Origin of the sequence: Hydrogenophaga sp. (assembly GCF_026125785.1) — a bacterium.
Taxonomy (GTDB): Bacteria; Pseudomonadota; Gammaproteobacteria; order Burkholderiales; family Burkholderiaceae_C; genus Hydrogenophaga.
Genome location: NZ_JAHCKL010000007.1, coordinates 1 through 56,308 on the forward strand (window position 1 = coordinate 1; position 56,308 = coordinate 56,308).

At 67.5% G+C, this 56,308-nt stretch carries 52 protein-coding genes (1 of these 52 cut by a window edge); 26 read left to right on the forward strand and 26 right to left on the reverse strand.

Annotated elements, in window-relative coordinates; translation table 11 throughout:
• Positions 1-4 precede the first annotated feature (4 nt).
• Entirely contained in the window at positions 5-1,426 is a 1,422-nt protein-coding gene (locus KIT53_RS08895) for a right-handed parallel beta-helix repeat-containing protein (RefSeq protein ID WP_297750805.1), read from the reverse strand.
• Between the two features lie 358 nt (positions 1,427-1,784).
• Between KIT53_RS08895 and rocF the strand changes: the two genes are divergently transcribed.
• Positions 1,785-2,702, forward strand: a complete 918-nt coding sequence (rocF, locus tag KIT53_RS08900; protein WP_297750809.1) for an arginase — start codon at positions 1,785-1,787, stop codon at positions 2,700-2,702.
• On the opposite strand, the gene KIT53_RS08905 is transcribed toward rocF, so the two are convergent.
• Positions 2,686-2,988, reverse strand: coding sequence for an antibiotic biosynthesis monooxygenase (locus KIT53_RS08905; RefSeq protein WP_297750812.1), 303 nt, complete (start codon positions 2,986-2,988; stop codon positions 2,686-2,688). The two genes, rocF and KIT53_RS08905, sit on opposite strands and share 17 nt — an antisense overlap.
• 47 nt (positions 2,989-3,035) lie before the next feature.
• A complete protein-coding gene (locus tag KIT53_RS08910) occupies positions 3,036-4,730 on the reverse strand; it encodes a choline dehydrogenase (protein ID WP_297750815.1) in 1,695 nt (564 codons plus the stop codon).
• A 187-nt stretch (positions 4,731-4,917) separates the two neighbouring features.
• On the opposite strand from KIT53_RS08910, the gene KIT53_RS08915 reads away from it, so the two are divergent.
• Together KIT53_RS08915 and gorA are read left to right on the forward strand one after the other, a co-directional pair.
• A complete protein-coding gene (locus KIT53_RS08915; protein WP_297750818.1) occupies positions 4,918-5,769 on the forward strand; it encodes a 3-hydroxybutyryl-CoA dehydrogenase in 852 nt (283 codons plus the stop codon).
• Between the two features lie 272 nt (positions 5,770-6,041).
• A complete protein-coding gene (gene gorA / locus KIT53_RS08920) occupies positions 6,042-7,451 on the forward strand; it encodes a glutathione-disulfide reductase (protein WP_297750821.1) in 1,410 nt (469 codons plus the stop codon).
• Here the strand turns inward: gorA and KIT53_RS08925 are convergent.
• Positions 7,441-8,724 (reverse strand): DUF4010 domain-containing protein, encoded by a 1,284-nt coding sequence (locus KIT53_RS08925; RefSeq protein WP_297750824.1) that lies wholly within the window; start codon positions 8,722-8,724, stop codon positions 7,441-7,443. The two genes, gorA and KIT53_RS08925, sit on opposite strands and share 11 nt — an antisense overlap.
• A 53-nt stretch (positions 8,725-8,777) precedes the next feature.
• Between KIT53_RS08925 and KIT53_RS08930 the strand changes: the two genes are divergently transcribed.
• Positions 8,778-10,283 carry an AMP nucleosidase gene (locus tag KIT53_RS08930; protein ID WP_297750828.1) on the forward strand — a complete coding sequence of 502 codons (1,506 nt, stop codon included), beginning with the start codon at positions 8,778-8,780 and terminating at the stop codon, positions 10,281-10,283.
• A gap of 12 nt (positions 10,284-10,295) precedes the next feature.
• On the opposite strand, the gene KIT53_RS08935 is transcribed toward KIT53_RS08930, so the two are convergent.
• The 5 genes from KIT53_RS08935 to asd all read right to left on the reverse strand — a co-directional run bounded on the left by KIT53_RS08935 (position 10,296) and on the right by asd (position 14,578).
• The gene (locus KIT53_RS08935; protein WP_297750831.1) at positions 10,296-11,018 is read right to left on the reverse strand and encodes an anti-sigma factor; all 723 of its coding nucleotides are present in this window, start codon (positions 11,016-11,018) and stop codon (positions 10,296-10,298) included.
• Complete coding sequence (locus KIT53_RS08940; protein ID WP_297751342.1) at positions 11,015-11,587, reverse strand: sigma-70 family RNA polymerase sigma factor; 573 nt, start codon at positions 11,585-11,587, stop codon at positions 11,015-11,017. Before KIT53_RS08940 ends, KIT53_RS08935 begins: the two co-directional genes overlap by 4 nt.
• A gap of 121 nt (positions 11,588-11,708) precedes the next feature.
• Positions 11,709-12,260 (reverse strand): DUF3455 domain-containing protein, encoded by a 552-nt coding sequence (locus KIT53_RS08945; protein ID WP_297750834.1) that lies wholly within the window; start codon positions 12,258-12,260, stop codon positions 11,709-11,711.
• Positions 12,261-12,463: 203 nt separating this feature from the next.
• A complete protein-coding gene (gene purT, locus KIT53_RS08950) occupies positions 12,464-13,666 on the reverse strand; it encodes a formate-dependent phosphoribosylglycinamide formyltransferase (RefSeq protein ID WP_297750837.1) in 1,203 nt (400 codons plus the stop codon).
• 54 nt (positions 13,667-13,720) lie between these two features.
• On the reverse strand, positions 13,721-14,578 hold the full coding sequence (asd, locus tag KIT53_RS08955) for an archaetidylserine decarboxylase (RefSeq protein WP_297750840.1): 858 nt from the start codon (positions 14,576-14,578) through the stop codon (positions 13,721-13,723).
• Between the two features lie 102 nt (positions 14,579-14,680).
• On the opposite strand from asd, the gene KIT53_RS08960 reads away from it, so the two are divergent.
• Positions 14,681-15,616, forward strand: a complete 936-nt coding sequence (locus KIT53_RS08960; RefSeq protein WP_297750843.1) for an ATP-binding cassette domain-containing protein — start codon at positions 14,681-14,683, stop codon at positions 15,614-15,616.
• A 158-nt stretch (positions 15,617-15,774) separates the two neighbouring features.
• Entirely contained in the window at positions 15,775-16,548 is a 774-nt protein-coding gene (locus tag KIT53_RS08965) for an ABC transporter permease (RefSeq protein ID WP_297751345.1), read from the forward strand.
• Positions 16,549-16,578: 30 nt separating this feature from the next.
• Here the strand turns inward: KIT53_RS08965 and KIT53_RS08970 are convergent, their stop codons facing one another.
• From KIT53_RS08970 to KIT53_RS08985, 4 genes are all read right to left on the reverse strand, one after another.
• Positions 16,579-16,836, reverse strand: coding sequence for a hypothetical protein (locus KIT53_RS08970; RefSeq protein ID WP_297750846.1), 258 nt, complete (start codon positions 16,834-16,836; stop codon positions 16,579-16,581).
• Positions 16,837-17,000: 164 nt separating this feature from the next.
• Positions 17,001-18,125, reverse strand: coding sequence for a YbdK family carboxylate-amine ligase (locus KIT53_RS08975; RefSeq protein ID WP_297750849.1), 1,125 nt, complete (start codon positions 18,123-18,125; stop codon positions 17,001-17,003).
• Positions 18,126-18,131: 6 nt separating this feature from the next.
• On the reverse strand, positions 18,132-19,319 hold the full coding sequence (locus KIT53_RS08980; RefSeq protein WP_297750852.1) for a cation:proton antiporter: 1,188 nt from the start codon (positions 19,317-19,319) through the stop codon (positions 18,132-18,134).
• A gap of 144 nt (positions 19,320-19,463) precedes the next feature.
• Complete coding sequence (locus KIT53_RS08985; protein WP_297750855.1) at positions 19,464-20,345, reverse strand: SAM-dependent methyltransferase; 882 nt, start codon at positions 20,343-20,345, stop codon at positions 19,464-19,466.
• Between the two features lie 33 nt (positions 20,346-20,378).
• Here KIT53_RS08985 and KIT53_RS08990 point away from each other — a divergent pair, with 33 nt between their 5' ends.
• Positions 20,379-21,422, forward strand: coding sequence for a serine/threonine protein kinase (locus KIT53_RS08990; RefSeq protein ID WP_297750858.1), 1,044 nt, complete (start codon positions 20,379-20,381; stop codon positions 21,420-21,422).
• Positions 21,423-21,431: 9 nt separating this feature from the next.
• Here KIT53_RS08990 and KIT53_RS08995 read toward each other — a convergent pair whose 3' ends face one another.
• The 3 genes from KIT53_RS08995 to KIT53_RS09005 form a co-directional block, all read right to left on the reverse strand.
• Positions 21,432-22,340, reverse strand: coding sequence for a LysR family transcriptional regulator (locus KIT53_RS08995; protein ID WP_297750862.1), 909 nt, complete (start codon positions 22,338-22,340; stop codon positions 21,432-21,434).
• A gap of 35 nt (positions 22,341-22,375) precedes the next feature.
• Positions 22,376-22,939 (reverse strand): DUF924 family protein, encoded by a 564-nt coding sequence (locus KIT53_RS09000; RefSeq protein ID WP_297750864.1) that lies wholly within the window; start codon positions 22,937-22,939, stop codon positions 22,376-22,378.
• 72 nt (positions 22,940-23,011) lie between these two features.
• Positions 23,012-23,785, reverse strand: coding sequence for an SDR family oxidoreductase (locus KIT53_RS09005; RefSeq protein WP_297750867.1), 774 nt, complete (start codon positions 23,783-23,785; stop codon positions 23,012-23,014).
• A gap of 240 nt (positions 23,786-24,025) precedes the next feature.
• Between KIT53_RS09005 and KIT53_RS09010 the strand changes: the two genes are divergently transcribed.
• From KIT53_RS09010 to KIT53_RS09020, 3 genes are all read left to right on the forward strand, one after another.
• Positions 24,026-24,478 carry a MarR family transcriptional regulator gene (locus tag KIT53_RS09010; protein WP_297750871.1) on the forward strand — a complete coding sequence of 151 codons (453 nt, stop codon included), beginning with the start codon at positions 24,026-24,028 and terminating at the stop codon, positions 24,476-24,478.
• Between the two features lie 58 nt (positions 24,479-24,536).
• A complete protein-coding gene (locus KIT53_RS09015) occupies positions 24,537-24,965 on the forward strand; it encodes an organic hydroperoxide resistance protein (RefSeq protein ID WP_297750874.1) in 429 nt (142 codons plus the stop codon).
• A 264-nt stretch (positions 24,966-25,229) separates the two neighbouring features.
• Positions 25,230-26,777, forward strand: a complete 1,548-nt coding sequence (locus KIT53_RS09020) for a ShlB/FhaC/HecB family hemolysin secretion/activation protein (RefSeq protein WP_297750877.1) — start codon at positions 25,230-25,232, stop codon at positions 26,775-26,777.
• A gap of 63 nt (positions 26,778-26,840) precedes the next feature.
• Here KIT53_RS09020 and KIT53_RS09025 read toward each other — a convergent pair whose 3' ends face one another.
• The 8 genes from KIT53_RS09025 to KIT53_RS09060 form a co-directional block, all read right to left on the reverse strand.
• Positions 26,841-27,242, reverse strand: a complete 402-nt coding sequence (locus tag KIT53_RS09025; protein ID WP_366521907.1) for a hypothetical protein — start codon at positions 27,240-27,242, stop codon at positions 26,841-26,843.
• Positions 27,243-27,352: 110 nt separating this feature from the next.
• A complete protein-coding gene (locus KIT53_RS09030) occupies positions 27,353-28,357 on the reverse strand; it encodes a response regulator (RefSeq protein ID WP_297750880.1) in 1,005 nt (334 codons plus the stop codon).
• Positions 28,354-29,505 (reverse strand): hybrid sensor histidine kinase/response regulator, encoded by a 1,152-nt coding sequence (locus KIT53_RS09035; protein ID WP_297750883.1) that lies wholly within the window; start codon positions 29,503-29,505, stop codon positions 28,354-28,356. Before KIT53_RS09035 ends, KIT53_RS09030 begins: the two co-directional genes overlap by 4 nt.
• Positions 29,506-29,558: 53 nt before the next feature.
• A complete protein-coding gene (locus tag KIT53_RS09040; RefSeq protein WP_297750886.1) occupies positions 29,559-30,902 on the reverse strand; it encodes an ATP-binding protein in 1,344 nt (447 codons plus the stop codon).
• Positions 30,903-30,909: 7 nt separating this feature from the next.
• On the reverse strand, positions 30,910-32,313 hold the full coding sequence (locus KIT53_RS09045) for a class I SAM-dependent methyltransferase (protein ID WP_297750889.1): 1,404 nt from the start codon (positions 32,311-32,313) through the stop codon (positions 30,910-30,912).
• A 105-nt stretch (positions 32,314-32,418) separates the two neighbouring features.
• Complete coding sequence (htpG, locus tag KIT53_RS09050) at positions 32,419-34,281, reverse strand: molecular chaperone HtpG (protein WP_297750892.1); 1,863 nt, start codon at positions 34,279-34,281, stop codon at positions 32,419-32,421.
• Between the two features lie 140 nt (positions 34,282-34,421).
• Entirely contained in the window at positions 34,422-35,225 is an 804-nt protein-coding gene (locus KIT53_RS09055) for a pseudouridine synthase (RefSeq protein WP_297750895.1), read from the reverse strand.
• A gap of 268 nt (positions 35,226-35,493) precedes the next feature.
• Positions 35,494-36,228, reverse strand: a complete 735-nt coding sequence (locus KIT53_RS09060; protein WP_297750898.1) for a Crp/Fnr family transcriptional regulator — start codon at positions 36,226-36,228, stop codon at positions 35,494-35,496.
• A gap of 137 nt (positions 36,229-36,365) precedes the next feature.
• Here KIT53_RS09060 and KIT53_RS09065 point away from each other — a divergent pair, with 137 nt between their 5' ends.
• From KIT53_RS09065 to KIT53_RS09105, 9 genes are all read left to right on the forward strand, one after another.
• Positions 36,366-38,312, forward strand: a complete 1,947-nt coding sequence (locus KIT53_RS09065) for an AMP-binding protein (protein WP_297750901.1) — start codon at positions 36,366-36,368, stop codon at positions 38,310-38,312.
• On the forward strand, positions 38,309-39,106 hold the full coding sequence (locus tag KIT53_RS09070; RefSeq protein ID WP_297750904.1) for an ABC transporter ATP-binding protein: 798 nt from the start codon (positions 38,309-38,311) through the stop codon (positions 39,104-39,106). Before KIT53_RS09065 ends, KIT53_RS09070 begins: the two co-directional genes overlap by 4 nt.
• A gap of 133 nt (positions 39,107-39,239) precedes the next feature.
• The gene (locus KIT53_RS09075) at positions 39,240-40,169 is read left to right on the forward strand and encodes a branched-chain amino acid ABC transporter permease (RefSeq protein WP_297750907.1); all 930 of its coding nucleotides are present in this window, start codon (positions 39,240-39,242) and stop codon (positions 40,167-40,169) included.
• A gap of 51 nt (positions 40,170-40,220) precedes the next feature.
• Complete coding sequence (locus KIT53_RS09080; protein ID WP_297750910.1) at positions 40,221-41,297, forward strand: branched-chain amino acid ABC transporter permease; 1,077 nt, start codon at positions 40,221-40,223, stop codon at positions 41,295-41,297.
• 84 nt (positions 41,298-41,381) lie between these two features.
• Complete coding sequence (locus tag KIT53_RS09085) at positions 41,382-42,719, forward strand: ABC transporter substrate-binding protein (RefSeq protein ID WP_297750913.1); 1,338 nt, start codon at positions 41,382-41,384, stop codon at positions 42,717-42,719.
• A 178-nt stretch (positions 42,720-42,897) separates the two neighbouring features.
• Complete coding sequence (locus KIT53_RS09090) at positions 42,898-43,707, forward strand: ABC transporter ATP-binding protein (RefSeq protein WP_297750916.1); 810 nt, start codon at positions 42,898-42,900, stop codon at positions 43,705-43,707.
• A gap of 61 nt (positions 43,708-43,768) precedes the next feature.
• The gene (locus tag KIT53_RS09095; protein WP_297750919.1) at positions 43,769-45,022 is read left to right on the forward strand and encodes an AMP-binding protein; all 1,254 of its coding nucleotides are present in this window, start codon (positions 43,769-43,771) and stop codon (positions 45,020-45,022) included.
• Between the two features lie 129 nt (positions 45,023-45,151).
• Entirely contained in the window at positions 45,152-46,135 is a 984-nt protein-coding gene (locus tag KIT53_RS09100) for a tripartite tricarboxylate transporter substrate-binding protein (protein ID WP_297750922.1), read from the forward strand.
• A 132-nt stretch (positions 46,136-46,267) separates the two neighbouring features.
• Complete coding sequence (locus KIT53_RS09105) at positions 46,268-47,257, forward strand: tripartite tricarboxylate transporter substrate binding protein (RefSeq protein ID WP_297750925.1); 990 nt, start codon at positions 46,268-46,270, stop codon at positions 47,255-47,257.
• A gap of 715 nt (positions 47,258-47,972) precedes the next feature.
• Here the strand turns inward: KIT53_RS09105 and KIT53_RS09110 are convergent.
• Entirely contained in the window at positions 47,973-48,299 is a 327-nt protein-coding gene (locus KIT53_RS09110; protein ID WP_297750927.1) for a DUF1840 domain-containing protein, read from the reverse strand.
• A 143-nt stretch (positions 48,300-48,442) separates the two neighbouring features.
• Here KIT53_RS09110 and KIT53_RS09115 point away from each other — a divergent pair, with 143 nt between their 5' ends.
• The 6 genes from KIT53_RS09115 to KIT53_RS09140 are packed head-to-tail and all read left to right on the forward strand — an operon-like array spanning position 48,443 to position 55,466.
• Positions 48,443-50,839, forward strand: coding sequence for a bifunctional salicylyl-CoA 5-hydroxylase/oxidoreductase (locus KIT53_RS09115; protein ID WP_297750930.1), 2,397 nt, complete (start codon positions 48,443-48,445; stop codon positions 50,837-50,839).
• Between the two features lie 8 nt (positions 50,840-50,847).
• A complete protein-coding gene (locus KIT53_RS09120) occupies positions 50,848-51,336 on the forward strand; it encodes a MarR family transcriptional regulator (RefSeq protein WP_297750933.1) in 489 nt (162 codons plus the stop codon).
• Between the two features lie 4 nt (positions 51,337-51,340).
• Positions 51,341-52,195, forward strand: a complete 855-nt coding sequence (locus KIT53_RS09125; RefSeq protein WP_297750936.1) for an enoyl-CoA hydratase family protein — start codon at positions 51,341-51,343, stop codon at positions 52,193-52,195.
• Positions 52,196-52,199: 4 nt separating this feature from the next.
• On the forward strand, positions 52,200-53,396 hold the full coding sequence (locus tag KIT53_RS09130) for an acyl-CoA dehydrogenase (RefSeq protein ID WP_297750939.1): 1,197 nt from the start codon (positions 52,200-52,202) through the stop codon (positions 53,394-53,396).
• Positions 53,397-53,406: 10 nt separating this feature from the next.
• Entirely contained in the window at positions 53,407-55,074 is a 1,668-nt protein-coding gene (locus tag KIT53_RS09135) for an AMP-binding protein (protein ID WP_297750942.1), read from the forward strand.
• Entirely contained in the window at positions 55,071-55,466 is a 396-nt protein-coding gene (locus KIT53_RS09140; RefSeq protein ID WP_297750945.1) for a RidA family protein, read from the forward strand. Before KIT53_RS09135 ends, KIT53_RS09140 begins: the two co-directional genes overlap by 4 nt.
• A gap of 12 nt (positions 55,467-55,478) precedes the next feature.
• Here KIT53_RS09140 and KIT53_RS09145 read toward each other — a convergent pair whose 3' ends face one another.
• Positions 55,479-55,703: a hypothetical protein gene (locus tag KIT53_RS09145; RefSeq protein ID WP_297750948.1), complete on the reverse strand. Its 225-nt coding sequence runs from the start codon at positions 55,701-55,703 to the stop codon at positions 55,479-55,481.
• Between the two features lie 133 nt (positions 55,704-55,836).
• On the opposite strand from KIT53_RS09145, the gene KIT53_RS09150 reads away from it, so the two are divergent.
• On the forward strand, positions 55,837-56,308 hold the 5' portion of the coding sequence (locus tag KIT53_RS09150; protein ID WP_297750951.1) for a hypothetical protein. It continues 152 nt past the right edge of the window; the window shows 472 of its 624 coding nt (coding positions 1-472); its start codon is at positions 55,837-55,839; the stop codon falls past the right edge of the window.

The window sequence follows — 56,308 nt, forward strand, 5'->3', positions numbered from 1 at the left end:
GGCGTCAGGGCGCGGCCTGCAGGGCACCCACGCGGCGAGCACCGCCCGAGATCGCGCGAAGCGTGTAAGGCGTGGGCGCATCGTTCGCGTAGGCACTGTCGAGCACGCTGCCCAGCGTGGTCGATGCCTGCAGCGTGCTGTTGGGCCAGAAGTTGGGGCTGGCGATATTGGACGCCCCCGGGATGTTGGTGGCCACCGAAGTCACGTTGCCCGACTGGATGGCGTTGCCGCTGGCGTAGGTGCCACCGAACAACGAGACGCTGCCGGTGCCAGCAAACAGGTTGGCCGTGAGACGCAGCGTCTGCGTGCCGCTGTAGGCGGCGATGAAGTAGCCGCCGGAGCGGGTGCTCACCACCGTGTTGTGGAACATCTCGAACGTATTGGTCGAGTTCTCGATGCCTTCGGCGCCATAGGAGATCGCGGTTGGGTTGTCCGCGTTCGGCCCCTTGTGGAACATGTTGCCGCGCAGCACCACGCGTCCGCCGTTGGGGAAATCCGCCAGGTAGCTGGAAGTCCCCGTCGGGCCGTCCATGAAGTAGCTGTTCTCGATGATGGTTTCCTGGGCGCGGCTCTTGAGGTTGTGGCCGATCTTCGCTTCGTGGAAATAGCTCGCCGACACCGTCAACCGGGTGATCAGGTTGACGTAGATGTTGTGCGAGTAGCCATCGCCGTAACCGTTGCGCGCGAACTCCGAGCGCTCGATGCTGATGGTGGACGACCCGGCATTGGCAAGGATGCCGTTCTCGTTGTCGTAGAAGCCGCTGTTGATGATGCGCAGGGCGCCGGTGTGCTCGGCCCGGATGCCCGCGCCGTTCTGGTCGGGAACCTTGGTGTCGCGGAATTCGATGCTGTCGATGGTGATGTTCGACCCCGAGATCACCCACAAGCCCTTGCCCCGGGCGTTGTTGCCGTTCGCAAACAGGCGAGCGCGGCCACCGTCGCCGCAGATGGTCAGGTTGCTGACCGTCCACTGCACAACGTCGCCGCGGTAATCGCCTGCGGCGATCTTGATCACGTCGCCAGAACGGGCGGCCGCGGCCGCCGCGCTGGGAACGGCATAGGTGCGCCCCGGACCGACCAGCAGCACGCGGCCGGTGGCGGTATCGCAAGCCGTGGTGCCCACCGGAACGGGAGCCGGAGCAGGCGCTGGAGAGGGTGCTGGCGCAGGTGAAGGTGCCGGAGAGGGCGCAGGCGCAGGGGAAGGCGCCGGCGAGGGCGCAGGGGAAGGCGCAGGCGCAGGCGCAGGTGCGGGAGAGGGAGAAGGCGCGGGTGTTCCCGCCGGGGTGTCGACCGCGACGGTGTCGGAACCGCCGCCGCCACAGGCACCCAGCGTGGCGGCGAACAGCAGCGCCAGCGAGACACTGGTGGCACGGGACAGCGAAGGCACCGCGGTGCCCGGTGCGGGGGTGGGATGGATGGCGTTCAAGGCGAGGTATCGGGTAAGACCACTGCCGCCGGCAGGCGCCGGGCGCAGGCTGCGCGGCAAGCGATCGATTGGCGGAACCGGACTGTCACCCTCAGTGTCGGGGTGCCGTTGACAGACACCTGCATCGCGACGATGAGCGGAAAATCCGGACGTTCGAGCGGAGTGGAGTGTCGCCAAGCCCTGACGCGGCCCCACGACAGAAGGTTCATGGAAGTAACCAAATCCTCGCGGTACGCCGCTCCGCCCGGGGGCCACGAACACCCGGGGTGCTGGTAGGGGTAGGAACACGGATCGCGCCATTGGACACACTCCATACAGATTGACACAGTTCGCCGGACACATCCACCACAATGCGGCCATGCAGCGAGACATCAGCCTGATCGGCGTTCCCACGGACATCGGCGCCGGCACGCGCGGTGCGTCCATGGGGCCGGAAGCCCTGCGGGTGGCTGGCCTGGAAGCTGTCCTGCGGCACCAGGGCTTGCGCGTGCGGGACCGCGGGAACCTCGCCGGCCCGCCCAACCCCTGGCAAGCACCGGTGGACGGGTACCGGCATCTGGACGAGGTGACCCACTGGAGCGGGATCGTGCACGAGGCAGTGCACGCCGAGCTCGCGCTCGGTTATCTGCCCATCGTGCTGGGTGGGGACCACAGCCTCGCCCTGGGTTCGATCAGCGCGGTGGCGCGCCACTGCCGCGCCACCGGCAAGGCGCTCAGGGTGCTCTGGCTCGACGCCCACGCCGACTTCAACACCGCCGCCCTGACCCCCAGCGGCAACATCCACGGCATGCCGGTGGCCCTGCTTTGCGGTCTCGGACCCGCGCCACTCACTGGCGTGGGTGGCCACACGCCGGCCATCGAACCCGGCACCGTGCGGCAGATCGGCATCCGCAGCGTGGACCCGGGCGAGAAGCGGCTGGTGCACGACATGGGTCTGGAGGTGTTCGACATGCGCTACATCGACGAGATGGGCATGCGGCACACCATGACACAGGCCCTGCAGGGGGTGGACGGCAACACCCACCTGCATGTGAGCTTTGACGTCGATTTCCTCGACCCCGAGATCGCACCGGGCGTGGGCACCACAGTGCCCGGCGGCCCCACCTACCGGGAGGCCCAGTTGTGCATGGAGATGATCGCCGATACCGGCCAGTTGGGTTCGCTGGACGTGATGGAACTCAATCCTGCGCTGGACGTGCGCAACCGGACGGCGGTGCTGGCGGTGGACCTGATCGAGAGCCTGTTCGGCAAATCGACCCTCATGCGGTCGGGCTGATGAGCTCCAGGTGCTCGACCACGGGCGGCTGCACGAAGTACGGCCCCACGATGGCGCGCCATTGCGCGAAGCGGTCCGACGCCCGGAAACCGACCATGTGGTCCTCCACCGTGGCCCAGCGGATGGTCAGTATGTAGCGGCCCGGACTTTCGATGCTGCGACGCACCTTGTAGCCCAGGAAGCCTTTCGAGGGGGCAATGACGGTGGTGACGCCGCGCAGGATGGCCTCTTCGAAAGCGTCGCGTTTCTGGGGATCGATGCGGATGTCGGCGTGTTCGAGGATCATCGTAGGAAGTCTCCGCGGTGCAAAAGATGGGAACAGAAGGCCGCAGGTTAACCGGGAATCGCCTGCGGTAGATCCAGCGGGTCCTGGGTCCCTTGATCCGTGTGGTTCGCGGGTGCGAAGGCGCGCCTGTCCTCGCGCAGCATGTCCACCGCCTTCTCCGCCATCATGATCACGGGCGCGTTGGTGTTGCCCCCGACCACACTCGGCATGACCGAGGCATCGACCACCCGCAAACCCTGGACACCATGCACGCGCAGGCGCGCATCCACCACGTCCAGAGGCCCCGGGCCCATGCGGCAGGTGCCAACGGGGTGGTAGATCGTGTCTGCGTGGTTGCGGATGAACTGCTCGATCTGCGCGTCGCTGCGGGCGTGCACGGAAGCCGACGCCTCGAATCCCCCATGGCGCGCCAGCGCGGGTTGCTCCAGCAGACGGCGCATGAGCTTGAAGCCACGCAGCAAGCGCGCCATGTCGTCCGGGTCCTGAAGAAACGCCGGATCGATCAGCGGTGCGGCCTGCGGGTCCGCACTGGCCAGGCGCAGGGTGCCGCGGCTGCGCGGACGCAACAGGCAGACGTGGCAGGAATAACCGTGGCCCAGCACGGTCTTGCGACCGTGGTCGACCAGCTTGCCAACCACGAAGTGCAACTGCAGATCGGGCACGGCCTCTTCGGGGGTGCTGCGGATGAAGCCGCCGGCCTCGGCAAAGTTGGTGGTCAGAAGACCGCTGCGCTGGCGGCGCCATTCAAAGATGCCGCGCAGCACGCGCGCCACGCCAGTGGGCGATACACCCAGCAGATCCTTGACGCGGGGCGCATTGACCACCAGCACCACATCCACGTGGTCGTGCAGGTTCTCACCCACACCGGGCAGATCGCGCACCACGGGGATGCCGTGCGCCTTCAGGTGGTCCGCAGGCCCGACGCCCGAGAGCATCAGCAACTGCGGCGAACCGAACGCGCCCGCACTGAGCACCACCTCGCCGCCGCTGCGCAGGCGCAGCGTCTGCAACGGCCCCCGTCCGTCCTGCCCCCGGTAAGCGACGCCCACCGCGCGGGGCGAACCCGTGTCCGACACCTCGGTGAGCACCTGGGTCACCAGGGCATGCGTGATGACCTGCAGGTTGGACCGCCCCAGGTGCGGCGTGAGGTATGCCTTGGCGGCGCTGAATCGCTCACCATCGCGGTGCGTGACCTGGTAGGCCCCCACACCCTCCTGCTCCGGCCCATTGAAGTCGGGGTTGTGCCGGTAGCCGGCCTGCTGTCCGGCTTCGATGAAGGCAGGCAGGAACGGATTGGGGCTGCGCAGGTCCATCACGTTGAGCGGCCCGCCTTGCCCGTGCAAGTCGTCGGCGCCGCGCTCGTTGTGTTCGGCGCGCTTGAAGTACGGCAGCACGTCGGCAAAAGACCATCCTGGATTGCCCTGCGCGGCCCAATCGTCGTAGTCGCGCGCATGGCCACGCGCGTAGATCATGGCGTTCACGGAACTCGATCCACCCAGCACCTTGCCCCGGGGCTGGTAACCGCGCCGGCCATTCAGGCCTGGCTGGGGCACCGTCTGCAGGCACCAGTTGGCCTGGCCGTTCTTGGCCAGCACCGCCAGGCCGGCCGGGCAATGGATCAGCACGCTGTGGTCGGGCGGGCCGGCCTCCAGCAAGGCCACGCGGATCTCCGGGTTTTCGCTCAAGCGGGCCGCGAGCACGCAGCCCGCAGAGCCGCCACCGACGATGATGTAGTCGAACATGGGGTCTGTCTCCTGGGACGCCGGGCACGTCTTGCGGTGCGCGACAATCGCCTGGGCAAGGTAGCACAGGCCCGCCGCCGCCTTTAGGCAGCGCGGCCTAGGAAAGACACCCCGGTGACGCCCTGCGCGCGCCGCAGCACTCCACAGGTTTTCTTCTTCATCCGCATCAGACAGGAGCATCGCACCCATGAACACGATCCAGACCGTCGGCATCATTGGCTCAGGCACCATGGGCAATGGCATCGCGCAGGCCTGCGCCACGAACGGCATCCGCGTGGTGATGGTGGACATCTCGCAGGCCGCGGTAGACAAGGGTCTGGCCACCGTCGCCGGCAGCCTGGACCGCCTGATCAAGAAAGACAAGATCGGCGTCGCCGACAAGGACAAGGCCCTTGCCCTGATCCACGGCTCAACGAGCTACGACGACCTCAAGAGCGCGCAGTTGGTGATCGAGGCCGCCACCGAGAACGAAGGCCTGAAGATCAAGATCCTGCAGCAGCTCGACGGTCTGCTGGCGCCCGAGGTCATCGTGGCCACCAACACCAGCTCGATCAGCATCACCAAGCTGGCCGCGTCCACCCAGCGGGCAGACCGCTTCATCGGCATGCACTTCTTCAACCCGGTCCCCATGATGGCGCTGGTGGAGATCATCCGCGGCCTGCAGACCAGCGACGCCACGCACGACACGGTCAAGGCGCTGGCCGAAGCCCTGGGCAAGACACCGATCACCGTGAAGAACGCCCCCGGCTTCGTGGTCAACCGCATCCTCGTACCCATGATCAACGAGGCCTTCTTCGTGCTCGCCGAAGGCATCGCCAGCCCCGAAGACATCGACGCCGGCATGAAGCTGGGCACGAACCAGCCCATCGGCCCGCTCGCGCTGGCCGACATGATCGGCCTGGACGTGTGCCTGGCCGTGATGAACGTCTACATGGCCGAGTTCAACGACAGCAAGTACCGCCCGGCCCCGCTGCTCAAGGAAATGGTCGCGGCCGGCTGGCTGGGGCGCAAGAGCGGCCGGGGGGTGTATAGGTACTGAGGACACCCCCCTGCGCCGCTGCGCGGCTTCCCCCCTCTCTGGCGCGCCTTCGGCGCTGGGAGGGGGGACGATGCCTTGGGCCGGCGGAGCCGGACCCTCGGCATCTCTGGGCTTACACGCCTCGCTTCGCTCGCTGGGTGGCTTGGGCTGGCGGAGGTGGGCCTTTGGCATCTCTGGGTGGGGGCGCCTCGCTTCGTTCGCTCTATTCGCCCTGATCGGCACTGGCTTTCGTGCGGCCGTAACATGCGTCTCTGCTTCGAGGACCCATTCGCATGAGCGCTTCATCTTTCGACTTCGATCTTTTCGTCATCGGTGGCGGCAGTGGTGGCGTGCGTGCCGCGCGCATGGCGGCGCAGCGCGGTGCGCGTGTCGGCCTGGCGGAGACGCTGGGGGCCGACGGGTTGGGGGGTACCTGCGTCAACGTTGGGTGTATTCCCAAGAAGCTCTACAGCTACGCGGCGCACTACCACGAGGCGTTCGAGGAGTCGCGTGGCTTTGGCTGGGAAGGCGAAGCGCCCACGCTCAACTGGGCAACGCTCAAGGCGAACCGAGCGCGTGAAATCGGGCGTCTCAACGGTGTCTATGGCAACCTGCTGCGCGGTTCCGGGGTCACGGTGTTCGAGGCGTTCGCGCGCATCACCGGCGCGCACGGTATCTCGCTGGCCACGCTGAATGCGGACGGCTCGGCCGGGCACCAGTCTTTCACGGCGAAACACATCCTGATCGCCACCGGCGGCACGCCGCATGTACCGCATTTCGTGGGCCGCGAGCACGTCATCACGTCCAACGACATCTTCGACCTGGAACCGTTTCCGCAGCGCCTGGTGGTGGTCGGAGGCGGCTACATCGCGTGCGAGTTCGCGTCCATCTTCAACGGGCTCGGTGCCCAGGTGACGCAGCTCTACCGGGGCGAACAGGTGCTGCGGGGCTTTGACGACGAGATCCGCCATTTCGTCGCGGCCGAGATGGTCAAGGCGGGCGTGGACCTGCACCTGGACGCCGGAGTGGTCGATGTGCGCAAGACGGACGAGGGCCTGCGCGTCACCTGTGAAGGGGGCGCGGTGCTGACAGCCGATGCCGTGCTCTATGCCACCGGCCGGGTGCCCAACACCCAGGGCCTGGGCCTGGAGGCGGTGGGTGTGGCCCAGGGCGCCAAAGGCGAGGTGATCGTCAACGGGCACTACCAGACCAACGTGCCGTCGATCTTCGCCGTGGGCGACGTGACCAGCCGCGTGCAACTCACGCCGGTGGCACTGGGAGAGGCCATGGTGGTGGTCGACCAGCTCTTCGGTCCGGCCTCGGGCAAGGCCGCGCGCACCATGGGGTACGACTTCATCCCCACCGCCGTGTTCACGCACCCCAGCATCGGCACCGTGGGCTACAGCGAGGCTCAGGCGCGCGAGAAGTTTGGCGAGGTGACCATCTTCCGCAGCGAATTCAAGGCGCTGAAGCACACGCTGTCGGGCCGCACCGAGCGCACACTGATGAAGCTGGTGGTGGAGACCAAGACCGACCGCGTGGTGGGCCTGCACATGGTGGGCGCCGACGCAGGCGAGATCGTTCAGGGTTTCGCCGTGGCCATGAAGGCCGGTGCGACCAAGGCCATCTTCGACAGCACCATCGGCATCCACCCCACCGCGGCGGAAGAGTTCGTGACCATGCGCGAGGCCGTCAGGAACTGAGGAACCAGAGCAGGGCCGCGCCCAGCAGGGTATGTGCCCACAGGCCCGGCGCGAGCCAGGCGACATACCGCCCGCCACCCGTCAGCGCGGCCGTGATGCTCTTGCTCAGGGCATGCACCGCCAGCGCCAACACCACCGCCAGCCCGGCCGGGCCAGCCGGCGGCCTGGTGGCGAACACCGCGGCCAGCGCCGAGTGCAGATCGGCCAGGGCGCCCAGCAGCGTGCCCACATAGAGACCTGCCTGCCCCAGCCAGAGCGTCAGCGCATGCACCAGCACCTGGATGGCGGTCAGCAACGCGGCCACGGCGGCAGCGCCCCGCAGACTGAACATGCGCTCCGAGCCGGCCGTGGGCAAGCCTTCTACCCGCGGCGTGGACATTGCGCCCAGCTCCGTCTCCGCCGGCGCACCCCGCACCAGCCACACACCCCAGAGCGCCGCCAGGGCCGCGGCCGCCAGCGCGGGAATCCACAGCGTGGCGAGCCAGGCCGGTTGCACGGCGGCGGCCACCAGCAGCAGTTGCAGTTGCGTGGATACGCAGGACAGCAATCCGCCGCCGGCCATGAGCCGCGCACCCGAACGCCCCTCGCGCACCGCCAGCCCCAAGGTGGCGATGGTGGCCGTGCTGGAGACGAAACCGGATGCCAGCGAAGACAGTGCCACCGCATGCCGGGCCTGCAGCAGGCGGCGCCCCAGGTGCGCGAGCGATTGCACGGCCAGCAGCAACGCCAGCAGTTGCACCATCAGGTGCGGGTTGAGCACAGGTCCCCAGAATGGGCGGTCGGGCATCAGCGGAAGGGCCACGAGCACGAGTGCGGCCAGCACGATGCCATCGCGCACCTCGGCCGGCCGCAGCCAGTGGCGCGCAAACCGGTGCATGCGTTCGCGCCCTTCGAGCACCGCGGTAAGCCCCACGGCCAGGGCGGCGGCCAGTGGCAGGCTCCAGACACACAACACGCCGATGAGGTAGGTCAGCAGCAGCGCCACCTCGGTGGTCACGCCCGGGTCGTCGGAACGGTCGCGCCAGTAAGCCACCACCCCCAGCGCCGCCACGAAGGCCGCACCGGCCACCACCAGCCCGCTGACCTGGGTGAGCGCGGTGGTCGCGCCCATCACGCACACCAGGGCAAAGGTGCGCAGCCCTGCCATGGCGCGGCCCGGCCCTGAGCCCTTGCGGCGCTCGCGCTCGATGCCGACCAGCAACCCGCACCCCAGGGCGACCGCCAGCGTGGTGGCGGCCGAAGCGAAGAAGGACGGTGCGGCGTTTTCTGGCATGCGGGTACAGGAATGGATGCACGACCGCCACACCGCAAGGTGACAATAGCGCCATGCACAAGACGCCCGACTTTACCGCCCCTCTGGTTTTCAACGACCCGGCCCTGGCCCTGGCCCAAGTGCGCAAGATCTACCAGGACAACGTGGACTTCTTGCGCCAGGCCATGCGCGACTATGTGGCCGGCGGCCATTTCTCCGACGTGCACGTGCGGGCCTGCTACCCCTACGTGCGCTTGCACTCCCACAGCGTGTCACGGCAAGGCGAGCCCAACAGCCCGCCCTACAAGAAGCTGAGCTACGGTTTCGTCGCGGGCCCAGGCCGTTTCGAGACCACGCTCACGCGGCCAGACCTGTATGGCGACTACTACCTTGAACAGTTCAGCCTGCTGCTGGCCAACCATGGCGGCGAGCTGGAGGTCGGCACCAGCACGCAGCCCATCCCCATCCACTTCTCCTTCGCCGAGAACGACCATGTGGAAGGCAGCCTGGACGCGGCGCGCCGCGCGCTGATGCGCGACGTGTTCGACCTGCCCGACCTCACGGCCATGGACGATGGCATCGCCAACGGCACCCACGAGCCCGGCCCCGGTGAAGCACACCCGCTCTCGCTCTTCACCGCGCCGCGCGTGGACTACTCGCTGCAACGCCTGCGCCACTACACCGGCACCGCGCCCGACTGGTTCCAGAACTTCGTGCTGTTCACCAACTACCAGTTCTACATCGACGAGTTCATCAAGCTCGGCCACGCCGAGATGGCGCGGCCCGACAGCGAGTACGTCGCCTTCATCGAGCCGGGCAACGTGGTGATGCGCCGCACCGGCCTGGCGGCGCAACCGGAGGACGCCCTGGGCCATGCCCCGCCGCGCCTGCCGCAGATGCCGGCCTACCACCTGATCCGCGCCGACCGCAGCGGCATCACCATGGTCAACATCGGCGTCGGCCCGGCCAATGCCAAGACCATCACCGACCACATCGCGGTGCTGCGGCCGCATGCCTGGCTGATGCTGGGCCACTGCGCCGGCCTGCGCACCAGCCAGCAACTGGGCGACTACGTGCTCGCGCACGCCTATGTGCGAGAGGACCACGTGCTCGACGAGGAACTGCCGCTGTGGGTGCCCATTCCGGCGCTGGCCGAGATCCAGTTGGCGCTGGAGGGCGCGGTGGCCGACGTCACAGGTGTGCCGCCGCATGAGCTCAAGCGCATCATGCGCACCGGCACCGTGGCAAGCACCGACAACCGCAACTGGGAACTGCTCCCCGACAACATGCCGCAGCGGCGCTTCTCGCAGTCGCGCGCCGTGGCACTGGACATGGAAAGCGCCACCATCGCGGCCAACGGTTTTCGCTTCCGCGTACCTTACGGCACCCTGCTGTGCGTGAGCGACAAACCCCTGCACGGCGAGATCAAACTGCCTGGCATGGCCAACCACTTCTACCGCGAACGCGTGGACCAGCACCTGCGCATTGGCATCCGCGCCATCGACATCCTGCGCGAAGGCGGCTCGGACCAGTTGCACAGCCGCAAGCTGCGCAGCTTCGCCGAAGTGGCGTTCCAGTGAACGCCAGCGGCTTCAGGTATTGAGCTGCACCGAACGCCCGATGTAGAGAATCGGCCCGGTCGGGCGACCAGTGGGCGAGCCGTTGTAAGGCTCCAGCGTGATCTCGAACAGCTGGTTGGGCACCAGCGGCGGCAGCTTGTCGAGCTTGACCTCCAGCGGCTGCCCAGGCTGCACCAGCCCCAGTGAGACCGGTGCGTTCCAGTCGTCGGCCTTGGTCCAGAACTGCAGCGAGCGTTGCTCCGGCAACGCGGTGGTGGTGCCCAGGGGCACCAGCCGCAGCGTGTCGCGACCCTGGGTCTGCACCATCCAGCCTGGCGCGTTGCCGTTGGGTGGCACCAGCACCACCATGTACTGCGGCGCGGCCGGCGCGAACAGGCCCGTGGCGGGCCACAGCGCGGCCACCGATGCGGCGACGAAACCCGTGGCCGCCACGGCGCGCCAGAAGTGGACACTGCGCCACCAGCGTTGCCAGGCACTCACGGTGTCCGGCCTCTGCGGTGCGCGGGCCGGGGCCAGGCCGTTTTCGATGCGCGACCACAGCGCCGGCGAAGGCTCCACCGGATCGGCCAGGCGGGTGAGCGGCAGCAAGCGCGCCTCCCAGCCATCCACCGCGGCCCGCAGCCGCGCATCGCGCGGCAGGCGCTCCTGCACCTCGCGCCGCCGCGCGGCGGACAGCGTGCCCACCACGTAGGCCGAGGCCAGCGCGTCGAGGTCGTCGTGCTCCGTCGTGCTCACGCGAGACACTCCCTGAGCGAAGCCAGACCCCGACGGATCCACGCCTTCACCGACCCCAGCGGCGCGCCCAGCCGCTGGGCGATCTCCGGGTGGGTGCAACCATCCAGGTAGGCGTAGAGCACGCAATTGCGCTTGGCCACGTCCAGCCTGGCCAGGCAGTCGTCCAGCCGGCCCAGATCGGCGCGCAGCGCGAAGGCATCCACCATGTCCGGTGCTGAGGGCGGATCCTCGGCCTGCAAGGCATCCAGGTCCTGTTCGTCGGCCGACTCGGTGCGCGCGCCGGCACGCAGGGCGTCCAGGGCCCGGTGGCGCACGATGCTGTAGATCCAGCCGCGCCCGGTGCCGCGCCCGGCATCGAAAGAAGCGGCGCGGGTCCAGATGCTCATGAAGGCGTCGTGCAGCACATCCTCGGCGGTGGCGCGGTCGCGCACGATGCGCAGCGCCACGCCCAACAGGTAGCGCCCCTCGTGCTCGTACAGCCGGCGCAGCGCCGAACGGTCGCCTCGCGCGCAAGCGGCCAGGGCGTCGTCGTGGTCGAAAGATTCGGGCGCGGAGGCTGGCAAGGGCAGTTCAGCGGGATGGAAGGGGAAGCCGCGCCGCAGCGCATGGGCACCGCAGCGTGACGATGCGAGCCATCCTACCCGATGGATCGGCCGGCGGCGCATGGAGTCCCTCGCCGGCCGCTGGTCATCAAGACGCTTTCCAGAGGATGTAGTCGGCCTGGTACTGCACGATCTGCCGTGCACCGGCGTTGCCCGCGCCACAGGCGGCGGCCGGAGCGACCCCGCCCTTGGTGGCCACGCGCTGGGTGTAGGTCACACCGTTCATGGCACCGCTGCCCATCGCGGGGTTGGCCTTCACCAGTTGCAGCGGGATGTTGCCATCGCCACCGGGCGCGACAGCCACCTGCGTGGCGGTGAACTTCGACCCGTCGTTGGCTTCCCAGGTCGCGGGCGGTCCGTAGTACTTGCCGACCTGTTTGCCCGAACGGTCCAGGAGCTTGGCGTCCGGCCCGACGAAGACCCACTCGAACTGGCCAGGCATGTTGGCCTTGGCACGGCATTCGTAGGTGATCTGGCCCACGCCCACGGTTTCCCAGGCCACCTTGTGGCCTGCCGGCACTTTCACCGCGTCGGGCAGCGCCGCCTGCGAAAACGTCATGGCGGGGGCGCCCATGTTGGACGAGGCGCAGGCGGACAGGGCGATCGCCGCAGCAGCGGCCAGGGAGGTCTTGATCAGCATGGAAAAACTCCTCAAAGATGGGTTGTGGACAGCAACGCAGAACACGTCACTGTCTTCACTACGCCCCAGCCGAGGGTTTGGATGCAGTCCGCCTCAAAAAAAGTTCACCCATGCCTCAGAGCAGCCCCTGGATCCAGGCCCGCGCCGGCATATCCGCCCATTGCGCCACACCGTGGCGCCATACGGTCGCCACGGAGCCGGCCTCAGGCCCGCCGGGGCCTGACCCGGGAAGCCGCGAGCTTGGCGTTGGCGCGGGCGGTGTCGGTGTCCGTTGCCCGGGCCAACGCCACCCCCATGCGGCGCTTGAGGAAGCTCTCGGGTTTGCCGAAGAGGCGCAGGTCGGTGCCGGGCACGCGCAGGGCTTCGTCCACACCATCGAAAGCGATGCCTTGCGCCTCCACACCGCCGTAGATCACGGCGCTGGCCCCCGGGTTGCGCAGCGAGGCATCCACCGGCAGGCCCAGGATGGCTCGCGCGTGCAGCTCGAACTCGCTCTGGTGCTGGGTGCACAAGGTCACCAGACCGGTATCGTGCGGGCGCGGGCTCACTTCGCTGAACCACACCTGGTCGCCCTTGACGAACAGCTCCACGCCAAAGAGGCCCTGGCCACCGAGGTTGTCCGTCACCGCCTTGGCGATGTCGCGCGACTTCTGCAACGCGGCCGGCGTCATGGGGTGCGGCTGCCAGCTTTCCACGTAGTCGCCACTGACCTGCACATGGCCGATCGGGTCACAGAAATGGGTCTGCACCTGGCCATCCGCGCCCAACGCGCGCACGGTGAGCTGGGTGATCTCGTAGTCGAAGTCGATGAAGCCCTCCACGATCACCCGGCCATGGCTCACACGGCCACCCGCCATGGCGCAGTCCCAGGCCTTCTGCACGTCGGCCGGGCCGTCGATCTTGCTCTGGCCTTTGCCGCTGCTGCTCATCACCGGCTTGACGATGCAGGGATAGCCAATACCGCCGTCGATCGCCGCCTGCAATTCGGCCAGCGAATCGCAGAAGCGGTAGGGACTGGTCGGCAGGCCCAGTGTTTCGGCGGCCAGCACGCGAATGCCCTCGCGGTCCATGGTCAGGCGCGCGGCGCGCGCGGTGGGAATCACCTTCACCACGCCCGCGGCCTCGAGCTCCTGCAGCATGGGCGTGGCGATGGCTTCGATCTCCGGCACCACCAGGTGCGGCCGCTCGGCTTCGATGAGCGCCTTGAGCTGCGCCGGGTCGCTCATGGTGATGGTGCGCGCATGGTGCGCCACCTGCTGGCCCGGCGCGTTCTCATAGCGGTCCACGGCGATGGTCTCGACGCCCAGCCGCTGCAGGGCAATCAGCACCTCCTTGCCCAGTTCGCCCGAGCCCAGCAGCATGACACGGGTGGCGGAGGGGGACAGCGGCGTTCCCAGCGTGGTCATGTCGGTGTTCCTGTCTTCAAAAGGTGGTAAGGACAGCGGCAGTCCGCTCTTCTTTCAAAGCGCTGCGCCCATGGCTTCGCCCATGCGCACGGCGGCCTCGGGCGCCCAGTCGGGGTTGAAAGCGATGGCGTCGCGCGGCCAGAGCAGGACCACGGTGGAGCCCAGCAGGAAGCGCCCCATTTCCTCGCCCTTCGCCAGTTGCACAGGCGCGTCGCCGTAGGTCCATTCGCGCACCTGTCCCGGACGCGGCGGGTTCACCACACCATGCCAGGTGGTGGCCATGCTGCCCACGATGGTGGCACCCACCAGCACGAGCACGAAGGGCATGGGTGCCAGGCCCTCGCCACGCGGCAGGTCGAACACACAGACCACGCGCTCGTTGCGCGCGAACAGCCCGGGCACGCCCTGGGCGGTGGCCGGGTTCACCGAGAACAGCTCGCCCGGCACATGGATCATGCGACGCAAGGTGCCCGCCGCCGGCATGTGGATGCGGTGGTAGTCGCGCGGGCTCAGGTAGATGGTGGCAAAGGCACCGTCGTCGAACAGCGCGGCCAACGCGGCATCGCCTCCCACCAGCGCGCGCGTGCTGTAGGTGTGCCCCTTGGCCTGGTAGATCTGGTCGCGCGCGATGGCGCCGAACTGGCTGATGGCGCCATCCACCGGACAGATGAAGTCCGCCTGCGCGAGTGGCCGCGCATCGGCGCGCAAGGCCCGGGTGAAGAATTCATTGAAGCTCGGGTAGGCCGTGATCTCCGGCTGAGCAGCCTCCTGCATGTTCACGCCATAGCGCCGGACGAAGCGGCGGATGAGCGCATGCGTGAGGCCGCCGGCACGGGCATTGGCCACCTTGCCCGCCAGCGTGGTGAGCGCCTGCTTCGGGTAGATGTACTGCAGAGCAACGGACAAGGGCATGGCGGATGGAAGAGAGGGATGCGGTCATGCCCCTGCGGGCAGCCCCGCATTGTAGGGGCGGCCCACCGCTGAAAGAGATCGGGGCAGGCACAATGCGCCCCCATGAGTGCTTCTCTGTTCGCCTGCGACAACCTGGTCAAACGCTATGGCGGCAACACCGTCGTCGATGGCCTGAGCTTCTCCATCGGTGCCGGCGAATGCCTGGGCGTGATCGGGCCCAACGGCGCGGGCAAGACCACCACCATCCGCATGTGCCTGGGCCTGATCGCGCCCGACGCGGGCCGCATCACCGCGTTCGGCCTGGACATGCCGCGCGACGCACTGGCCATCAAGTCCCAGCTCGGCGTGGTCAGCCAGATGGACACCCTGGACCCGGACTTCTCCTGCGCGGAGAACCTGCAGGTCTACGGCCGCTACTTCGGCCTGCCCGCTGCCACCATCCGCGCGCGCATTCCCCAGCTGCTGGACTTCGCGGCGCTGTCCCACAAAGCCGAGGCCAAGCCCGGCGAGCTCTCGGGGGGCATGAAGCGGCGCCTCTCGCTGGCCCGTGCACTGGTCAACGACCCCAGGTTGCTCATGCTGGACGAGCCCACCACCGGCCTGGACCCGCAGGCCCGCCACCTGATGTGGGAACGCCTGCAGCTGTTGCTGCAGCAAGGCAAGAGCATTCTGCTCACCACCCACTTCATGGACGAAGCCGAACGCCTGTGCTCGCGCCTGCTGGTGCTCGACCACGGCCGCAAGATCGCCGAGGGCCGTCCGCGCGAACTCATTGCCCAGCACCTGGAGCCGGACGTGATCGAGGTCTACGGCCAGGGCGCGCTGGAGCTGGCGCATGGCGCGTCACACGCCCCCCTGCGCGCCCTGGCCGCGCGCGTGGAGGTCAGCGGCGAAACCGTCTTCTTCTACACCGCGCAGGCCCTGCCCTTGCTGGCCGCGTTGAACGAACACCACCACCTGCGCACCCTGCACCGGCCCGCCAACCTGGAAGACCTGTTCCTCAAGCTCACCGGACGGCAGATACGGGAGGACGGATAGAGATGACCACCACACCCTCCGACAAACCGACAGCAAGTGGTGACACCTCCCAGAGCACCCTCGGTCCCGGCTCCGCCGGGCCGCAGGATGCGCCCCCTGCCAAAGGGGTCGCGCGCAGTGCGGCGGAGGTGTCCCACTTCGCACCACCGCGCCTGTCCATGCGCTGGTGGCCGGTGTTCCTGCGCAACCTGCTGGTGTGGCGCAAGCTGGCGGTGCCCAGCCTGGTGGGCAACATCGCCGAGCCGCTGATGTGGCTGATTGCCTTTGGCTACGGCATGGGCGCGCTGGTGGGGCAGGTCAACATGGGCACGCCCGACGGCACCGTGGCCGTGCCGTACATCCTGTTCCTGGCCAGCGGCAGCATCTGCATGAGCGCCATGAACGCCGCCAGCTTCGAGGCGCTGTACTCGGCCTTCTCCCGCATGCACGTGCAGAAGACCTGGGACGGCATCATGAATGCGCCCGTCAGCCTGGACGACGTGGTGCTGGCCGAAATGCTCTGGGCCGGCTTCAAGGCCCTGTTCACGGTGACGGCCATCCTGGGCGTGATGCTCGCGCTGGGCATCAGCCATTCGCCCAAGCTGCTGCTGGCCTGGCCGGTTCTGCTGGGAGCGGGCATCACCTTTTCGTGCATCGCCCTGGTGTTCAACGCCCTGGCCCAGGGCTATGACTTCTTCACCTACTACTTCACGCTGTTCCTCACGCCCATGATGTTCCTCTCAGGCGTGTTCTTCCCGCGGGAGCAGTTGCCACTGGTGTTGCGGCACGTCTCGGACTGGCTGCCCTTGACGAATGCGGTGGAACTGGTGCGACCGCTGTTCATGGACCAGTGGCCCGCGCAGCCCTGGCTGCATGCGGTGGTGCTGCTGGCCTACGCGGTGGCCGCGTTCTGGCTGGCACTGGGGTTGACGCGTCGCCGCTTCGGCAAATAGACCACGCGGCAAGCCCTGCGCCTGAGGCGGTCAGTGCACCGTGTGCAGCGCGGGCTGGGCTTCGCAGTACAGCTCGCTACCGGTGTCGATGAACTCTTCCGCTTCGATCACGGCGTCGTAGTCGCGCGCAGCAACGTCGTACAGCTTGGGGATCAGGGGCTTGTCCAGCGGGCGGCAGATACGGCCGCGCAGGCTGCGCAGATCGCGGCTGGTTTCCATGGCGCTGATCACGGCTTCCGGATCGAGCATCAGGACGAAAGGGTTCAGACGGGTAGCGATGGTGGACATGGCAGCGGTTTCCTGAAGGTGAATGAGAGGGTGACAATCGCTTGTCGATGAAACAAACTGTACCCATGCCCCCCGCGCCGGTTAAGTCGGCGCACCGCCATATGCGCTGTAGGAACTTCCCTGACAAGAGGTGACGAGCCCCTACGCGCGGTCCGTGACATGCGTCACGGACCGCGGCGCAAAGCCTCCACGCTGGCGCGCACCACCGACTGCACGCTGCCACTCTCCTTGTACTGGTTGCGCAGAAAGGTGGCGTGGTTGCCCACGCGCGCGGCCGTGCGTTCGATTTCGTCGAGTGCAGCCATCGAATCCAGCGCCGCTCCGTGCGGCGCGAGCTTGCGCAGCGTGGCCAGGATGTCCTCCCGGATGCTGATCTGCTCGCGCGTCTTGGGGTTGACCATCATCCCGTCCAGGCCGAAGCGGCAGGCCTGGAAGCGGTTGTAGGTGTAGACGAGGTAGTCGTCTTCCTCGGGCGGCGGCTCGCCGCGCTCGAGGAGGTGACGGCACAGCGCCTGCAGGTAGCAGGCCAGGCCCGCGGCACGCTCCACGGTCAGCGGGGTGTCGCACACCCGCAGCTCGATGGTGCCGTACTCGGGCTTGGGCCGGATGTCCCAGTAGAAGTCCTTCATGGACTTCACCACCCCGGTGGACTCCATCTTGGTGAAGTACACGTTGGCGAACTCCTCCCAGCTCAGCACGAAGGGCGCGCGCCCGCTCAGGGGAAAGGCGAACACCGAGTTCAGACGCGCCGAATCGAACAGCGTGTCCACGCCCTGGGAAAACGGCGACGAGGCCGACAGCGCAATGAAATGCGGCACGTAGCGGTTGAGCGAATGCAGCAGGAACAGCGCCTCGTCGGCGCTGGCGCAGCCGATGTGCACGTGCTGGCCGAACACGGTGAACTGCTTGGCCAGGTAGCCGTACAGGCCCGAGAGTTCCTGGAAACGCGGCTTGGAAAAAATGCGCTGCTCGAACCAGCGCTGGAACGGGTGCGTGCCACCGCCAGCGATCTCGATGTTGAGCCGGTCACCCGCGTTCACCAGCGTGTCGCGGATCTGCTGCAGCTGCGCCAGCAGCGGGCCATGCTCGCTCTGCACATCGGTGGCGATCTCGATCATGCTCTGCGTCATCTCCGGCGTCACGGTGCCCGGAAATGGCTTGCGCCGAAGCAGTTCCAGCAGATCGTTGGCGCTGCTGGAAAGATCGAGATCGTAGGTGTTGACGAGCTGCAGCTCGAGTTCCACCCCCATGGTGAGGGAGTCAGAGGACTTGAATGTCTCCAATGGCATGGTCGCTTATCCCTTCGTGACGTGGGTTTCCTGCGCCGCCATGAGCGCACGCTGCGTGACCACGGGTCCGAGCAGCTCCTGCAGCAACATCATGCCGGCCATGACGGAGAGCACCTGCACAGCCGGTGCAAAACCGTAGAGCCGGCTCTGGTCCAGCAGCAGGATGGCAAAGGCGGACATCGGCGTGAGGGCCAGGCCGGTCAGCAGACCCTTGCGCTCGGTGATGCCAGACAGGCGCGCTGCCACCAGGTTGCAGCCCACCTTGGATGCGGTGCGTACGCCGATCAGCAGCAGGCCCAGCAGCAGGCCGGTGCCCACGTCGGCCCAGTCGAGCAGCGATGCGATGTAGACGAACAGGAACACCGAGAGCAGGTCCCCTGCGGTACCGAAGTCGCGCTGGGCGTTGGTGAGGTGCACACGGCGCTCGCGCGCGACGACGCCGAAGGTCAGCGCAGCCAGCAGCGGCGAAAGCTTGAGGCCATAGGCGGCGGTGGTGAGCAGCAGCACCGAGAGAGCGAACACCACCGTCACGCCGCGTTCGTGCGTGCTGCGCTGGCGCAGCAGCCAGGGCACCGCCACGCCCAGCAGGCCGCCCACCGCGACCGAGGTACCGACCACGTGGATGCTGCCGAACGCCGCCACCACGATATCGCCCGAGGTGCTGAGGTACCAGTAGCCCACCACCATCTTGAGCAGCAGCACGGACACCATGCAGTTGATGGCGCACAGGTGCAGCACGCGTTCGGTCACCTGGCCCGCGCTGCGCAGCTCGTTGGCCACGCGCACCACGCCCGCGGGCGAGGCCGACACCGACAGCGCCGCGATGATCAGGCGCATGTCCACCGGCAGCTCGAACCAGCCGCAGACCCAGTAGATCACGCCAAAGGTGATGAGCGACTCCAGCACGCCCAGCAGCAGCACCCAGGGGTTGTGGCGGAACCAGCGCAGGTTGATGCGGTAGCCGAGTTCGAACAGCACCAGCGAAAGCGCCACGTTGGCCAGGAACGGCAGCCCGGCGATATCGGTGGTCAGGCCCGGCAGGTTGATGAGGCCGCCCAGCAGCCCCACCGCCACGTAGCTGGTCACACGCGGCAGGTGCCAGGCCTCGTAGACCCACTCGGCCACAAACCAGGCCAGCAGCATCACCAGTGGCCAGGCAATGGATTGCAGCAGGAAAGCAAATTCGGTGGCCATAGGCGGGGTCTCCTGGATGGGTTCTGTGGCTGTCGGGTGTGAAGAACACCGGCGGCCTCCGGGCCGGTCGGCGCCAGCGGCGCGCTGGCATAAACACCGGCGATGCAGGCTGGGCAGGCCATGGTGGCCGCCCTGGCCTCGCGCTCAGACCGCGAAGCGCTGCGAGAGCTCCCGCAGATTCAACGCTTCAAGCACCTGTCCCAGGCGCTCGCGGGCCCGTTCACGGGCGCCGCCTCGGTCCGTGGGCATTTTACGGGCCAGAATGAGTTCGTTCTTCAGGGAATGCTCCCATCCGACCAGTTCGGTGACCGTCACGCTGTAACCATGTGCTTCGAGCTGCAGGCAGCGCAGCACATTGGTGATCTGGCTGCCGAACTCGCGCGTGTGCAGCGGGTGGCGCCACAACTCCGCCAGCGGCGTGCGCGACAGCGAGAACGCCTTGTGTTGCCGCATCACACCGGCCACCTCGGCCTGGCAACACGGCACCAGCACCATGTGGCGCGCCTGCTTGGCCAGGCCGAAGGCGATGGCATCGTCGGTCGCGGTGTCGCAGGCATGCAGCGCGGTCACCACATCCACACGGGCAGGCAGATCCGGGTGCGTGAGCGCTTCCTGCACCGTGGTGGCCAGGAAGTCCATGCGCGCAAAGCCCAGTTGAGCCGCCAGCGCGCGCGACTTCTCCACCAGTTCGGCCCGCGTCTCCACGCCGCTCACGCGGCCGACCACCTTGTCCTTGAAGAACAGGTCGTACAGCATGAAGCCCAGGTAGGACTTGCCGGCACCGTGGTCGGCCAGGCTCACATCGCCGCGTTCGGCCAGCACCTCGGCCAACAGCGGCTCGATGAACTGCACCAGGTGGTTGACCTGCTTGAGCTTGCGCCGCGTGTCCTGGTTGAGCTTCCCTTCGCGCGTGAGGATGTGCAACGCCTTGAGCAGTTCGACCGACTGACCGGGCCGCAACTCGGGCAACTGCTCCTGCAACGTGGGTGCAGGCCGCGCGGCCGCCTTGTCCTTGTGTTTCGCCATGGGCCGATCATAGGGGGAGCGACAATCCCCCGCATGACCTTCGAACCGAACAGCCCGCACCCCTACGACCAGCTCACGCCCGACGTGGTGCAGGACGCGCTGGCGCACGTGGGCCTGTGGGGAGACGGCCGCATCACCGCGCTCAACAGCTTCGAGAACCGCGTCTACCAGATCCACCTGGAGTCCCCGGCGGAGGGCGGCCACGACCAGGTGGTCGCCAAGTTCTACCGGCCCGGGCGCTGGAGCGATGCGCAGATTCTGGAGGAACACGCCTTTGCCGAGGAGCTGGTGGCGGCCGAGATTCCAGCCGTGCCGCCCCTGCGTCTGCACGGCCAGACCCTGCACCACTTCGGTGGCTTCGCTTTCTCGGTGAGCCCGCGGCGGGGCGGGCGCCGCCCCGAGCTGGACGACTTCGACGTGCTGGAGTGGACCGGCCGCTTCCTCGGCCGCCTGCACGGCGTGGGCGCCATGCACCCGTTCCAGGCCCGGCCGGCGCTGGACATCGCCAGCTTCGCACACGAACCGCGCGACTGGCTCATGGAACACGAAGCCATCGCCCCGGAGGTGCGCAGCGCATGGGCCGGCGCGCTGAAGGAAGCGCTCGCCCTGATCGAGGCCCATGCGGTTCTGCGCCCGGGCGCGGCGGTGGAAGAAGGCGGTATCGCGCGCATCCGCCTGCATGGCGACTGCCACCCCGGCAACATCCTCTGGACGCCCGAGGGCCAGCCCGGCGCCGGCCCACACTTTGTCGACCTGGATGACGCGCGCAATGGTCCGGCCGTGCAGGACCTGTGGATGCTGCTCTCCGGTGACCGACGGCAGCAGACGCAACAGCTCGGCGCCCTGCTCGACGGTTACGAACAGATGCACCCATTCGACCGCCGCGAGCTCGCACTGATCGAGCCTTTGCGCACCCTGCGGCTGATCCACTACAGCGCCTGGATCGCCCGCCGCTGGACCGACCCGGCCTTCCCGGTCAACTTTCCCTGGTTCGGCACGCGCGATTACTGGCAGGGCCAGGTGGACATGCTGGTGGAGCAGATCGAGGAGATGCAGAACCCGCCACTGGTGGCCTGAGGCCCGCGGTCAGGCCTCCAGGTGCGGCCTCATCAACGTCTCGAACCAGTCCTGGAACACCTCCAGCCGCCGCGACCGCTGGCGGCGGTGCGGGTAAAGCAGGGACACGGGCATGGGTGCCGCCCGGCTGTCCGGCATGACCTCCACCAGATCTCCTTGGTCCAGCAGGTGCTGCACGTCAAAGCGCGGGATCTGGATCAGGCCCAGGCCCGCGAGGCAGCAGGCGATGTAGCTCTCCGCGTTGTTCACGACGACGCGGCTGGGCACGTCCAGCGTGCGCACGCCATCGGTGCCCCGCAGGTACTCCCACGGCATGGACCGCCCCGTTCTGGGCGAGGCGTAACCCACGGCCCAGTGGCCGTGCGGCAGATCGTCCGCCGCCAGGGGTTCGCCGTGCTCACGCAGGTAGGAAGGGCTGGCGCAGTTGACCAGGCCGATGCGACCCAGCGGACGCACCACCAGGCTGCTGTCGTGCAGCAGGCCGATGCGCACGGCGCAGTCCACCCCCTCCTGCACCAGGTCGATGGCGCGGTCGGTGGAGCCCAGAACCAGTTGCATGCGGGGATGCCGGCGCAGGAAGCCGGGAAGCGCCGGCGCCACCACGCGCCGGGCGATGCGGCTGGGCACGTCGACGCTGAGCCGTCCGACCACCTGCCGCTGACTGCCCTGGAACAACTGGTCCACGGTCTCCAGCTCGACCACCAGCGGACGCACACGTTCGAGGAACTGCTCGCCGTCGGCCGTCGGCCGCACCTGGCGCGTGGTCCGGTGCAGCAGGCGCACACCGATCTGGGCCTCCAGGCGCTGAATCGCCGCCGAGACCGACGCGCGCGGCAACTCCAGCTTGTTCGCCGCCTTGATGAAGCTGCCGAGTTCCGCCACCTCGATGAACACGCGGTACCGATCGAGCCTATCCATGCGTACGGCCTGCCATGACGTCGATGCCTTGCGTGTCAGCCGGCGAACCCGCCCTCGTCCAGGAAGCGCTGCTCGGACTCGGTCATGCCGCGCCCCAACAAGGTGTTGCGGTGTGGGAAGCGGCCAAAGCGCTCGATGATCTCGGCATGGCCCAGCGCGTGCTCCAGCCAGGGTTGGCCCAGTCGCCGATTGAGCGTCACCGAAAGGCGCTGGTCGTCCAGGTCCTCCGAGTGCGCGAAGGGCAGGTAGAAGAACAGGCGCAAACCGGCCTCCACCTGCGCGTCCTGTCCATGGGACACCGCCTGGCGGGCGATCCGCCGGGCATGGGCGTCCGTTGCGAACATGCGCGCCGTACCGCGAAAGGCGTTGCGGGGAAACTGGTCCAGCAGGATCAACAGCGCCAGCGCACCCTGCGCACTGGCCTGCAAGTCGTCGTGCCAACCCGCGGCGGCGGCTTCGTGCAAAGGCAGAAAGCGCTCGCGCAGGCGCCGGTCGAAGTCCGGTGATTTTGCGAACCACTCGGCCATGCCGGCCTCGCGCCAGAAACGGACCAGGGCCTGCCCCTGCGCAGGCAGGTCCGCCACCGCGTCGACCGTCATGAGCGCAACCACCACAAGCCCCAGGCCAGCGCCAGGCCGATGGCGATGATGATCACAGTGCGCATGAGAGCCTCACTTGGTGGTGTAGCCGCCGTTGATCAGGATGGTCTGGCCCGTGATCCACCAGCCGTCGCTGACCAGATGGCGGATGAAGGGCACCACGTCCTCGATGTGCGTGAGACCCGTCGGCGAGAACGGCGACAGGGCAGCCGCGGTCTTATGGTACGCCACCGCATCCGGCCCCTCCTGGCCATAGAAGAAAGGCGTGTCCATCGGTCCCGGGCCGATGGCCGTCACGGAAATGCCGCGCGCACCGAACTCCTTGGCCGCCGCCCGCGTGAAGTGCTCCACCGGCGCCTTGGTGCCCGCGTAGGACGCATAGAAAGGCGTGAACGCGCCCAGCAAGGAGGTGACCAGCGTCACGATCTTGCCGTTGTCGTTGACATGCCTGCCCGCCTCTTTGAGAAAGAAGAAGGCGGCCTTGCTGTTGACGGCCGTCATCTCGTCGTACTCGGCTTCGGAGATGTCCAGCATCGGCTTCTTGAGCACCTTGCCCACGGTGTTGATGGCGATGTCGGGCCGGCCCACGGCCGCGACCGTGTCGGCAAACAGTTTCTCGACCGCCTTCGCCGTCGTGAGATCCCCCTGCAAGGCCACCGCCTTTGCACCGGCGGCCTGGACCGCCTTCACGATGGCCTCGGCATCCGGCTTCGACGCCGGGCTGTTGTAGTGGATGGCGATGGCGCTGGCGCCCTGCGCCGCCAGGTCCCGGGCGATCAGGCCGCCCAGGTTCTTGGCGCCGCCAGCGATGAGCGCGACTTTGCCGCGGATGGAATGGTCTGCCATGGTGTGCTTCCCTTCAGTAATGGGTGGAAGGGTCAGCTTAGGCAAACCGGCCGCGCCGATAAACCGGCCACGCGTGGATGGATTGTCCAGAAACGCCCACCAATGCCAACCCATGCCCGCCACCACGCCGCTACCACATGCCCCTGGCACAGGCAACCGGCGCCGCCATGACCCATATACCAATAATGATATTCACAATTAAATTGCACACAATCTAATTGACACGCAGAATTCCCCTCCATGAACACGCCACGCATCTCCAGCAGTCACGAAGCCTTGCGGCTGGACCACCAGCTCTGCTTCGCGCTGTACTCGGCCTCCCTGGCCATGACCAAGCTGTACAAGCCGCTGCTGGAAGAACTCGGCCTGACCTACCCGCAGTACCTGGCCATGCTGGTGCTGTGGGAGAACGACGGCGTCACGGTCTCCGAGCTGGGCGACCGCCTGCACCTGGACTCCGGCACCCTCACCCCGCTGCTCAAACGCCTCGAAGCCGCCGACCTGGTCACCCGCCTTCGCGACGTGCAGGACGAGCGCCGCGTGCTCATCCGCCTCACCCCCGCCGGCCGCCGCCTCAAGACCCGTGCGGCCCGCATTCCCGGCTGCGTGCTGCAAGCCGCGCAGTGCGAGGTTTCCGAAGCCCTGACGCTCACCCGCCAGATCCAGACCCTGCGCGACCGGCTGTCCGCCTGAACCCCCTCTTCCCCGTTACCACCCCGCTGCACACAGCACCCACCCCAAGGAGCCCACCATGCCCACCTCACTCCAGAAAGTCCTCTACACCGCCCGCGCCCACACCACCGGCGGCCGCGACGGCGCCTCGCGCACCGACGACGGCCTGCTCGACGTGAAGCTCGCCCCGCCCAAGGCCATGGGCGGTGCCGGCAACGCCACCAACCCCGAGCAGCTCTTCGCCGCCGGCTACTCCGCCTGCTTCATGGGCGCGCTCAAGCACGTGGCCAGCCTGAAGAAAGTGGCCGTGCCCGCCAACGCCTCCATCGACGCCGAGGTGGACATCGGCCCCATCCCGGCGGGCTTCGGCATCGCCGCTCGCCTCGCGGTGAACCTGCCCGGCCTGGACCGCGCCGTGGCGGAGGACCTGGTGAACACCGCGCACCAGGTGTGCCCGTACTCCAACGCCACGCGCGGCAACATCGATGTGACCATCACGGTGGTCTGACCCGCCAGCCCCTGGCTCGGCAAGCGCACCCGGTGGATCTGCCGGGTGCGCTTTTTTGTTCCATTGGAATCGCCGTCCAATCCATCAAAACAGTCATTCGATCCGAATTGAGCTGAGCACTCCCCGATCGGTCCAGACTCGCCGCGCCATCGCCGGGCCAACTGGCCGAGGCGCCACGAAAACCAGGGAGTCCGCGCACCTGAGCCCACCACGCCTTGCACACAAGGCCGGGCGCGAACTCCCGAGCACCCCGAGGGAGGACCGGTGCCTGCAACGAAAACGCTTGTGCGCCTGGGCGCGCAACTGTGCCTGCTCTGCACCGTCGTGCAGGTTCAGGCCCAGAACATCGGCACGGACGAAGCACGCCGCGCGCAGGAGCGCGAGGCCGAACTTCAGCGCCGGCTGCTCACACAGCCAGACGCGCGCCTGGATGGTGGTGCCTCGACGGCTTCCAGCGGCCCGCTGATCGCGGATGAAAGGCCTTGCTTTGCGCTCGGGCGCATCACACTGACGGGAGTGCCCGGCACGGATGCCGCTCATTTCGGCTGGCTGCGCGAAACACTCGACGGACCCGATGGCCGCGACACCCCCGTCGGCAAGTGCCTGGGCGCACGCGGCGTCGCGCAACTCATCGACCGCGCGCAACAGGCGCTGGTCGCGCGTGGCTTTGTCACCAGCCGCGTATTCGCCCCTGCACAGGACCTGAGCACTGGCGAGCTGCAGCTGCAGGTCTTGCCCGGCCGCATACGCGCCATCCGTTTTGCGCCTCCGGTCAGTGAGCGGGCCACGGCGGTCAACGCGGTGCCCGCCCGCCCGGGCGACATCCTCAACCTGCGCGATATCGAACAGGCCCTGGAGAACTTCCAGCGCGTACCCACGGTGCAGGCGGACATCCAGATCGTGCCTGCCGACGGTCCGCAGGACGCCCCCGGACTGAGCGACCTCGTGATCCGCTGGGAGCAGAAGCAACTGCTGCGTGTGAACCTCGGCGTGGACGACAGCGGCGGGCACGGCACCGGCAAATACCAGGGTCAGTTGACGGTCAGCTACGACCACGGGCTCACGCTCAACGACCTGTTCTACCTCACGCTCCAGCGCGACCTGGGCGGCGGCGATGGCCATGGCGGCTACGGAACGCGCGGCGCCACCGTGCACTACAGCCTGCCCCTGGGCTACTGGCAACTGGGTTTCACCGCCAGCCGAAGCCGCTACCACCAGACCGTGCGCGATCCACTGGAAGACCTGGTCTACAGCGGCCAGAGCGCGAGCCAGGAGTTGCGGCTGGCGCGCCTGGTCCACCGCGATGCGACGAGCAAGACCACCTTGAGCCTCAAGGCTTTCGCGCGGCAATCCAGCAACTTCATCCGCGACGTCGAGATCGAGGACCAGCACCGCCGCGTGGGCGGTTGGGAGGCCGCTCTGGGACATCGAGCGTACCTGGGCCGCGCCACACTGGACCTGAGCCTGACCCACCGGCGTGGCACCGGCGCCTTCGGCGCCCTGCCTGCCGCAGAGGAGGCGCTGGGCGAAGGCACGTCGCGCCTGCGGCTCAGCACCTTCGACGCCAGCCTGCAGACGCCCTTTGACTGGGCCGGTCGTGCCTGGCGCTACAGCGGAAGTCTGCGCGTGCAGCAGCACCACACGCCACTCACGCCGCAAGACCGGTTCGCCATCGGGGGGCGCTACTCCGTGCGCGGCTTCGATGGCGAAACCAGCCTTACTGGCGACAGCGGCTGGCTGGTGCGCAACGAGTTGTCCACGGCGCTGGGCGACGGCGGCACGGATATCCTGCCCATCGAGCAATGCAAGTGAACGGTACGGCAGTCAACCACCAGCCACCGGTGGTGAACTGTGAACTGACTGAGCGACGCCCCTTCAGGGCGCGACTTCGTGCCCTGCCTGCTTCTGCTTCGGGTCGTTGGGGTCGTAGATCACGGTGCTGGTGCCCACGCCCACACCCACGCGGGCGTTGCTGTTGCCGATCTGGGTGCTGGTGCCGACACCGGCGCCGGCGCTGACCTGGCCGCGCTGGTTGACGCCAACGCCCACACCCACGGGACCCACGCCGGTGCTGACCCCGGCGCTCACGCCACCGGTGCCCACGCCTACGCCAATGGAAAAGGGGCCGACCGGTACACCAATGCCCACGCCGGCACCGACCGAGCCGCAGCCAGCCAGCACCAGGGCGGCCAAGGCCAGGGCGACAGGAAGGCCTCCGCGCCGCGCCTGCGGCCCGGTGGCGGGTGGGTGTGAACGGCTGGCGTGCAAAGAGGTCATGGTCGTTGTCGGTGTGCGCTGCGGCCTGGGAAGTTCCCCATTGTCCGTGCCTGTACCGGCTCCCCTGGCAACGGTTACGGCTGGTTGCGTTTGGCGCCTTGGCGGGCCGTTCAATCGGCGTGCGCGGGTTGGCCCACGCGCTCCACCAGGTCGGCAAGCCAGTCGTCTCGTGGCGGCGTGTCGGCCGCCGCACTGAGGTGGACCAGCCAGGCGCCCGCCGGTTCACCGGCGGAAGCAGGCCGGGCCTGGGCCTGGCCGCGCTGCCACAGCAGCCACGCCAGCCAGGCGCAGTGGTCGGCGGCCGGGGGTTCGCCCACCGGAGCAGACAGCAGGCGGGTGAAGGCGCTGCCGTCGGGCAGGCGCAGCAAGGCATCGCCTGTGTCCGGTTGCTGGGTCTCGCCTCCAATGGCCTGCGCCAGCGCGGCCAGCGCCTGCGCGGCGGGGGCATCATCGGCAGGCCCAAAGGTCTGCAGCCAGCTGCGCAGGTGCGCGGCGATGGCCGCGCCCCGCCGGGCTTCGGCCTGCACGAGGTCGGCATGGTCCCAGCGGTGCCAGTCCACTTCGGGAGACTCGAAGCCGCTGGCCAGGGCGGTCTGGCCATAGCGGTAGAGAGCCGTTTCGTGGCCGTCGGCCTGCACGGCCGCTCCCACCATGAGCAGGGCGGCCATGCGGCTGGCGCGCAACTGGCTGTGCTGAGCCAGCAGCTTGTCGCGCAGCAGGTTGTCGCGTTCGCTGCGCAACTGGGCCAGGTCCAGGGCGTTGCGCAGGTCGGCGCGCAGGCTTTCGATCTCCCAGGGCTTGTTGATGTAGCGGTAGATTTCGCCGGTATTGATGGCTTCGATGGCGTCGCCGATGTCGGAATAGGCGGTGGTCAGCATGCGCACGATGCCGGGGTAGTAGGCGCGCGCGTGGCGCAGCAGTTCGTTGCCATGTTCACCGGGCATGCGCTGGTCGCACACGAGCACGGCCACTTCGGCGCCGTGGGCCTGCAGCACTGCGCGCCCCTCCTCCACGGAGCCGGCGGTGAGCACGGGCGCCAGCGGGCTGACCAGGCGCTCGAAGTACTTGAGCGCCATGGCTTCGTCGTCCACGTAGAGGATCTTGTCGGGTGTCATCGGGGCTCCTTGGACACGGGGGCGGGTGGAGTGGACGGGAAGTAGAGCGAAACGGCGGCGCCCTGGCCGGGGGTTGAGCGCACGTCGATGGTGCCGCCCAGCGAGGTCATGACGCGCTGGCAGAACAGCACGCCCATGCCACTGCCCCCGGACGCCGCACGGGTGGTGACCGGCTCCAGGGTGAGCCGGCGCAGCACTTCGGGTGGAATGCCGGGGCCGTTGTCGCTCACACGGATAACGGGCTGCGCCGGCAGGCCGGGCGCGGGCGCGGCCCGGTCCAGCGCCAGCCGCACCTCGGGCCGGGCGGGCGCCGACGCGCGCAGGGCCAGCATGGCGTTCTTCACCAGGGTACAGAGCACGAGGTAGAGCAGGTCTCGCCGGCCAGGCAGCATGAAGTCCTGCTGCACGTCGAGCACCAGCCAGGCGGACTCGCCGTCCTCGAACGGGTATTCCTCGCGCACGGCGCGCACCAGATCACTGGCCAGCAGGCTGGCGGACGTGTCGCCGCGGCTGGCGTCGCGCGCGCTGAGCACGAAGGTGGAGATCAGCGACTGCGCATAGGCCGCGCGCCGCTGGGCGGCCTCGATCATGAAGAGCACGTCACCCGGCTTCTGCTGTTCGATGTGGGCGACGCCGTCCTGCCCGTCGGGTGCATCGCGGTGGCGCTCGCGCATGGCGGTGAGGTAGCCACGCACGGTGGCCAGTGGTGAGGTGACTTCGTGGGCGAGGAAGCCCAGCGTCTCGCGCAGCGCGGAAGCACGCCGGTCCAGCAGTTCCTGCTGGCGGGCGCGCTCCAGCCCGGTGGCCAGGGCTTCACGCAGGGCTTGCCGGGTGAGTTCCTCGTCCAGCGGTTTCTCCAGGATCTTCTCCACCTGCCCCTGGTTGACGGCCAGCAGGGCCACGTCCTTGTCGGCGTACGCGGAGACCAGCACGCGCGCCACGTGCGGGTACCGCTGGCGCACCTGGGCCAGCAGGTCCACCCCATTGCGCTGCGGCATGGCGTAGTCGGTCAGCAGCACCGCAACCTCGTGGCTGCGCTCGGCCAGCAGCGCCAGCGCCTGCTCGACGTCGTGGGCGGTGAGCACCGCAAATTCGTTGCCATAAAGGCGGGCAAACCATTTGCAGGCCTGCGGTTCGTCGTCCACCATGAGAACCTTGTACGGCCCCCGTGGTCCTGTGGCTGCTCCCTGATCCTGTGTATTCATTGTGGTCTCGGCAAATCAAAGGTGAACTCGGTCCAGGCCCCCGCCTCGCTGTCGACCGACAGGCTTCCGCCATGGCGCTGCACGATGCCGTAGCTCACGCTCAGGCCCAGGCCCAGGCCCGCCCCCACGTCGCGCGTGGTGAAGAAGGGCTCGAACACACGCTCACGGTCTTCGGGGGCGATGCCCTGCCCGTTGTCCCGCACGGATACGTGCAGACGGCCGTCCCGGACATGACCCCGCACGTCGATGCGGGGCTGCGCACGCCGCGCGGCCTGCAGCGCATGGGCGGCATTGCTGAACAGGTTGATCAGCACGCCGATGACGGCGGGCTCATCCCCCAGCACGTGGGTGTCCTGCGGCAAGTCCACCTTCACGTCAACCCCCTTGAGCTCATGACCCGCCAGGCGCAACGCCGAGCGCACGGCATTCTCCAGCAAAAACACGCGCTGGCTGTCCTGGCCCGGCTTTTGATAAGCAAAGGTCTTGAGATCGGAAACGATGTTCTGTATGCGCTGCATGCCCTCGCGCGCGTCGACCAGGCTTTCCTTGAGCATGGCGTCCTGGCCGGTGGCCGGCGAGGTCAGCCCCATGTTGATGGCCATCAGGCTGTAGTTGACTGGGTTGTTGAGCTCGTGCAGCAGGCCCGCGGACAGCGTGCCGATGGCGGCCATCTTCTCGCGCTGCAGCAATTGCCCCTTCACCTCGGCCAGTGTGCGGTTGGTTTCCATCAGTTCCCTGTTCTTGTCCTGCACCTCCGACTGGAGGGCATAGGCTTGTTTGCGCCACTTGCCACTGTAGATGGAGATGACCACGGAAATGACGGCGTAGAACACGATGAAGATGATCTGGCCCAGGAACAGTTCCCAGTTCTGCACCCCCCCTGGCCGCGCGACGCAGGCCAGCACGTACATGGCCAGTGTGGAGGCGCTGAACAGGAAGGCCTCCACGACGGACAGCGGCAGGAAGAAGCCGATGCCCGAGATGGCGAAGGTCAGGCCCACGAAATAGATGGATTGCTCTCCATCGGCGTGGAAGATCATCCAGGAGATCATGAGCTGCGGCAGCGCGATCCAGAAATAGGTGAGGCCGCGGATGTTGCGCTCGCCAAACGGCGAGTCGTAGCTCAGCAGGGTGGCCAGGATCAGCAGGCCGACCACCACGCGCACGATGGCGAACGCCAGTTGGTGCTGGGGATAGAAAGCGGCATCGAGCCCCACGCCGCCCAGGATCAGCAGGATGGCCACCTTGCAGGTGACCCGGCTGTAGAACCTCAGGTGCTGCCTGAGCGCATCCTCGTAGGTCGCGGGCAGCAGGCCGGTCGCCGTGGAGGGTGTGCGCATCGCTGGGTCAGGCCGGCTTGACGGCCTCGGCAAACAGGTTGATGCGGGTGTCGTCGGTGTAGGTCTGTGTCCGCGACAGGCTGGCGGGGAACAGGCGCTCCATGCCAGCTTCGTCGCGGTAGATCAGGTACCACTCCATGAAGTGCTCCATCCAGTAGCGCTCCGGGTTGTAGCTGTGCACATTGGTCACCAGCAAGGAGCCTCCTGGCTTGAGGCGGCTGTCGAAATAGCTGATGAGGCGCGCGCAGGCCTTGTCGGCGAGGTAGTCGAACAGGCCGGCGCAGTAGATGTAGTCGAAGCGGTCCTCCGGCGCGATCGCCTCATCGCGTGCCGAGCGTTTGAGCAGTTGGTGAACCGACTCGTGCCGCAGCGTGATGCGGGGTGGCGGGCGCCCGGCCGCGGCCGCGGCCTCTTCGATGCGCTGGCGCGCAAACGCCAGTGTCTCCTCGCTGAAGTCCATCAGCACCACATCCAGGTGGTCCAGGTCCAGGTCACCGCCCACCAGGCGCTGCAGCTCCGCGGCCGGCCCGCAACCGACGTTGAGCACGCGCAAGGTGCCGTTGGATGCGCGCGCACGGGCAGCGAGGTCCCGCAGGCGCTCCTGAAGGATGTCGACCCGGTTGCGGTGGGCCTGCGCCACACCGGCCTGCAGGAACATGTAGTTGACCAGCTCGAAATACGTGCTGGGGCCCTCGCGCGGGTTGCCCAGGATCTGGTTGACCATCTGGTAGTCGCCGGCGTACCCCAGCGGCTTGGCAAAGGTGCGGTAGACAAAGGGCGCGCGCAGTATCAGGGGATGGATGGCGGCCTGGGCAAAGGCGCGGTGCACCGGCTCCAGCTCGGGCGCGACCTTGGCGGCCTCGGCCTCGAAGCGCAGCAGGTACTGGCGCCCTTTCTGCAGCAAGGGCCGGCCGATCTCGAAGAAGATGTCGTCGCGGACGCGGCCCTGCGCATCCCGCGGCAGCCCGGCCATGATGTCGGCCTGGTCGAGCCAGCGCGTCACCTCGGAAAAATAGGCCCGCATCTCGTTGACCACCACCTGGTAGGACTCGCCCACCTGGTAACGCGACTCCCAGTCGGAGATGAAACGGCTGACCGCCTCCGAGACGGTGCGGGCATCGTGACCGATACCACCCAGGTCGTTCCATTCGTCGATCAGCGTGACCGACACCACCGCCATCAGCCCGGTGTTGAGCAGGCTGACGACGACGGCTTTTCCTCTGTAGAGGTGACGCTCGCCCGAGCGTATGGTCAGCTCGTTGAGCACCTCGCTGACCTGCACGATGGAGTAGGGGTTGTAGATCTCCATCACGAGCGAGCGTCGCTGCAGGCTCGTCAAGGTTCCGCGTGCGCTGTCTCCCTGGCTGTTGCGGAACGTGACGACGTGATCAAAAGGGCGCTGTAGGCTCACGGTGTGACCGGTGGTTCATTGGGCAGGACAGTTGCAGTGCTCTGCCCCTGGAAGGACTCTCCCCACGGCCGAGTGTAGGGCCACCCGGAGCCTGCGGTCTTTCGTCTACACCAGCAGCGCGTTCACCCGTTTCACATAGGCGGCGGGATCTTCCGGCAAGCCGCCTTCGGCCAGCAGGGCCTGGTCGAACAGGATGTGGGCCAGGTCGTCGAAGTGCGCGCTGCCCTCGAGTTTTTTCACCAGGGCATGGTCGGCGTTGACCTCCAGAATGGGTTTGACCTGCGGTACCGGCTGGCCGGCCTGCTTGAGCAGGCGTGCCAGCTGGGTGGAGTAGTCACCGTCCTCCACCACCAGGCAGGCGGGCGAATCCACCAGGCGGGAGGTGACGCGCACGTCCTTGGCCTTGTCCTTGAGGCTCTCGCGCAGGCGCTCCAGCACCGGCTTGAAGGCCTCGGCAGCAGCCTCCGCAGCCTTTTTCTCTTCCTCGTCCTGCAGCGAACCCAGGTCGACCGCGCCCTTGGCCACGCTCTGCAGCGGCGTGCCATCGAACTCGGTCAGGAAGGACAGGGCCCATTCATCCACCCGGTCGGTCATCAGCAGGACTTCGATGCCCTTCTTGCGGAACACCTCCAGTTGCGGGCTGTTGCGCGCGGCGGCCAGGTTGTCGGCGGTGATGTAGTAGATGGCCTGCTGGCCTTCCTTCATGCGGGCCTTGTAGTCGGCCAGCGAGGTCGGTTCGGCGGCCGTGGTGCTGGCAAAGCGCAACAGCCTGGCCAGCCTGTCGCGGTTGCCGAAGTCCTCGCCGAGGCCCTCCTTGAGCACCGCGCCGAACTCGGCGTAGAAGCGTGCGTACTTCTCGCCATCCTTGCTCAGGTCGTCCAGCATGCCCAGCACGCGGCGGGTGTTGCCTTCGCGGATGGCCTTCACGTCGCGGCTTTCCTGCAGCAGTTCCCGGCTCACGTTGAGCGGCAGGTCCGACGAGTCCACCACGCCCTTGACCCAGCGCAGGTAGGCGGGCATGAGCGCCTCGGCTTCGTCCATGATGAACACACGCCGCACGTACAGGCGGATGCCGGCCTTGCGGTCGCGGTTCCACAGGTCCATGGGCGCCTTGGCCGGTATGTAGAGCAGTTGCGTGTATTCGGTGCTGCCTTCCACGCGGTTGTGGCTCCAGGCCAGCGGGTCCTGCGTGTCGTAGCTGATGTTCTTGTAGAACTCGGCGTACTGTTCGTCGCTGATGTCCTTCTTGCTGCGCGCCCACAGCGCGTTGGCAGAGTTGACCGCCTCCCAGGCGTCCTGGCTCACGTAGGCGCTCTTCTCGGCGTCCCAGGTTTCCTTCTGCATCAGGATGGGCAGGCTGATGTGGTCGGAGTACTTGCCGATGATGGACTTGAGCTTCCAATGGTCTAGGTACTCACTGGCATCTTCGCGCAGGTGCAGGATCACGCTGGTGCCGCGCGACGCGCGCTCGATGGTCTCGACCTCGAAATCGCCGCTGCCGCCGCTGGTCCAGCGCACGCCCTCGGCCGCCGGCAGGCCCGCCCGGCGCGACTCCACCACGATGCGGTCGGCCACGATGAAGCCGGAATAGAAGCCGACGCCGAACTGGCCGATGAGTTGCGCGTCCTGCTTCTGGTCGCCCGAGAGGCGGCTCATGAAATCCCGGGTGCCGCTCTTGGCGATGGTGCCCAGGTGGTCGATGGCCTCCTGCGCGCTCATGCCGATGCCGTTGTCGGTGATGGTGATGGTGCGTGCCTCACGGTCGAAGGCCACGCGCACCTCCAGGTTGGGCGCGTCCTCGAACAGCGCGGCGTTGTTCAGGGCCTCGAAGCGCAGCTTGTCGCAGGCGTCCGACGCGTTGGACACCAGTTCGCGCAGGAAGATGTCGGGGTTGGAGTACAGGGAATGCGTGACCAGGTGCAGCAGTTGCGCCACTTCGGCCTGGAAGGACAGGGTTTGTTTGCTCATGGAAGTCTGCGGAAGAAGGGAGAAACGAATCGGTAGGTGCCGATGCCGCCAGAGCGGCGGCTGAGCGAGGCGGAATTATGGGCGGTACCCCGGGGTTTCAAGTCCCGGGGCCGCAGGCGGCCTTACCCCGTCACGGCGGTTCAGAAGCGCTCGTCCGCCCCGAGGTAGCGCCACTGCCCCTGCGGCAGGTTGCCCAGCACCACCCGCCCGATGCGGATGCGTTTGAGACCCACCACGTGCAGGCCCACCTGCTCGCACATGCGGCGGATCTGCCTCTTCTTGCCCTCGGTGAGCACGAAGCGCAGTTGCTCGGGGTTCTGCCAGTCGACCTGGGCGGGGCGCAGCGGCTGGCCGTCCAGGCTCAGGCCGTGGCGCAGCAGGGCCAGGCGCTCGGGAGGCAGGACCGCCTGTACGTTCTGCGTGACCAGTCCCGCGCCTTGAGGGCCATGGGGTGCGTAGTGCACGCGCACCAGGTACTCCTTTTCCACCGCGCTGTCCTCGCCGATCAGCGCGCGGGCCACGCGGCCGTCCTGGGTGAACACCAGCAGTCCGGTGGAATCGATGTCGAGCCGGCCAGCCGGCGCCAGGCCGCGCAGTTGGGATGGCGAGAAGCGGCGGCCGCCCGCGGGCATGCGCGCGTCACCTCGCCACTGGCTGCGGGCATCGACGAGCGTGACCGCGGCCTCGTGGCCGTCCTCGGGCTGGCCGCTCACGTAGCCCACCGGCTTGTGCAGCAGGATGGTGACCTGCTCGCCCTGCTGGGCTCGCGCCTGCGGCGCCACGTCGATCCGCGCATCGGGCGCCACGGTCTGGCCCATCACGGCGGGCTGGCCGTTCACGCGCACCCAGCCGCGTTCGATCCAGGCATCGGCCTCGCGGCGGGAGCACAGGCCCAGGTCGGCCAGGCGTTTGTTGAGCCGCACGCCGTCGCCATCGCGGGGCATCGGCGCAGCGGCTGGCCGGGCAGCGCGCGGCGCGTTCGAGCGCACAGGCTCACGCGGCGGACGCGGCTCGGGCGCCAAGGGCGGGCGCGCGGCAAGGGTGGCGGACACGCTGCGGGCGCGCGCCGGACCGGGCGGCCGAACGGGCGCCCGGCGGGGCGCGCGCGGATCGGGAGTGGCTGATTTGGCCCCGCCCCCCTGCCGGAGGCTGAGGGTGCGGGCCGCGGGTTTGTCGTCCCTGTCGTCGTCTTGGGTCTTGCTCATCCTCTGATCATCCCTCATCCAGCACACCCGAACGCAGCGAAGCGAGGTCGAGCACGCGCAGCCCGCCGTACTCGACGCGGATCCAACCCTTGTCCGCCAGCGTGGTCAGCGCCTCGTTCACGCGCTGGCGGGAGAGGCCCACGAGGTAGGCCAGTTCCTGTTGGGTGATGCGCAGCACGCCGCCCACATTGGGCGAGAGCAGCGGATGGAACAGCGCCGCCAGGTTGCGCGCGACGCGCAGGTCCGGGCTGTTCAGGCGGTCGATCTCGCGCGCGGCGATGAACTGGCCCAGCCGCTCGTTGAGCTGTTCCATCACGAAGCGGTTGAAGCCCAGCGAATGGTCCAGCAGCCAGTCGAAGGTCTGCACCGGCAGGCCCGCCACGCGGCTCTTGCGCAGGGCCAGGATGTTGTAGCGGTAGTGCTCGTGCTTGAGCACCGTGCCTTCACCGAACCAGCCGCCGGGCGCCACACCCGTGAAGGTGATCACCGGACCTTGTGAATCGTCGTTGCTCATCTTGAGAAGGCCATCGACCAGGCCGAACCAGTAGGTGACCGGCCGGCCAAAGCGGCAGATGTAGTCGCCCGCCTCGGCTTCGCCCACCACGAGGGCCTCGACAGCGCGAGCGCGCTCGCTTTCGCTCACGCGCCTGAGCCAGGGGATTTCGGCCAGCTCCGCCTCGGTGGGAGGCCGTGCGCGGTCGCGCAGCATGGAGCCTGAGCGGTGCGGGGTGAAGGGGTTCATAGGGGAAAGTCCTAGCAGGGTAGACCCGAAATTGTCGTCGGACCGACAACACGACGTCAAACGAAGACCTACCATGCGCCCAAGCATGAACGACCGGCCCCACCCGAAAGGGCCGACCGGTTCACCAGGAGACACGCATGCAAACCACGTTTCCCCGGCTGCTGCTGGACCACGCGCAACAGCGCCCCCAGGCAGCGGCCATGCGCGAAAAGGAATACGGCATCTGGCAGACCACGAGCTGGGCGCAGATGGCCACGCTGGTGGAAGCGCTGGCTTGCGGCCTGCACCAGGCCGGGTTGCAACGCGGCGAGCACCTCGTGGTGATCGGCGCCAACCGACCCCGGCTCTACGCCACCATGCTCGCGGCCCAGTCGCTGGGCGCCATTCCGGTGCCGCTCTACCAGGACGCCGTGGCCGCCGAATGCATCTTCCCCATCAACAACGCCGAGGTGCGCTTCGTGGTGGTGGAAGACCAGGAGCAGGTCGACAAGATGCTGGAAATCCGGGCCCAGTGCCCGCAGCTCTCTCACATCTACTACGACGATCCCCGCGGCCTGCGCAACTACGACCAGCCTGGCCTCGCCGGCCTGGAGGAACTGCTGGCGGCCGGCCGTGCGCACGCCAGCGCGCACCCCGGCCTGTTCCGGGAACAGGTGGCACTGGGCCAGCCCGACGATGTGGCGGCCATGTTCTTCACCAGCGGCACCACCGGCAACCCCAAGGGCGTGGTGCACACCCACAACACGCTGATCGACCGGGCCCGCGTGGGCGCGGCCTTTGACCGCCTGACGCCCGCCGACGAGGTGCTGGCCTACCTGCCGCCGGCCTGGATCGGGCAGAACATCTTTTCCTACTCGCAATGGCTGGTGGCGGGCTACGTGGTCAACTGCCCCGAATCGGGCAGCACGGTGAACATCGACCTCAAGGAAGTCGGGCCCACCTACTACTTCGCGCCGCCGCGCGTCTTCGAAGGCCTGCTCACCAGCGTGATGATCCGCATGGAGGATGCCGGCGCCATCAAGCGCGGCCTGTTCCACCACTTCATGAACGTGGCGCGCCGCGTGGGGCCCGACCTGATGGATGGCAAGCCCGTGGGCACCCTGGACCGGCTCTGGTATGGCGTGGGCAACGTGCTCGTCTACGGACCACTGCGCAACACGCTGGGGCTGAGCCGCGTGCGCGTGGCCTACACAGCCGGCGAAGCCATCGGCCCGGATCTGTTCTCCTTCTACCGCTCCATCGGCATCAACCTCAAGCAGTTGTACGGCTCCACGGAGACCGCCGTCTTCGTCTGCCTGCAGCCGGACAACCAGGCCCGCGCCGACACCGTGGGCGTACCGTGCGACGGCGTGCAGATCCGCCTGGCCGACAACGGCGAGATCCTGGTGAAGTCGCCCGGCCTGCTCAAGGGCTACTACAAGAACCCCCAGGCCACGGCGGAGGTGCTGACCGCCGACGGCTGGTACCACACCAGCGATGCGGGATTCATCGACGCCAGCGGCCACCTCAAGATCATCGACCGCGTCAAGGACGTGGGGCGCATCAAGGGCGGCGCCTTCGACGGCGCGATGTTCGCGCCCAAGTACGTGGAGAACAAGCTCAAGTTCTTCTCCCACATCAAGGAGGCCGTCGCCTTTGGCGACCAGCGCGAGAAGGTGTGCGTGATGATCAACATCGACTTTGATGCCGTGGGCAACTGGGCCGAGCGGCGCAACCTGCCCTATGCCGGCTACACCGACCTGGCGCAGAAACCCGAGGTCTACGAACTGGTGCGCGATTGCGTGGAGAAGGTCAACGCCGACCTCAGCCGGGACGAGATGCTGGCGGGCAGCCAGATCAGCCGCTTCCTCATCCTGCACAAGGAGCTCGACGCCGACGACGGTGAACTCACGCGGACCAACAAGGTGCGCCGCGGCTTCATCGGCGAGCGCTACGCCGTTCTCGTGGACGCACTCTACGGCGGCAAGGCCGAGCAGTACATCGAGACCCAGGTGAAATTCGAGGACGGCCGCACCGGCTCGGTCAGCGCCACGCTGCGCCTCAGCGACGCCAAGGTGTTCTCTCCCGTGAAGGCTGCCGCATGAGTGCCAAGAAAATCGGCGACGTCATTCTGGACGTCAGCCACATCAGCCTGCGTTTCGGCGGCGTCAAGGCGTTGACCGACATCAGCTTCAACGTGCGCGAGCATGAGATCCGCGCCATCATCGGCCCCAATGGCGCGGGCAAGAGCTCCATGCTCAACTGCATCAACGGCGTCTACCAGCCGCAGGAGGGTTCGATCAACTTCCGCGGCCAGACCTTCCGGCACATGAACAGCCGGCAGGTGGCCGAAATGGGCATCGCGCGCACCTTCCAGAACCTGGCGCTGTTCAAGGGCATGAGCGTGATCGACAACATCATGACCGGTCGCAACCTGCGCATCCGCAGCGGCCTGCTCGCGCAGGCACTGCGCAACCCCTTCGGCATCGGCGGCGCGCAAAAGGAAGAAGAGGCGCACCGCGAGTTCGTCGAGCACATCATCGACTTCCTGGAGATCCAGGCGCACCGCAAGACGCCGGTGGGCCAGTTGCCCTATGGCCTGCAGAAGCGGGTGGACCTGGGCCGCGCGCTTGCCATGGAGCCCAAGGTGCTGCTGCTGGACGAGCCCATGGCGGGCATGAACCTGGAGGAGAAGCAGGACATGAGCCGCTTCATCCTGGATGTGAACGACGAGTTCGGCACCACCATCGTGCTGATCGAGCACGACATGGGCGTGGTCATGGACATCTCGGACCGTGTTGTGGTGCTGGACTACGGCAAGAAGATCGGCGACGGCACCCCGGACGAGGTGCGCGGCAACGAGGAGGTCATCAGCGCCTACCTCGGAACGTCGCACTGAAGGGGTGGAGCGTTCGGCGTAGAGCGTTGAGCGTCCAGACCCTGCACAAGGAGCACACATGCAAAACGAACACCTCCCCGAAGCCCGCCGCGCAAGCCCACGCCCAACGCCCAACGCACCACGCTGAACCGCCATGGCATTCTTCCTCGAAACCCTCTTCGGCGGCCTCATGGTGGGCATGCTGTATTCGCTCGTGGCGCTTGGCTTCGTGCTGATCTTCAAGGCCTCGGGTGTCTTCAACTTCGCACAGGGCGCCATGGTGCTGTTCGCGGCGCTGGCCATGGCGCGCTTCTCGGAATGGATTCCGCAGTGGACCGGGGTCGAGAGCAAGCTGGTCGCCAATGTGGCCGCGTTCGTGCTGGCGGGCCTGCTGATGTTCGCCATGGCCTGGCTGATCGAGCGCCTGGTGCTTCGCCACCTGGTCAACCAGGAAGGCGCCACGCTGCTGATGGCCACGCTGGGCATCACCTACTTCATCGACGGCCTGGGCCAGACCTTCTTCGGCAGCAACATCTACAAGATCGACATTGGCATGCCCAAGGACCCGGTCTTCGTGCTGGACTCGGTGTTCGAGGGTGGCCTGCTGCTCAACCAGGAGGACATCATCGCCGCCGCCATCGCCGCGGGCCTGGTGGTGGTGCTCAGCCTGTTCTTCCAGAAAACCGCCACCGGGCGCGCGCTGCGCGCGGTGGCCGACGACCACCAGGCCGCGCAGTCCATCGGCATTCCGCTCAACCGCATCTGGGTGATCGTCTGGTGCGTGGCTGGCGTGGTGGCGCTGGTGGCCGGGATGATCTGGGGTTCCAAACTGGGCGTGCAGTTCTCTCTGACCACGGTGGCGCTGCGCGCCCTGCCGGTGGTGATCCTCGGTGGCCTGACTTCGGTGCCGGGCGCCATCATCGGCGGGCTGATCATCGGGGTGGGCGAGAAGCTCTCCGAGGTGTACCTGGGCCCGTACGTGGGAGGCGGCATCGAAATCTGGTTCGCCTATGTGCTCGCCCTGGTCTTCCTGCTGTTCAGGCCGCAGGGCCTGTTCGGGGAAAAGATCATCGACCGCGTGTGACGAGCCCCCGCGACCCACACTGAACGCCCAACGCAAGACCTCACGCACACCATGTTCTACAGAGAAAACGGTCAGTTCAAGACCTCGTACCGCGCCGACCAGCAGATCTTTCCGATCGCTCAGGACCGCTGGTTCGTGATCGCGCTCCTGGTGTTCGCGTTCGTCGCCGTGCCCATGCTGGCCAGCGACTACCTGATGCGCGCCATCCTGATCCCGTTCCTGATCTTCTCGCTGGCCGCGGTGGGGGTGAACATCCTGGTCGGCTACTGCGGCCAGATCAGCCTGGGTTCAGGGGCATTCATGGCGGTCGGTGCGTACGGCGCGTACAACTTCTTCGTGCGCGTGCCGGGCATGCCGCTGGTCCCGGCGCTCATCCTGGGAGGCTTGTGCGCCACCTTCTTCGGCATTCTGTTCGGCCTGCCCAGCCTGCGGGTGCGCGGCCTGTACCTGGCCGTGGCCACGCTGGCCGCGCAGTTCTTCGCCGACTGGATGTTCCTGCGCATCAAGTGGTTCACCATGGACACGCCTTCGGGTTCGGTCGCCGTGTCGAACCTGCAGGTCTTCGGCCTGCCGCTGGAGAGTGCTGCCAGCAAATACCTGTTCTGCCTGGCGGTTCTCGCGGTGATCGCCCTGCTGGCCAAGAACCTGGTGCGTTCGGCCATCGGGCGGGAGTGGATGGCGATCCGCGACATGGACGTGGCGGCCGCCGTGATCGGCATCCGGCCGATGTACGCCAAGCTCAGCGCGTTCGCGGTCAGCAGCTTCATCATCGGGGTGGCGGGCGCGCTCTGGGCCTTCATTTACCTGGGCGCCTGGGAGCCATCGGCCTTCTCGGTGGACTATTCCTTCCGCCTGCTCTTCATGGTGATCATCGGCGGCCTGGGCTCCATCATGGGCAGCTTCTTCGGCGCCGCCTTCATCGTCGTGCTGCCCATCGCGCTCAACCAGATCCTGCCGGCACTCGCCGAGATCTTCGGCGTCACCATTTCCACCACTGCGGTCTCCCACGCCGAGCTGATGATCTTCGGCGGCCTGATCGTGTGGTTCCTGATCGTCGAGCCGCATGGGCTGGCTCGGCTGTGGTCCATCGGCAAGCAGAAGCTGCGCCTGTGGCCCTTCCCGCACTGAGGCGGGCGGTACGCAGCACCCGGCCTGCTTGAGGTGTGTGCGCTTTTTGAAGGTGTTGTTCCAACTTTGACAAAGGAGACAGACATGAAGCTACGCAAGATCGTTCTCGCAGCCGCCTTGGCGGCCGCCGGTGGCAGCGCGCTGGTTTCGGCCAGCGCCTGGGCACAGGCCAAGGAGCAGTACCTGCCGGTCCTGTCCTACCGCACCGGCGCCTACGCACCCAATGGCACGCCCACGGCCAATGGCATCGTGGACTACTACAAGCTGGTCAATGAGCGGGGAGGCATCAACGGCGTGAAGCTGCTGGTGGAAGAGTGCGAAACCATGTACGACACGGCGCGCAGCGTGGAGTGCTACGAACGCCTCAAGGGCAAGAACGGCGGCGCAGCCCTGATCCACCCGTGGTCGACGGGCGCCACGTTCGCCCTCACCGAGAAGGCACCGATCGACAAGATCCCGCTGATCACGACCGGCTACGGACGCAGCGAAAGCGCCGACGGCACCGTCTTCAAATGGAACTTCCCCCTGCTGGGCACCTACTGGGTGGCCGCCGACGCCATCATCCAGGCGATCGGCAAGAAGGAAGGCGGCATGGACAAGCTCAAGGGCAAGAAGATCGCCCTGGTCTACCACGACAGCCCGTTCGGCAAGGAACCCATTCCGCTGTTGCAGGAGCGCGCCGCCATGAACGGCTTCCAGCTCACCCTGCTGCCCGTGACGGCGCCCGGCGTGGAGCAGAAGGCCACCTGGCTGCAAGTGCGCCAGAACCGCCCGGACTATGTGCTGCTCTGGGGCTGGGGTGTGATGAACTCCACCGCGCTCAAGGAGGCGCAAGCCACCGGCTACCCGCGCGAGAAGATGTACGGCGTGTGGTGGTCGGGTGCCGAGCCGGACGTGAAGGACGTCGGCCAGGGCGCCAAGGGCTACAACGCCGTGACGCTGCAGCACGGTACCGACCGCAACGCCCCCATCGTCAAGGAGATCCTGGCCAAGCTGCACGACAAGGGCAAGGGCACCGGTCCGCGCGACGAGGTCGGCGAGACGCTGTACCTGCGTGGCGTGGTCAGCGCGGCCATGGGCGTGGAAGGCATTCGGGCGGCACAGGAGCGCTTTGGCAAAGGCAAGGTGATGACGGGTGAGCAGGTGCGCTGGGGCCTGGAGAACCTGAACCTGACGCAGGCCAAGCTGGATGCACTGGGCTTCAAGGGCGTGCTGCGCGGCCCGATCAGCACCTCCTGCGCCGACCACGTCGGCGCAGGCGCGGCACGCATCCACACCTGGGACGGCACCAAGTGGGAGTTCAGCTCCGACTGGCTGGAGTCCGACCAGCAGATCATCCGGCCCATGGTCAAGGCCACGGCGGCCAAGTACGCGGCGGAGAAGAAGCTGACGCCGCGCACACCGGCCGACTGCCAGAGCTGAAGCCCCCCGCCACAGAACGAGGCACACCCCGCCGCGCTTCGCGCGCCCCCTCAAGGGGCGGCACCAGAGGACCGGCGAAGCCGGATCCGCGGTGCCATGCGAAGCAGGGCGCCTCTTCTGTGGCGCCATCTGCAAGGGCGGCGTGCTGCCTTTGCGAATGGTCCCCGAGGAATCTCACATGAGCACATCCACTCCTGTTCTCAACGTCAACGGCATCGAGGTCATCTACAACCACGTGATCCTGGTGCTCAAGGGCGTCTCGCTCACGGTCAACGAGGGGCAGATCACCGCCATCCTCGGGGGCAATGGGGCGGGCAAGACGACCACGTTGCGCGCGGTGTCCAACCTGCTGCGGGGCGAACGCGGCGAGGTCACCAAGGGCAGCATCGAGCTGCGCGGCGAGCGCATCGAGAACCTCACACCGGCCGACCTCGTCAGGCGCGGCGTGGTGCAGGTGATGGAAGGCCGCCACTGCTTTGCCCACCTCACGATCGAGGAGAACCTGCTCACCGGTTCCTACACCCGCACCGACAAGGCCGAGATCGCGCGCAACCTGGAGAAGGTCTACGCCTACTTCCCGCGCCTGAAGACGCGGCGCACCAGCCAGGCGGCCTACACCTCGGGCGGTGAGCAGCAGATGTGCGCCATCGGCCGCGCCCTCATGACCAACCCCAGCGTGATGTTGCTCGACGAGCCTTCCATGGGCCTGGCGCCGCAGATCGTCGAGGAGGTGTTCGAGATCGTGAAGGACCTCAACCAGAAGGAGAAGGTCACCTTCCTGCTGGCCGAGCAGAACACCAACATGGCGCTGAAGTACGCCGACTACGGCTACATCATGGAATCGGGCCGCATCGTGATGGACGGACTGGCCAGCGAGCTGCGCAACAACGAGGACGTCAAGGAGTTCTACCTTGGCATGGGCGGCGGCGAGCGCAAATCGTTCAAGGATGTGAAGAGCTACAAGCGCCGCAAGCGGTGGCTGGCCTGACCCCTCCGCGCCGAGCCTTCAGCACCCTTGGTTTCCGTCACTTCTCTCATCTGTTGCAGCCATGGCCCAGACCGACTTCTTCGACACGCTGGAAACCCGCCCGCCGGAGCAACGCGAAGCCGACCTGATGGCGGCGCTGCCGGCGCAGATCGCGCATGCCCGGCAGAACGCGCCGGCCTTTGCCGATCTGCTGGCCGACGTGGACCCGGCCAGCGTGGACTCGCGCGCGGCGCTGGCGCGGCTGCCGGTGTTGCGCAAGCACGAACTGCTGGAGCGCCAGATGGCGCAGCGCGCACGCGATCCCTTCGGAGGCTTCTCCACCCTGGTGCGCGGGCCGGCCATGTCACGCATCTTCGCCTCGCCAGGCCCGATCTACGAGCCCGAGGGGGCCACGCGCGACTACTGGCGCGCGGGCCGCGCGCTGTATGCGGCGGGTTTCCGTGCCGGAGAGCTGGTGCACAACGCCTTCAGCTACCACATGACGCCGGGCGCCTTCATCCTGGAGTCGGGCGCGCACGCCGTGGGCTGCACGGTGTTTCCCGCCGGCACCGGCCAGACCGAGCAGCAGTTGCAGGCGATCGCCGAGTTGCGGCCGGACGCCTACACCGGCACACCGAGCTTTCTGCGCATCCTGCTGGAAAAGGCCGCCGAGGCAGGCGTGGACGTCGGCAGCCTGCGCAAGGCCTCGGTGGGCGGCGAGGCCTGCCCGCCCAGCCTCACGGCCTGGTTCGCCGAACGGGGCGTGGCGGTCTACCAGACCTATGCCACGGCCGACCTCGGCCTGGTGGCCTACGAGACCATGGCACGCGAAGGCCTGGTGATCAACGAAGGCGTGATTGTCGAGATCGTGCGGCCCGGCACTTCCGACCCGGTGCCCGAGGGCGAAGTGGGCGAGCTCGTGGTGACCACCCTCAACCCGGCCTATCCGCTGATCCGTTTCGGCACCGGCGACCTCTCGGCGGTGTTGCCGGGTCCTTGCCCGAGCGGACGCACCGCGCCGCGCATCCGTGGCTGGCTCGGCCGCGCGGACCAGACCACCAAGGTGCGGGGCATGTTCGTGCATCCGTCTCAGGTGGCCGAGATCACCCGGCGCTTCCCGCAGGTGGGCAAGGCGCGCCTGGTGGTCAGTGGCGAAATGGCCAACGACTCGATGACGCTGCAGGTGGAAGCGGTCCAGGCCCAGACCGGCCTGGCCGAGCAGGTGGAGATCGCGACCCGGGAAATCACCAAGCTGCGTGCGCAGGTGCAGATCGTCCCGCCGGGCAGCCTGCCCAACGATGGCAAGGTCATTGAAGACGCGCGCAGTTACCAATGACTTCGTAAGCCCCGCGTAAGGCTGTAACAAGTCAAGGGTTTTTCCTCTCCACCTGCTAAGTAATTACCGCGATTCCCTGTCAAGGGGGTGGGGCTAACATCCCCGGGTCTTAATACCTTGGAGCATCGAATGAAACAAATCCTCGCCCTGACCCTCACGGCCGCCCTCTCTGCAGGCGCCATGGCCCAGGATTTCCCCAGCAAGCCCATCTCGATCGTGGTCCCCTTCGCCGCTGGCGGCCCCACAGATCTGGTGGCGCGCCAACTGGCCGAAGCCATGCGCAAGCCCCTGGGCGGCGCCAACATCGTGGTGGAAAACGCCGCCGGTGCTGGCGGCACCATCGGCGCCACCAAGGTGGCCCGCGCCAAGCCAGATGGCTACACCCTGCTGGTCTGGCACATCGGCATGGCCGCCACCACCAGCCTCTACCGCAAGCAGAGCTTCAAGCCGCTGGAGGACTTCGAATACCTGGGTGCCATCAACGACGTGCCCATGACACTGCTGGGCAGCAACAAACTCAACGCCAACACCTACCGCGACTTCGAGGCCTACATCCGCGCCAACGGCGGCAAGCTCAACCTGGCCCACGCCGGCCTGGGTTCCGCGTCCCACCTCTGCGGCCTGATGTGGCAGTCGGCCATGAAGCTCGACAAGTCCATGACCACCATTCCCTATGGCGGCACCGCGCCCGCCATGAACGACCTGATTGGCGGCCAGGTGGACGTGATGTGCGACCAGACCACCAACACCACCTCGCAGATCGAGGCCGGTCGCGTCAAGGCCTTCGCGGTCACCACGGCCAAGCCGCTGAGCAACCACAAGCTGCTGAAGGACTACCCGTCCCTGCAGGAGATGGGTCTGAAGGACTTCAGCCTGACCATCTGGCACGGCCTCTACGCCCCCAAGGGCACGCCGGCAGACGTCACCAAGAAGCTCAACGACGCGCTCAAGGTCGCCCTCAAGGACCCCGAGTTCATCAAGAAGCAGGAAGCCCTGGGTGCCATCGTGGTCACCGACAACCGCCTGACCCCGGCTGGCCACAAAGCCTTCGTGGCCGACCAGATCTCCAAACTGAAGACCGCCATCGAGGCCGCGGGCCAGTTCGCGGACTGATTGCTGCCCGCCTACCCCGCGGCCCGGTCCAACCGGCGCCGCGGCGTCACCGGATGGGGCACGAGCTCCGACCCGTCAGCCCGCTCGCGCGGGCTGTTTTGTTTCAGCAGAGAAGACACCAGGAGACCACACATGACCATCGACAGACGCACCCTGCTCGCCATCGCCGCCCTGGCTGCCGTGCCGGGCTGGAGCCACGCGCAGACCACCTGGCCCACCAAACCGGTGCGCATCGTCGTGCCCTTCGCGCCCGGTGGCACCACCGACATCCTGGCCCGCGTGCTCGCACCCGAACTGAGCAAGGTGTTCGGGCAGAGCTTCGTGGTCGACAACCGGGCTGGCGCTGGCGGCAACATCGGCGCCGAGGCGGTGGCCAAGTCGGCAGGCGACGGCTACACCCTGCTCATGGGCACGGTGGGCACGCACGGCATCAACCAGTCGCTGTACGCCCGCCTGCCCTACGATCCGCAGAGGGACTTCGCGCCCATCACGCTGGTGGCCGGCGTACCCAACGTGATGGTCATGAACACCCGGCGGGCCCAGGCGCTGGGCATACGCAACGTGGCCGACTTCGTGAAGTACGCCAAGGCCAACCCGGGCAAGCTCAACATGGCCTCCAGCGGCAACGGCACCTCCATCCACCTGGCGGGAGAGCTCTTCAAGTCGCGCACCGGCATCTTCATGACGCACATTCCCTACCGCGGCTCAGGCCCCGCGATGGCCGACATGCTGGCCGGCGCCATGGACGTGATGTTCGACAACCTGCCCTCGGCCATGCCCCATATCCAGTCCGGCGCGCTGACCGCCTTCGCCGTCACCAGTGCGGTGCGCTCCACCGCCCTGCCAGACGTGCCCACCGTGGCCGAAGCCGCCCAACTGCCCGGCTTCGAGGCCAGCTCCTGGTTCGGCCTGCTCGCCCCTGCCGGCACCCCCAACGACATCGTGACCCGCATCCAGCAGGAATCCGCCAAGGCCCTCGGACTGCCCAACGTCAAGGAGCGCCTGCTGGCCCAGGGCGCCATACCCAGCGGCAACACCCCGCAAGCGTTCGCCAAACTGATCGAAGACGAAACCCGGAAATGGGCAGCGGTCGTCAAGGCTTCCGGGGCGCGGGTGGATTAGAGGACACCCCCTGCGCCGCTGCGCGGCTTCCCCCTCTCTGGCGCGCCTGCGGCGCTTGGAGGGGGACCGCACCTACGGCCCGGCGAAGCCGGTTCCGTGGTGCGTTGGGGTCGTGCACCTGCACCCTCGCAAGCGCTGGGTCGAGTGAGGCAACGCCTACCCAGTGACAGCGGGGGTCGGCTCCGTGGTGCGTTGAGGCGGCGCACCTGCACCCTCGCAAGCGATGGGTCGCGTGAGGCAACGCCTACCCAGTGACAGCGGGGGTCGGTTCCGTGGTGCGTTGAGGCGGCGCACCTGCATCCTCGCAGGCGATGGGTCGCGTGAGGCAACGCCTACCCAGGGACAGCAAGGGTCCGGCTCCGTGGTGCGTTGAGGCGGCGCACCTGCATCCTCGCAAGCGATGGATTGCGTGAGGCAACGCCGACCCAGTGACAGCGGGGGTCCGGTTCCGTGGTGCGTTGAGGCGGCGCATCTGCATCCTCGCAGGCGATGGATCGCGTGAGGCAACGCCGACCCAGTGACAGCAAGGGTCCGGTTCCGTGGTGCGTTGAGGCGGCGCACCTGCATCCTCGCAAGCGATGGGTCGCGTGAGGCAACGCCTACCCAGTGACAGCAAGGGTCCGGCTCCGCCGGCCCGAGCTGTCGTCCCCCTCCAAGCGCCGCAGGCGCGCCAGAGAGGGGGAAGCCGCGCAGCGGCGCAGGGGGTGCCTCTCCCTCACACTCCCCAGACGACTTCCACCTTCGCCTTTTCGCAGCGCTCCAGCATTTCGATGAAAGGGGTCACGCGCATGCGCAGGCTCACGGGATCGAATTGCGGCGGAGGATCGCCCTGGGCCTGGGCTTCGTCCTTGGCGCGTTTGCGCTGGGCCTCTTCGTGCACCACGGCTTCGCGCAGGGCTTCGACCGCCGCGGGCATCTGCTCGGGCAGGATGATGCCTGGACCTGAGGGATCCTTGCCCAGGATCTCCAGCAGGCGTTTGGCATGGGGCTCCAGCATCACCAGCTCTCCAGTCTCGCGAGAACGGAATCGGTAGACGGACATGGTGATCTCCTTGTATTTGCTGAACAGCTCGCCACCATAGCACCGTCGAGGTGCGTGCCGCCCTGGGCCGGTGGCGGACCGCCCTGTCACCCTAGGGGTTTTCCCGGTTGGTTGCCATTATTTCAGGTCTAAACTAATTAGACATGAACACACCGCAATCGGCCCTCAAGCGCATCCTCTGCATCGGTGGCGGCCCCGCGGGGCTCTACTTTGCGTTGCTCATGAAAAAGCGCGACCCTGCGCTCACGGTCACGGTGGTGGAGCGAAACCGCCCCTTCGACACCTTTGGCTGGGGCGTGGTGTTTTCCGACCAGACCTTGGGCCATCTGCAGGCGGCCGACGCCGAGTCGGCCCGCCTCATTGGCGATGCCTTCAACCACTGGGACGACATTGACGTTTTCTTCCGCGGTGGCCGCGTGCGTTCGGGCGGACACGGCTTCTGCGGCATTGGCCGCAAGCGGCTGCTCAACATCCTGCAGGAACGCTGCCTCGACCTGGGCGTGGACCTGGTGTTCGAGACCGACGTGACCGATGACCAGGCATTGGCTGCGCGCTACCAGGCGGACCTGGTGATCGCCAGCGACGGTCTCAACAGCCGCATCCGCACCCGCTATGCACAGACCTACCAGCCCGACATCGACACGCGCCAATGCCGCTTCGTCTGGCTGGGCACCCGGAAGACCTTCGACGCCTTCACCTTCGCCTTCGTGCAGACCGAACATGGCTGGTTCCAGGCACACGCCTACAAGTTCGATGGCGACACCTCCACCTTCATCGTGGAGACACCTGAGGCCGTGTGGCAGGCCCATGGCATCGACCAGATGAGCCAGGAAGACGGCGTGGCCTTCTGCGAGAAGCTGTTCGCCCCCTGGCTGGATGGCCATCGCCTGATCAGCAATGCGACACACCTGCGTGGTTCGGCCATCTGGATCCGCTTCCCGCGCGTGATCTGCCAGACCTGGGTGCACTGGCAGGACATCGCGGGCCGGCGCACGCCCATCGTGCTCATGGGCGACGCGGCGCACACGGCGCATTTTTCGATCGGCAGTGGCACCAAGCTGGCGCTGGAGGATGCGATCGACCTGGCCCACGAGTTCGGCGTCGAGCGTCCGGCGTTGAGCGAAGCGGGCACGCCCGACGCTCAGTACGCAGCGCTCAACCGCGTCCTCACCGCCTACGAGGCGCGGCGCAGCGTGGAGGTGCTCAAGATCCAGAACGCGGCGCGCAATTCCACCGAGTGGTTCGAGCATGTGGACCGCTACACCGGCATGGAGATCGAGCAGTTCGCCTACTCCCTGCTCACCCGGAGCCAGCGCATCAGCCACGAGAACCTGCGCCTGCGCGATGCGCGCTGGCTGGAGGGTTACGAATCGTGGCTGGAAGCGCAAGCCCGTCCCGGCGCACCGCCACGCAAGCATCCCACGCCGCCCATGCTGCTGCCCTTGCAGGTACGCGGTCTCACGCTGAAGAACCGCATCGTGGTCTCGCCGATGGCGCAGTACAGCGCGGTGGAGGGCGTGGTGGGCGACTACCACCTGGTGCATCTGGGGGCTCGCGCCCTCGGTGGTGCGGGGCTGGTGATGGTGGAGATGACCAGTCCCACGCCCGAAGGCCGCATCACCCCTGGCTGCCCGGGACTCTGGAACGACGCACAGCAGGCCGGTCTGCAGCGCATCGTCGACTTCGTACACAGCGGAAGCAGCGCAAAGATCGGCCTGCAGGTCGGACACAGCGGTCCCAAGGGCTCCACACAGCGGGGCTGGGAGCAGATCGACGAGCCACTGTCCCATGACAACTGGCCGCTGCTCTCCGCCAGTGCCTTGCCATACGGAGAGCACAACCAGGTGCCACGCGCGATGACCCGCGCGGACATGGATGCGCTGACGGCGGCCTTCGTGGCCACCACGCGCCGCGCCGCCGAAGCCGGATTCGACTGGCTGGAGCTGCATGCCGCGCACGGCTACCTGCTCTCAGCCTTCATCTGCCCGCTCACCAACCTGCGCACCGACGAATACGGCGGCTCGCTGGAGAACCGCTGCCGCTATCCGTTGGAGGTGTTTGCCGCCATGCGGGCCGCCTGGCCCGAGGACCGCCCCATGAGCGTGCGCATCTCGGCGCACGACTGGGCGCCAGGCGGCAACACGCCCGACGACGCGGTGGCCATCGCGCGCCTGTTCAAAACCGCTGGCTGCGACCTGATGGACGTGTCCTCAGGCCAGACCACGCGGCAGGCCAGACCGGTCTACGGCCGCATGTACCAGACCCCGTTCGCCGACCGCGTGCGCAACGAGGCCGGCATCCTCACCATGGCGGTGGGTGCCATCACCGAGGCCGACCACGCCAACAGCATCATCGCCGCCGGCCGGGCAGATCTCTGCGCCGTGGCCCGGCCGCACCTGGCCGACCCGGCCTGGACCCTGCACGAGGCCGCGAAACTCCAGTCCCGCGCGGTCGAATGGCCTCGCCCTTACGAAAGCGGGCGCGACCAGCTCTACCGGGAGATCGCCCGCCAACAAGCCCTTGCGGCCCACACGCCATGAATCCCTCGATGCTCGACCTCGAAGCGCGCGCCCACAGCGAGCACGCGCACGAACTGCGGCTCTGGCTGCGGCTGCTGACCTGCTCGCAACTGATCGAGAAACGCGTGCGCACCGGCCTGCGCGAGCATTTCGACACGACGCTGCCCCGCTTTGACCTCATGGCCCAGCTCGAACGCCATCCCGAGGGTCTGAAGATGAAAGAGCTGTCGCATCGGCTCATGGTCACGGGCGGCAATGTCACCGGCATCACCGATCAGCTGGTCAACGAAGGCCTGGTGGAACGCCTGAACGTGGACGGAGACCGGCGTGTCTTTCGCGTGCGCCTGACCGAGCGTGGCCGGGTCAGCTTCGCCGACATGGCACGCCAGCACGAGCAGTGGATCGTCGAGGCCTTCGAGGGCCTGAGTCCGCGCGATCTCGACAACCTGCACCGCCTGCTGGGCAAGGTGAAGCAGCACCAGATCCAGCTCAACCAGAACGTCGACCCCGACGCATGAAGCCATGAAACACCCGATTCCCGATCACAACCCCATGCGCGGGCAGTACACCCCATTGGCGCAGAACCCGGTGCGCCATTTCGCGCTCCGCGTGGAGGAGGGCGTGGCCACCGTCACGCTCAACCGGCCCGAGCGCAAGAACCCGCTCACGTTCGACTCCTACGCCGAACTGCGCGACTGGTTCCTCGGCCTGCAACGGGCCACCGACATCCGCGCCGTGGTGCTGACCGGCGCAGGCGACAACTTCTGCTCTGGCGGTGACGTGCACGAAATCATCGGACCGCTCACCCGCATGAGCATGCCGGAACTGCTCGCGTTCACCCGCATGACCGGAGCCCTGGTCAGCGCCATGCGTGCATGTCCGCAACCCATCGTGGCCGCCATCGACGGGGTGTGTGCCGGCGCCGGCGCCATGATGGCCCTGGCCTCCGACCTGCGCCTGGGCACACCGGTCACCAGCACCGCTTTCCTGTTCACGCGCGTGGGCCTGGCCGGTGCCGACATGGGGGCCTGTGCGCTGCTGCCGCGCGTGATCGGCCAGGGGCGTGCCAGCGAGCTGCTGTTCACCGGCCGCGCCATGACGGCACAGGAAGGCCAGGCCTGGGGCTTCTTCAACGCGCTGCACGACAGCAGCGCACTCTTGGCGGCCGCGCACAAGCTGGCCGCCCAACTGGCCCAGGGCCCGACCTTCGCGCACGGCATGACCAAGACCATGCTGCACCAGGAATGGGCCATGACCCTGGACCAGGCCATCGAGGCCGAGGCCCAGGCACAGGCCATCTGCATGCAGACGCAGGATTTCCGGCGCGCCTACGAAGCGTTCGCGGCCAAGCAACGCCCCCAGTTTCAAGGCGACTGAGACCATGGTTGCCTTTGACCGCCCTCATGGCATGCACCCGCCGCAGGCGCAATGGGAACTGCCGTTCTTCGACGACGCACACCGTGCCCTGGCACCTGCACTGGCGGACTGGACAGCCGCGCAGCAGGTGGACGAACGCGATGACCGCGCCGCATGCAAGGACTGGGTGGCGCGTCTCGGCGCGGGCGGCTGGCTGCGCTACTGCGTGCCGGCCGCACACGGCGGCGCACTCGCCCGTCTGGACTCGCGGGCCCTGGTGATCCTGCGCGAGACGCTGGCCTTTCATTCGCCCCTGGCCGACTTTGCCTTTGCCATGCAAGGTCTTGGCAGCGGCGCGATCACGCTGGCGGGCTCGCCCGCCCAGCAGGCCGCCTACCTGCCCGATGTGGCGGCCGGCCGCAAGATCGCGGCCTTCGCACTCAGTGAACCCGACGCCGGATCGGACGTGGCCGCCATGACCACCTTCGCCAGCCGGGGCGCGCAGGGATGGCGGCTGAGCGGCAGCAAGACCTGGATCAGCAACGGCGATCTGGCGGATTTCTACGTCGTCTTCGCCAAGACAGACCCGCAAGCGGGCTCACGCGGCATCAGCGCCTTCATCGTCGATGCCGGACGGCGCGGCCTGGACAGCAGCGAACACATCCATGTCATGGCGCCACATCCCCTGGCCACGTTGCGCCTGCAGGACTGCGCGCTGCAGGAGGAAGCCCTGCTGGGACCGCTGCACGGCGGCTTCAAGCTCGCGATGCAGACGCTGGACATCTTCCGGGCCTCGGTCGCGGCGGCCGCGCTTGGCATGGCGCGGCGCGCCTTTGCCGAGGCGGTGGCGCACGCACGCCACCGCCGCATGTTCGGCCAGTCGCTCGCCGACTTCCAGCTCACCCAGGCCCGTCTGGGCGAAATGAGCGCACTCATCGACGCCGCCGCCCTCCTCACCTACCGTGCGGCCTGGCAGCGCGACTGCAGCGGTACTGGCGGAGCCGGCACCGCGGCCTACACCGCAGCCGCCGCCAGTGCCAAGCTGACCGCCACCGAGAACGCCCAGCGCGTGATCGACATGGCGCTGCAGATGTTTGGCGGGCGGGGCGTGCAGGTGGGCAACAAGATCGAAAGCCTGTACCGCGACATCCGTTCGCTGCGCATCTACGAGGGCGCCAGCGAGGTGCAACTGCTCATCCTGGGCAAACATGCGTTGAAATGAGGAGGCCGCGATGACGTCCGCCCAAACCGACCGTTTCGTGCACGACCGCCTGCCACCTCCGGAGCAATGGCCCGAGTTGCGTTTCGACCGGCCGGAGTTGCAATGGCCGGAACAGGTGAACCTGGTGGAGGCCTTGTTCGATCGCGCCGAACGGGCCGGCCACGGCGCGCGGCCGTTCCTGCGCAGCGAAGCCCGCACCCTGAGCTATGTCCAGGCACGCGAAGAAGTGAACCGCATCGCCAACGCGCTCACCGACGGGATGGGGCTGGTGCCGGGCAACCGCGTGCTGCTGCGCGGCGGCAATTCGGTGGCCATGGCCCTGGCCTGGCTGGCCACGGTGCAGGCTGGCCTCGTCGCCGTGGCCACCATGCCGCTGCTGCGCGCACGCGAACTGGGCACCATCATCGCCAAGGCCCGACCGTCCGCCGCGCTCTGCGACGCCCGTCTGCAGGACGAGCTGCGCACGGCACTGCAGGCTGATTCCGATCACGCCAGCACCCCGCTGCTCACCTTCAACGGCGATGCCACGCAAGCCGCACCGTCCCTCGAAGCCCTGGCCGCGCGCCACGGCGCTGCGGTGCAGCCGGGCCGCACCGTGTGCGCCACGGCAGGCACCGATATCGCGCTGCTGGCCTTTACCTCGGGCACCACGGGCTCACCCAAAGCCGCCGTGCACACCCACCGCGACGTGCTGGCCGCCTGCGAGACCTGGCCGCGCCATGTGCTGCGCGCCCACCCCGATGACATCGTCATGGGTTCACCGCCCCTGGCGTTCACCTTCGGTCTGGGCGGTCTGCTGATCTTTCCCATGTGGGCGGGAGCGTCGGTCTACTTCCCTTCCATCGCGTACACCCCCGAAGCCATGGTGCACTTGATTGCCCGCGTGGGCGCCACGATCTGCTACACCGCCCCCACCTTCTACCGCCAGATGGCCGCCTTCGCGCAGCAGCATGGCGTCGGGCGCCTGCGCCTGAGCGTCAGCGCAGGCGAGGGCCTGCCCGATGCCACGCGCCAGCTCTGGAAACAGGCCACCGGTCTGGAGATGCTCGACGGCATTGGCGCCACGGAGATGTTCCACATCTTCATTTCTTCGCCGCCTGACGCGGTGCGCCGCGGCGCCATCGGCCGCGTGGTGCCGGGCTATGAGGCCCGCGTGGTGGACGATGAGGGCCGCACGCTGCCACCTGGGCAGGTCGGCCGACTCGCGGTGAAGGGCCCCACCGGCTGCAGGTACCTCGACGACGCGCGCCAGGCCCAGTACGTGCGCGATGGCTGGAATTACCCCGGCGACGCCTTCAGCCAGGACGCGGATGGCTACTTCTTTTACCAGGCGCGCACCGACGACATGATCATCACCGCCGGGTACAACGTGGCGGGCCCGGAGGTCGAATCCGCGCTGATGCAGCACCCGGCCGTGGCCGAATGCGGCGTGGTGGGCCGGCCCGATGAAGACCGGGGCCAGATCGTGCTCGCCTACGTGGTGCTCAAGGCCGGCCAGGCGGCCGACGCGGCACAGGTCAAGGCGCTGCAGGAGCATGTGAAGCAGACCCTGGCCCCCTACAAGTACCCGCGCGAGGTGGTGTTCGTGCCCCAGTTGCCGCGGACCGAAACCGGCAAGTTGCAGCGCTTCGCGCTGCGCCAGCTCGCCACCGCTTCAGAGAAACCGAACGCGACATGAAACATCTGCAACCTCCCGGCTGGGCCACTCCAAAGGGTTACGCCAACGGCATCGCCGCACGCGGCACCCATGTGTATGTCGGCGGCCAGATCGGCTGGAACGCGGCACAGACCTTCGAAACCGACGACTTCATCGCGCAAACACGCCAGGCCCTGCTCAATGTGCGCGAGGTCATGGCCTGCGCTCAGGCCGGGCCCGAACACATGGTGCGCATGACCTGGTACATCGTCGATCGCGTGGAGTACAACGCCCGCCTGCGAGAACTCGGAGAGGTCTACCGCGAGGTGATGGGCCGCCATTTCCCCGCCATGACCTGTGTGGAAGTGAGCGCGCTGGTCGAGGCGCGCGCCAAGGTGGAGATCGAGGTCACCGCCGTGGTGCCCGACGCCTGATCGGCAAAGCCCTTACCAGAGCGCGGAGTCGCGCAGGTCCTGCATGCGGCGGCGTTCGCGCTGGCGCTGCAGCCTCACCCAGAAAAACGCCAGCACCGCCAGCGCGGCGCCCGCGCCAGCCAGTTCCCCCCAGGCCAGCCAGCGCCCCAGCCAGGCGCGGGTCAGCCAGGACATCAGCAGCAGTCCGGCGGCCACACCGGCAAGTGCGTACAGAAAGGGGCGAAGGGCGCGGGTCATGGCGTGGGCGTAGGGGTTCGGTCGTCTGGCAATGCCGGTCCTGGCGACAGGCTCGGCAACGATTCTCGCACCGCTGGAGCACCGATGCGCGTGGCTACACTATCAACCTTTGCCCGCCCCTGACAGACACCACATGGACCTCGTGATTCTGGCGCTGCTGCTCTCCACCGGCCTGACCGTCGCGCGCCTTCAAGAGCAGAAGAAGCGCATCGCCCTGCTCAGCCACCATCTGGGCCCCTACCAGATCGAGAAACTCATGGAGAACCTCACGCAGGGCTACCTGCGAGCCCTGGGCGAGGAGGAGCCGGCCCGCCGTGAACAGATCTGGAGCATGCTGGTCACCGCCGAACAGGAACTCGCCAACCAGTTCCAGCGGTTCACCACCGAGTTTGGCCGGCTCGACGAACCTCGCACCCGCGTCAGCCGCCTGGCGCTGGGGCTGCCCTGGGCCGAGCGCCTGCTCCCACGCCTGACCTTCGACGCTCGCAAGGCCTTTGCCATTCACGCCAGGGGGATCGCCGCGGTCGCGGCCAACAGCGCGGGCCACTCGCCACGCGACAAGGCCTTCATCATGACGGCCGAGCTCATGCTCATGCAGCACACAT

Bases quoted from the DNA above. Each gene is read 5' to 3' on its own strand.
- KIT53_RS08980 (WP_297750852.1), bottom strand. From the start codon at position 19,319: ATGGCCACCGAATTTGCTTTCCTGCTGCAATCCATTGCCTGGCCACTG.
- KIT53_RS08930 (WP_297750828.1), top strand. From the start codon at position 8,778: ATGCACAAGACGCCCGACTTTACCGCCCCTCTGGTTTTCAACGACCCG.
- KIT53_RS09130 (WP_297750939.1), top strand. From the start codon at position 52,200: ATGGTTGCCTTTGACCGCCCTCATGGCATGCACCCGCCGCAGGCGCAA.
- KIT53_RS09105 (WP_297750925.1), top strand. From the start codon at position 46,268: ATGACCATCGACAGACGCACCCTGCTCGCCATCGCCGCCCTGGCTGCC.
- KIT53_RS08985 (WP_297750855.1), bottom strand. From the start codon at position 20,345: ATGGCGAAACACAAGGACAAGGCGGCCGCGCGGCCTGCACCCACGTTG.
- KIT53_RS09005 (WP_297750867.1), bottom strand. From the start codon at position 23,785: ATGGCAGACCATTCCATCCGCGGCAAAGTCGCGCTCATCGCTGGCGGC.
- KIT53_RS09120 (WP_297750933.1), top strand. From the start codon at position 50,848: ATGCTCGACCTCGAAGCGCGCGCCCACAGCGAGCACGCGCACGAACTG.
- KIT53_RS08960 (WP_297750843.1), top strand. From the start codon at position 14,681: ATGAGTGCTTCTCTGTTCGCCTGCGACAACCTGGTCAAACGCTATGGC.
- KIT53_RS08925 (WP_297750824.1), bottom strand. From the start codon at position 8,724: ATGCCAGAAAACGCCGCACCGTCCTTCTTCGCTTCGGCCGCCACCACG.
- KIT53_RS09085 (WP_297750913.1), top strand. From the start codon at position 41,382: ATGAAGCTACGCAAGATCGTTCTCGCAGCCGCCTTGGCGGCCGCCGGT.
- KIT53_RS09065 (WP_297750901.1), top strand. From the start codon at position 36,366: ATGCAAACCACGTTTCCCCGGCTGCTGCTGGACCACGCGCAACAGCGC.
- KIT53_RS09110 (WP_297750927.1), bottom strand. From the start codon at position 48,299: ATGTCCGTCTACCGATTCCGTTCTCGCGAGACTGGAGAGCTGGTGATG.
- KIT53_RS09010 (WP_297750871.1), top strand. From the start codon at position 24,026: ATGAACACGCCACGCATCTCCAGCAGTCACGAAGCCTTGCGGCTGGAC.
- asd (WP_297750840.1), bottom strand. From the start codon at position 14,578: ATGCCCTTGTCCGTTGCTCTGCAGTACATCTACCCGAAGCAGGCGCTC.
- KIT53_RS09095 (WP_297750919.1), top strand. From the start codon at position 43,769: ATGGCCCAGACCGACTTCTTCGACACGCTGGAAACCCGCCCGCCGGAG.
- KIT53_RS08990 (WP_297750858.1), top strand. From the start codon at position 20,379: ATGACCTTCGAACCGAACAGCCCGCACCCCTACGACCAGCTCACGCCC.
- KIT53_RS09000 (WP_297750864.1), bottom strand. From the start codon at position 22,939: ATGACGGTCGACGCGGTGGCGGACCTGCCTGCGCAGGGGCAGGCCCTG.
- KIT53_RS09145 (WP_297750948.1), bottom strand. From the start codon at position 55,703: ATGACCCGCGCCCTTCGCCCCTTTCTGTACGCACTTGCCGGTGTGGCC.
- KIT53_RS09025 (WP_366521907.1), bottom strand. From the start codon at position 27,242: ATGACCTCTTTGCACGCCAGCCGTTCACACCCACCCGCCACCGGGCCG.
- KIT53_RS09135 (WP_297750942.1), top strand. From the start codon at position 53,407: ATGACGTCCGCCCAAACCGACCGTTTCGTGCACGACCGCCTGCCACCT.
- KIT53_RS09115 (WP_297750930.1), top strand. From the start codon at position 48,443: ATGAACACACCGCAATCGGCCCTCAAGCGCATCCTCTGCATCGGTGGC.
- KIT53_RS09035 (WP_297750883.1), bottom strand. From the start codon at position 29,505: ATGGTGGACGACGAACCGCAGGCCTGCAAATGGTTTGCCCGCCTTTAT.
- KIT53_RS08915 (WP_297750818.1), top strand. From the start codon at position 4,918: ATGAACACGATCCAGACCGTCGGCATCATTGGCTCAGGCACCATGGGC.
- rocF (WP_297750809.1), top strand. From the start codon at position 1,785: ATGCAGCGAGACATCAGCCTGATCGGCGTTCCCACGGACATCGGCGCC.
- KIT53_RS09075 (WP_297750907.1), top strand. From the start codon at position 39,240: ATGGCATTCTTCCTCGAAACCCTCTTCGGCGGCCTCATGGTGGGCATG.
- KIT53_RS09055 (WP_297750895.1), bottom strand. From the start codon at position 35,225: ATGCCCCGCGATGGCGACGGCGTGCGGCTCAACAAACGCCTGGCCGAC.
- KIT53_RS09080 (WP_297750910.1), top strand. From the start codon at position 40,221: ATGTTCTACAGAGAAAACGGTCAGTTCAAGACCTCGTACCGCGCCGAC.
- KIT53_RS08945 (WP_297750834.1), bottom strand. From the start codon at position 12,260: ATGCTGATCAAGACCTCCCTGGCCGCTGCTGCGGCGATCGCCCTGTCC.
- KIT53_RS08910 (WP_297750815.1), bottom strand. From the start codon at position 4,730: ATGTTCGACTACATCATCGTCGGTGGCGGCTCTGCGGGCTGCGTGCTC.
- KIT53_RS08970 (WP_297750846.1), bottom strand. From the start codon at position 16,836: ATGTCCACCATCGCTACCCGTCTGAACCCTTTCGTCCTGATGCTCGAT.
- htpG (WP_297750892.1), bottom strand. From the start codon at position 34,281: ATGAGCAAACAAACCCTGTCCTTCCAGGCCGAAGTGGCGCAACTGCTG.
- KIT53_RS08965 (WP_297751345.1), top strand. From the start codon at position 15,775: ATGCGCTGGTGGCCGGTGTTCCTGCGCAACCTGCTGGTGTGGCGCAAG.
- KIT53_RS09040 (WP_297750886.1), bottom strand. From the start codon at position 30,902: ATGCGCACACCCTCCACGGCGACCGGCCTGCTGCCCGCGACCTACGAG.
- KIT53_RS09030 (WP_297750880.1), bottom strand. From the start codon at position 28,357: ATGACACCCGACAAGATCCTCTACGTGGACGACGAAGCCATGGCGCTC.
- KIT53_RS09090 (WP_297750916.1), top strand. From the start codon at position 42,898: ATGAGCACATCCACTCCTGTTCTCAACGTCAACGGCATCGAGGTCATC.
- KIT53_RS09070 (WP_297750904.1), top strand. From the start codon at position 38,309: ATGAGTGCCAAGAAAATCGGCGACGTCATTCTGGACGTCAGCCACATC.
- KIT53_RS08905 (WP_297750812.1), bottom strand. From the start codon at position 2,988: ATGATCCTCGAACACGCCGACATCCGCATCGATCCCCAGAAACGCGAC.
- KIT53_RS09125 (WP_297750936.1), top strand. From the start codon at position 51,341: ATGAAACACCCGATTCCCGATCACAACCCCATGCGCGGGCAGTACACC.
- KIT53_RS09060 (WP_297750898.1), bottom strand. From the start codon at position 36,228: ATGAACCCCTTCACCCCGCACCGCTCAGGCTCCATGCTGCGCGACCGC.
- KIT53_RS08975 (WP_297750849.1), bottom strand. From the start codon at position 18,125: ATGCCATTGGAGACATTCAAGTCCTCTGACTCCCTCACCATGGGGGTG.
- KIT53_RS08995 (WP_297750862.1), bottom strand. From the start codon at position 22,340: ATGGATAGGCTCGATCGGTACCGCGTGTTCATCGAGGTGGCGGAACTC.
- gorA (WP_297750821.1), top strand. From the start codon at position 6,042: ATGAGCGCTTCATCTTTCGACTTCGATCTTTTCGTCATCGGTGGCGGC.
- purT (WP_297750837.1), bottom strand. From the start codon at position 13,666: ATGACCACGCTGGGAACGCCGCTGTCCCCCTCCGCCACCCGTGTCATG.
- KIT53_RS09015 (WP_297750874.1), top strand. From the start codon at position 24,537: ATGCCCACCTCACTCCAGAAAGTCCTCTACACCGCCCGCGCCCACACC.
- KIT53_RS09100 (WP_297750922.1), top strand. From the start codon at position 45,152: ATGAAACAAATCCTCGCCCTGACCCTCACGGCCGCCCTCTCTGCAGGC.
- KIT53_RS09140 (WP_297750945.1), top strand. From the start codon at position 55,071: ATGAAACATCTGCAACCTCCCGGCTGGGCCACTCCAAAGGGTTACGCC.